38 protein-coding genes, 3 tRNA genes and 2 riboswitches (1 of these 43 running past the window's edge) are annotated in these 57,671 nt (G+C 53.0%); of the genes, 22 read left to right on the top strand and 19 right to left on the bottom strand.

Features of this window, described 5'->3' with window-relative positions:
• Nucleotides 1–22: 22 nt before the first annotated feature.
• From NYR02_RS18595 to NYR02_RS18615, 5 genes are all read right to left on the bottom strand, one after another.
• Nucleotides 23–98: transfer RNA gene (locus tag NYR02_RS18595), tRNA-Val, on the bottom strand.
• Nucleotides 99–161: 63 nt separating this feature from the next.
• A tRNA-Asp gene (locus NYR02_RS18600) sits at nucleotides 162–238 on the bottom strand.
• 43 nt (nucleotides 239–281) lie between these two features.
• Nucleotides 282–357: transfer RNA gene (locus NYR02_RS18605), tRNA-Val, on the bottom strand.
• Nucleotides 358–507: 150 nt separating this feature from the next.
• Entirely contained in the window at nucleotides 508–3,657 is a 3,150-nt protein-coding gene (locus tag NYR02_RS18610; RefSeq protein ID WP_260977867.1) for an efflux RND transporter permease subunit, read from the bottom strand.
• Nucleotides 3,658–3,660: 3 nt separating this feature from the next.
• Nucleotides 3,661–4,809: an efflux RND transporter periplasmic adaptor subunit gene (locus tag NYR02_RS18615; RefSeq protein WP_260977868.1), complete on the bottom strand. Its 1,149-nt coding sequence runs from the start codon at nucleotides 4,807–4,809 to the stop codon at nucleotides 3,661–3,663.
• A gap of 235 nt (nucleotides 4,810–5,044) precedes the next feature.
• Here NYR02_RS18615 and NYR02_RS18620 point away from each other — a divergent pair, with 235 nt between their 5' ends.
• Nucleotides 5,045–6,949 carry an ATP-binding cassette domain-containing protein gene (locus NYR02_RS18620; RefSeq protein WP_260977869.1) on the top strand — a complete coding sequence of 635 codons (1,905 nt, stop codon included), beginning with the start codon at nucleotides 5,045–5,047 and terminating at the stop codon, nucleotides 6,947–6,949.
• Complete coding sequence (locus tag NYR02_RS18625; protein WP_260977870.1) at nucleotides 6,946–7,416, top strand: hypothetical protein; 471 nt, start codon at nucleotides 6,946–6,948, stop codon at nucleotides 7,414–7,416. The genes NYR02_RS18620 and NYR02_RS18625 overlap by 4 nt, the downstream gene beginning before the upstream one ends.
• 251 nt (nucleotides 7,417–7,667) lie before the next feature.
• Here NYR02_RS18625 and NYR02_RS18630 read toward each other — a convergent pair whose 3' ends face one another.
• Nucleotides 7,668–8,459: a hypothetical protein gene (locus NYR02_RS18630; RefSeq protein ID WP_260977871.1), complete on the bottom strand. Its 792-nt coding sequence runs from the start codon at nucleotides 8,457–8,459 to the stop codon at nucleotides 7,668–7,670.
• A 499-nt stretch (nucleotides 8,460–8,958) separates the two neighbouring features.
• Between NYR02_RS18630 and fadB the strand changes: the two genes are divergently transcribed.
• The 6 genes from fadB to NYR02_RS18660 all read left to right on the top strand — a co-directional run bounded on the left by fadB (nucleotide 8,959) and on the right by NYR02_RS18660 (nucleotide 16,707).
• The gene (gene fadB, locus NYR02_RS18635; RefSeq protein ID WP_260977872.1) at nucleotides 8,959–11,106 is read left to right on the top strand and encodes a fatty acid oxidation complex subunit alpha FadB; all 2,148 of its coding nucleotides are present in this window, start codon (nucleotides 8,959–8,961) and stop codon (nucleotides 11,104–11,106) included.
• Between the two features lie 24 nt (nucleotides 11,107–11,130).
• Entirely contained in the window at nucleotides 11,131–12,306 is a 1,176-nt protein-coding gene (fadA, locus tag NYR02_RS18640; protein WP_260977873.1) for an acetyl-CoA C-acyltransferase FadA, read from the top strand.
• Nucleotides 12,307–12,537: 231 nt separating this feature from the next.
• Complete coding sequence (locus NYR02_RS18645; protein ID WP_260977874.1) at nucleotides 12,538–13,101, top strand: DUF4365 domain-containing protein; 564 nt, start codon at nucleotides 12,538–12,540, stop codon at nucleotides 13,099–13,101.
• Entirely contained in the window at nucleotides 13,098–14,252 is a 1,155-nt protein-coding gene (locus NYR02_RS18650) for a hypothetical protein (protein WP_260977875.1), read from the top strand. Before NYR02_RS18645 ends, NYR02_RS18650 begins: the two co-directional genes overlap by 4 nt.
• A gap of 179 nt (nucleotides 14,253–14,431) precedes the next feature.
• Nucleotides 14,432–15,427 carry a DUF4917 family protein gene (locus NYR02_RS18655; RefSeq protein WP_260977876.1) on the top strand — a complete coding sequence of 332 codons (996 nt, stop codon included), beginning with the start codon at nucleotides 14,432–14,434 and terminating at the stop codon, nucleotides 15,425–15,427.
• 414 nt (nucleotides 15,428–15,841) lie between these two features.
• A riboswitch (glycine riboswitch) is annotated at nucleotides 15,842–15,955 on the top strand.
• Nucleotides 15,956–16,064, top strand: a riboswitch (glycine riboswitch).
• Nucleotides 16,065–16,086: 22 nt separating this feature from the next.
• The gene (locus tag NYR02_RS18660; RefSeq protein ID WP_260977877.1) at nucleotides 16,087–16,707 is read left to right on the top strand and encodes a trimeric intracellular cation channel family protein; all 621 of its coding nucleotides are present in this window, start codon (nucleotides 16,087–16,089) and stop codon (nucleotides 16,705–16,707) included.
• A 95-nt stretch (nucleotides 16,708–16,802) separates the two neighbouring features.
• On the opposite strand, the gene NYR02_RS18665 is transcribed toward NYR02_RS18660, so the two are convergent.
• Nucleotides 16,803–18,551 carry a bifunctional protein-serine/threonine kinase/phosphatase gene (locus NYR02_RS18665; RefSeq protein WP_260977878.1) on the bottom strand — a complete coding sequence of 583 codons (1,749 nt, stop codon included), beginning with the start codon at nucleotides 18,549–18,551 and terminating at the stop codon, nucleotides 16,803–16,805.
• A gap of 68 nt (nucleotides 18,552–18,619) precedes the next feature.
• On the bottom strand, nucleotides 18,620–19,456 hold the full coding sequence (locus NYR02_RS18670; protein WP_260977879.1) for a formate/nitrite transporter family protein: 837 nt from the start codon (nucleotides 19,454–19,456) through the stop codon (nucleotides 18,620–18,622).
• Between the two features lie 403 nt (nucleotides 19,457–19,859).
• On the opposite strand from NYR02_RS18670, the gene NYR02_RS18675 reads away from it, so the two are divergent.
• The gene (locus NYR02_RS18675) at nucleotides 19,860–20,717 is read left to right on the top strand and encodes a DMT family transporter (RefSeq protein ID WP_260977880.1); all 858 of its coding nucleotides are present in this window, start codon (nucleotides 19,860–19,862) and stop codon (nucleotides 20,715–20,717) included.
• 43 nt (nucleotides 20,718–20,760) lie between these two features.
• Here the strand turns inward: NYR02_RS18675 and NYR02_RS18680 are convergent, their stop codons facing one another.
• Entirely contained in the window at nucleotides 20,761–21,882 is a 1,122-nt protein-coding gene (locus NYR02_RS18680) for an alkane 1-monooxygenase (RefSeq protein WP_260977881.1), read from the bottom strand.
• Nucleotides 21,883–22,201: 319 nt separating this feature from the next.
• Between NYR02_RS18680 and NYR02_RS18685 the strand changes: the two genes are divergently transcribed.
• From NYR02_RS18685 to NYR02_RS18710, 6 genes are all read left to right on the top strand, one after another.
• The gene (locus NYR02_RS18685) at nucleotides 22,202–22,873 is read left to right on the top strand and encodes a GntR family transcriptional regulator (protein WP_260977882.1); all 672 of its coding nucleotides are present in this window, start codon (nucleotides 22,202–22,204) and stop codon (nucleotides 22,871–22,873) included.
• Nucleotides 22,864–26,376: a chromosome segregation protein SMC gene (gene smc / locus NYR02_RS18690; RefSeq protein ID WP_260977883.1), complete on the top strand. Its 3,513-nt coding sequence runs from the start codon at nucleotides 22,864–22,866 to the stop codon at nucleotides 26,374–26,376. Before NYR02_RS18685 ends, smc begins: the two co-directional genes overlap by 10 nt.
• A 241-nt stretch (nucleotides 26,377–26,617) precedes the next feature.
• The gene (locus NYR02_RS18695; protein WP_260977884.1) at nucleotides 26,618–28,204 is read left to right on the top strand and encodes a cell division protein ZipA; all 1,587 of its coding nucleotides are present in this window, start codon (nucleotides 26,618–26,620) and stop codon (nucleotides 28,202–28,204) included.
• A 37-nt stretch (nucleotides 28,205–28,241) separates the two neighbouring features.
• On the top strand, nucleotides 28,242–30,311 hold the full coding sequence (gene ligA / locus NYR02_RS18700) for an NAD-dependent DNA ligase LigA (protein ID WP_260977920.1): 2,070 nt from the start codon (nucleotides 28,242–28,244) through the stop codon (nucleotides 30,309–30,311).
• Nucleotides 30,312–30,351: 40 nt separating this feature from the next.
• Nucleotides 30,352–31,041, top strand: a complete 690-nt coding sequence (locus tag NYR02_RS18705; RefSeq protein ID WP_260977885.1) for a transglycosylase SLT domain-containing protein — start codon at nucleotides 30,352–30,354, stop codon at nucleotides 31,039–31,041.
• A 139-nt stretch (nucleotides 31,042–31,180) separates the two neighbouring features.
• Nucleotides 31,181–33,025 carry a PAS domain S-box protein gene (locus tag NYR02_RS18710; RefSeq protein WP_260977886.1) on the top strand — a complete coding sequence of 615 codons (1,845 nt, stop codon included), beginning with the start codon at nucleotides 31,181–31,183 and terminating at the stop codon, nucleotides 33,023–33,025.
• 134 nt (nucleotides 33,026–33,159) lie between these two features.
• Here the strand turns inward: NYR02_RS18710 and NYR02_RS18715 are convergent, their stop codons facing one another.
• Genes NYR02_RS18715 through NYR02_RS18740 form a run of 6 tightly spaced genes read right to left on the bottom strand, consistent with a single transcriptional unit; the run spans nucleotide 33,160 to nucleotide 40,390 of the window.
• Nucleotides 33,160–34,905: a BatD family protein gene (locus NYR02_RS18715; protein WP_260977887.1), complete on the bottom strand. Its 1,746-nt coding sequence runs from the start codon at nucleotides 34,903–34,905 to the stop codon at nucleotides 33,160–33,162.
• The gene (locus NYR02_RS18720; protein ID WP_260977888.1) at nucleotides 34,899–36,893 is read right to left on the bottom strand and encodes a VWA domain-containing protein; all 1,995 of its coding nucleotides are present in this window, start codon (nucleotides 36,891–36,893) and stop codon (nucleotides 34,899–34,901) included. The genes NYR02_RS18715 and NYR02_RS18720 overlap by 7 nt, the downstream gene beginning before the upstream one ends.
• Complete coding sequence (locus NYR02_RS18725; protein ID WP_260977889.1) at nucleotides 36,893–37,897, bottom strand: vWA domain-containing protein; 1,005 nt, start codon at nucleotides 37,895–37,897, stop codon at nucleotides 36,893–36,895. Before NYR02_RS18725 ends, NYR02_RS18720 begins: the two co-directional genes overlap by 1 nt.
• A complete protein-coding gene (locus NYR02_RS18730) occupies nucleotides 37,897–38,433 on the bottom strand; it encodes a DUF4381 domain-containing protein (RefSeq protein ID WP_260977890.1) in 537 nt (178 codons plus the stop codon). The genes NYR02_RS18725 and NYR02_RS18730 overlap by 1 nt, the downstream gene beginning before the upstream one ends.
• A complete protein-coding gene (locus tag NYR02_RS18735; protein WP_260977891.1) occupies nucleotides 38,430–39,431 on the bottom strand; it encodes a DUF58 domain-containing protein in 1,002 nt (333 codons plus the stop codon). Before NYR02_RS18735 ends, NYR02_RS18730 begins: the two co-directional genes overlap by 4 nt.
• The gene (locus tag NYR02_RS18740) at nucleotides 39,431–40,390 is read right to left on the bottom strand and encodes an AAA family ATPase (RefSeq protein ID WP_260977892.1); all 960 of its coding nucleotides are present in this window, start codon (nucleotides 40,388–40,390) and stop codon (nucleotides 39,431–39,433) included. The genes NYR02_RS18735 and NYR02_RS18740 overlap by 1 nt, the downstream gene beginning before the upstream one ends.
• Before the next feature lie 181 nt (nucleotides 40,391–40,571).
• On the opposite strand from NYR02_RS18740, the gene NYR02_RS18745 reads away from it, so the two are divergent.
• The 4 genes from NYR02_RS18745 (at nucleotide 40,572) to NYR02_RS18760 (ending at nucleotide 48,026) form a co-directional block, all read left to right on the top strand.
• The gene (locus NYR02_RS18745; protein WP_260977893.1) at nucleotides 40,572–45,422 is read left to right on the top strand and encodes an NAD-glutamate dehydrogenase; all 4,851 of its coding nucleotides are present in this window, start codon (nucleotides 40,572–40,574) and stop codon (nucleotides 45,420–45,422) included.
• A 183-nt stretch (nucleotides 45,423–45,605) separates the two neighbouring features.
• Complete coding sequence (locus NYR02_RS18750) at nucleotides 45,606–46,661, top strand: hypothetical protein (protein WP_260977894.1); 1,056 nt, start codon at nucleotides 45,606–45,608, stop codon at nucleotides 46,659–46,661.
• Nucleotides 46,662–46,663: 2 nt separating this feature from the next.
• Nucleotides 46,664–46,888: a DUF2835 domain-containing protein gene (locus NYR02_RS18755; RefSeq protein WP_260977895.1), complete on the top strand. Its 225-nt coding sequence runs from the start codon at nucleotides 46,664–46,666 to the stop codon at nucleotides 46,886–46,888.
• Between the two features lie 106 nt (nucleotides 46,889–46,994).
• On the top strand, nucleotides 46,995–48,026 hold the full coding sequence (locus NYR02_RS18760; RefSeq protein ID WP_260977896.1) for a quinone-dependent dihydroorotate dehydrogenase: 1,032 nt from the start codon (nucleotides 46,995–46,997) through the stop codon (nucleotides 48,024–48,026).
• A 105-nt stretch (nucleotides 48,027–48,131) separates the two neighbouring features.
• On the opposite strand, the gene rmf is transcribed toward NYR02_RS18760, so the two are convergent.
• Nucleotides 48,132–48,326 (bottom strand): ribosome modulation factor, encoded by a 195-nt coding sequence (gene rmf, locus NYR02_RS18765; protein WP_145469485.1) that lies wholly within the window; start codon nucleotides 48,324–48,326, stop codon nucleotides 48,132–48,134.
• Nucleotides 48,327–48,495: 169 nt separating this feature from the next.
• Here rmf and rlmKL point away from each other — a divergent pair, with 169 nt between their 5' ends.
• From rlmKL to NYR02_RS18780, 3 genes are all read left to right on the top strand, one after another.
• Entirely contained in the window at nucleotides 48,496–50,643 is a 2,148-nt protein-coding gene (gene rlmKL, locus NYR02_RS18770; RefSeq protein ID WP_260977897.1) for a bifunctional 23S rRNA (guanine(2069)-N(7))-methyltransferase RlmK/23S rRNA (guanine(2445)-N(2))-methyltransferase RlmL, read from the top strand.
• A 311-nt stretch (nucleotides 50,644–50,954) separates the two neighbouring features.
• The gene (locus NYR02_RS18775; protein ID WP_260977921.1) at nucleotides 50,955–52,133 is read left to right on the top strand and encodes an ammonium transporter; all 1,179 of its coding nucleotides are present in this window, start codon (nucleotides 50,955–50,957) and stop codon (nucleotides 52,131–52,133) included.
• A 92-nt stretch (nucleotides 52,134–52,225) separates the two neighbouring features.
• On the top strand, nucleotides 52,226–52,531 hold the full coding sequence (locus tag NYR02_RS18780) for a TfoX/Sxy family protein (RefSeq protein ID WP_260977898.1): 306 nt from the start codon (nucleotides 52,226–52,228) through the stop codon (nucleotides 52,529–52,531).
• 102 nt (nucleotides 52,532–52,633) lie between these two features.
• Here the strand turns inward: NYR02_RS18780 and NYR02_RS18785 are convergent, their stop codons facing one another.
• From NYR02_RS18785 to cobB, 3 genes are all read right to left on the bottom strand, one after another.
• A complete protein-coding gene (locus NYR02_RS18785; RefSeq protein WP_260977899.1) occupies nucleotides 52,634–55,702 on the bottom strand; it encodes an efflux RND transporter permease subunit in 3,069 nt (1,022 codons plus the stop codon).
• Between the two features lie 2 nt (nucleotides 55,703–55,704).
• Entirely contained in the window at nucleotides 55,705–56,808 is a 1,104-nt protein-coding gene (locus NYR02_RS18790; protein WP_260977900.1) for an efflux RND transporter periplasmic adaptor subunit, read from the bottom strand.
• Between the two features lie 239 nt (nucleotides 56,809–57,047).
• Nucleotides 57,048–57,671: the 3' portion of a Sir2 family NAD+-dependent deacetylase gene (cobB, locus tag NYR02_RS18795; RefSeq protein WP_260977901.1), read on the bottom strand. The gene runs 78 nt beyond the window's last position; the window shows 624 of its 702 coding nt (coding positions 79–702); its start codon lies off the right edge, out of view; it ends in the stop codon at nucleotides 57,048–57,050.

A 57,671-nucleotide genomic window follows, 5' to 3' on the forward strand; every position in this document is an offset into this window, starting at 1 on the left:
CTGTATCATTCACAAGGAATGATGGTGGGTGATGACGGGATCGAACCGCCGACCCTCTGCTTGTAAGGCAGATGCTCTCCCAGCTGAGCTAATCACCCAAATATTGTCACTAATATTTGTCACTTGTACTGCTTGTTCATTACTTGTCACCGTAATGAAAATGGCGGACTGGACGGGACTCGAACCCGCGACCCCCGGCGTGACAGGCCGGTATTCTAACCAACTGAACTACCAGTCCATTTTTTCATACGACCCTTGCGGGTCATTCACGTTTGCAGCTTTGGTGGGTGATGACGGGATCGAACCGCCGACCCTCTGCTTGTAAGGCAGATGCTCTCCCAGCTGAGCTAATCACCCTCTGCAAAAGTGAGTGGGCATTCTACTCACGGGGATCTTTATGTCAACGCTATTTCACAGATTTTTTTGATTTTTTTCAGTAACTTGCGGAAATTCTTTAAAAAATCGGCCGGGGCGGGAAAAGACACCGGCCGATTGTATAAAGGCTGATCAGACAGATTGAGAAGGAGGGCTTTCACCGACCACGGGTAACGGGCTGGCCTGCAGATGGCGTTTCTCACCTAAAACCAATAAACAGGGTGTCAGAATCAGTGTCAGTACCGTGGCAAAGGTCAGGCCGCCGGCAATAGCGGTCGATAATTGCGTCCACCACTGTGAAGAGGGAGCGCCCACGGTAAAGTGCTGATTCAGAAGATCGATATTCCACTGCATTACCATCGGTAACAGGCCAACGACGGTGGTAACCGCCGTCAGCAGCACCGGACGCAGACGCTGAGCGCCGGTGCGCAGGGCGGCATCTACCGGGTGCAGCCCCTGACGTATAAGCACGTTGTAGGTGTCGATGAGGACGATGTTGTTGTTGACCACGATACCGGCCAGGGCAATCACCCCCACACCACTCATCACGATGCCAAACGGCTCGCCGCGGATCATCAGGCCAATCAGCACGCCAACAATGGACAGTACAATCGCACTCATGATCAATCCGGCCTGGTAGAAGCTGTTGAACTGAGTGACCAGAATGGTGGCCATCAGGAACAGGGCAATGGCGAAGGCTTTGCCAAGGAAGGCACCGGTTTCACCCATTTGCTCAAAATCGCCACGGAAGCGCGGTTCGACGCCGGCAGCGCGCCAGTCGAGATCTTTGATTTTCTCGCTGAGCTGCTGAATTTTCTCCGTCGCATTCACGTCTTCAGTGACATTGGCGGTTAAGCGATAGCGGCGTTTACCGTCGATCCGCACAATGTCGCCCGATTTCGGCACGGCGTTACGCTGCATAAAGTTACTGACCGGAACCAGCCCGAAAGGCGTGCTGATATTGAAGGCTTCAAACTGGTCGATGCTGCGGGTCTGCAGTGGATAACGCAGTAAGATTTCGACTTCATCATCGCTGAAGTCCGGCTGGAAGGTACCGACTTTCTGGCCACCGGTAATCATGCGGATCATCGCGCCGGTGCTGGCGATGTCGGTGCCGTAGCGGGTGGCCTCTTCGCGGTCGATCTGCAGCTGCCATTCAATGCCTTCCAGCGGCCGGTCGTCGCGCACGTCCTTCAGCTCCGGATCGGCTTCAAAAATAGCTTTTACCTGTTCCAGCAGCGGCACCATGGCTTCATTACTGGCGGCAGTGAACTGCAGCTGAATGTCGGCACCGGCGGCAGGACCGCCTTTTTTCTTCTGCGTCTCGATGACGATACCGGCAATATCGGCGGTACGGTGTTCGATATCGGCCAGAATCTGGTTGGCGGAACGGCGGTGTTCCCAGTTCACCAGCTCAATCTGAATGCGGCCAATCACATCGGCAGCGGAATCCGAAGGCGCTTTGACAAAGGTGGCGGTGTACAGCGATTGAATTTCAGCCATATCGAAGATGCGTTTTTCCACCTGCTGTACTAACAGCTCACGCTCCAGTAACGACAGGTTGCCGCGGGCACGGACATCGACCATGCCGATGTCGGCATCCACATCCGGGAAAAATTCCACACCGTGTCCCAGTGAGCCGTACAGCACGAAGGAGCCAATTAGAGCGGCAATGGCCATGCCCAGCACCTGCAACGGATGTTTCAGTGCTCTATGCAGCAGGCGCACATAGCCACCGGTAAAGCCTTTCAGTTCGTCGAAACGACCTTGTTCAGCGGCTTCAATCGCGCTAAGAGCACCGTTGTTATGATGACCGTCTTTTCCCATAACAGCGCCGATGGTCGGCACCACAATCAACGCCATAATCAGCGAAGCGCTCAGGGTGTAGAGCAGGGTAAGCGGCAGGAATTTCATAAATTCGCCGGTGGTGCCGGGCCAGAACAGCAGCGGCAGAAAAACCGCCAGCGTGGTGGCCGTCGAGGCGATAATCGGCCAGGCCATACGCTTGGCGGCCTCGCTGTAGGCCTGCAGTTTGGTCGCCCCTTCAGCCAGACGCCGGTCGGCAAATTCAGTGACAACAATCGCGCCGTCAACCAGCATGCCGACGGACAGAATCAGCGAGAACAACACCACCATGTTCAGGGTGTAACCCATCATGCTGAGCACAATCAGCGCCATCAGAAAGGCACCGGGAATGGCCATGCCGACCATCAGCGAGCTGCGCAGACCCAGGCTGCCGAGCACCAGAATCATCACCAGTAATGTGGCCACCAGAACGTTGTTGAACAGATCGTTGAGCATGTCTTTGATCTGTACCGATTCGTCCTGGGTGACACCCACATCGATACCGGCCGGCCAGTAGGGCTTCACTTCATTAATGATGCCTTTTACCTGATCAAGGGTGTCGATGATGTTGGAGCCGATACGCTTTTTGATCTCCAGCGTGACGGCGGGTTTACCGTTAACCCGGGCAGCATTTTTACGGTCTTTGTAGGCCAGGCGACCGACCGCAATATCCTGAAACAGCACCACCGTGTCGCCATCCGCTTTGACCGGCAGTTTGAGAATATCGGGGATGTTTTCAATCAGACCGGGCACTTTAACGCCAAAACGTCCGGCACCGGTGTCCAGGTCTTCGCTGGCGACCAGCTGGTTGTTATTGCCAACCAGACGTGCCAGATCATTAAACGACAGGTTGTAGTTATCCATCCGCGCCGGGTCAACGATGATCTCGGCGATTTCATCGCGCTTCCCCTGGATTGTGGCTTCGAGTACGCCGGGCAGGGCTTCGAGACGATCCTGCAGGTCTTCTGCAACGGCATACAGCGCTGATTCATTCACTTCGCCGGACAGCGTCACCACCATCACCGGAAACAGGGCGACGTTGATTTCTTTTACTTTGGGCTCTTTGCTGTCGGCGGGCAGCTCGCCTTTGGCGTCATCGACTTTCTGGCGCACGTCGAGCAGGGCTGTATCGATATTGACGTCGGTGTAAAACTCCAGCGTGATCGACAGGTGGCCACTGGTGGCGGTAGACACCATTTCTTTTAAACCATCGAGGGAGCGCAGCTCTTTTTCCAGCGGTTTATAAATCAGGGCGTCGGCGTCTTCCGGCGAAATGCCGTCGTGCATTACCGAGACATAAACGAAAGGCACGGTAATGTCCGGATTACTTTCTTTCGGAATCGTGATCAGCGTGGCAATCCCCACTAACGCAATCAGGCAAAACAGCATCAGTACCGTGCGCGAACGCTGCAGGGATGCATCAATAAGCGAATTCATGCCTTACCCCGCACTTAATGCAGTGGCGTCAGCGTCATCTTCAGGCGCTTGCGGCTGGGCACTGATTTCGGTGTCCTGGCTGTCCTGCAGATACACGGGTTCAACCTGCTGCCCGTATTCAACAAAGCCCTGACCGACGGTGATGATGTTGGCTTCAGAGCCCAGACCGTAAACCCAGATGCCTTTGTTATCGGCTTTCAGCAGGTTAACGCCGCGGAATACCACGCGGTTTTGCTCATCAATGCCTTTCAGCCCCAGCTGGCCTTCATCATCCAGAATCAGCAATGCCGGAGAGATAAAGTAGGCGTAGGTTGCTGGCTGCGGAATATGCAGCTTGGCGGTCAGGCCGCTGGTCATGCTGCCGCCCGGATTACGGATTTCCAGCTCCAGCGGAAAGGTACGGGTTTTGGCATCGGCTTCGGCGGCAATAAAACGCACGCGGCCGTCGACGCGGTCACCATTGACCAGTTCAGCATAACCGCTGTCGCCGATGTTGATGTCGGCGGCATCGCGCTCTGACGCCTGGCCTTTGATCAGGTAAGGCGTGAAATCGAGAATGGTCAGCAGTGGTGAGCTGTCTTTAACAAAATCACCAATTTCCACCATGCGCTGATCCACAATGCCGGCGAAGGGCGCACGGATTTTGCTGGCATCCAGCTGAATGCGGGCGTTGGTGAGTTCGGCTTCGGCGTTGGCCAATACGGTGGCGGCCTGTGCCAGCTGCGATTCGTTGGCCAGTCCGCGCTCACTCAGTTGGCGCGCACTGCGGGCTTCCAGCTGGCGTTGTTTCAGATTAGCTTCTGCCTGTTTTACCCGTGCCGGCCAGTCGCGGGCATCAAGCTCCAGCAGCAGTTCACCTTTTTTAACCGCGGCACCCTTGTCTTTGTGAATGGCGATGACCTTGCCGCGGATTTCGGATTTCAGTTCTACCCGGCGGTTGGCGGCGGTATGGGCAGAAATGGTGATGTCGCGGTTAACCAGCTCACCTTTCATGCGCTCTACCTGTACCCGCGTTAAACCGCTGTCCATAACCAATGGACGTGGGTTGGTAAAGTCAGGGGTGTCAGAGAACGCGCCGGCTCCCATCCAGATCAGCAGGGCAAGGGCGATGACCAGGGCGGCAATGTGTCCCTGATTCAGATGTATTGTCATTATTATGTACCGGTTATGAGAACGAAATGCGCAAAAGGCAACGGAGCTGTTTAACGGTTGCCGCCAGCAGATGCAATAGCCTTGTTTGCAAACCCATTTAAAACAGACTGTCTTTTATTTGAGACAAATGTTTGCTTTTCGCTCAGAGAACACGTTGCGCACGGGTAGTTCGCGCGTGTCAGGCGCTTCCTCTGTATACTGTCGGCCTTTTCACCGGCGGTAAGGTTAAGGCTCCATGGTATTAGTGCGTTTGAAACAGGCTGAGCTGGCGTTTGGCGATCATGTTCTGCTCGATAAAGTCGATCTTGATATCCAGAGCGGCGAGCGTCTGTGTGTGGTTGGCCGCAATGGCGAAGGTAAGTCGACGCTGCTGAAGATTCTTAACCGTCAGGTGCAGACCGACGATGGCCGGGTGGAATACCGCGATATGCTGCGCATCAGCGCTTTGCAGCAGGAATTGCCGCAGACCACGCATACGCCGGTTTACGATGTGATTGCCGAAGGTCTGGGCGATGTCGGTCAGGCGATCGCCCAGTATCATGACGAAAGCGCTAAAGGCGCTGACGCCGATCTGAAAAAACTTGAGCAGCTGCAGACCCGCATCGAAGCCGCTGACGGTTGGCGCTGGCAGCAGAAAGTGGAATCCATTATCCAGAAACTGAACCTGCCGGGTGAGGCGATGTTTTCAGAGTTGTCCGGTGGCTGGCAGCGCCGGGTGATGCTGGCACGGGCCTTAGTAGTGGAGCCCGATCTGCTGATTCTCGATGAGCCAACCAACCATATGGACGTTGCCACCATCGAATGGCTGGAAGAACAGCTCAAGCAATTTAACGGCGCGCTGGTATTTATCAGCCACGACCGGGCATTTGTGCAAAATCTGGCGACCCGTATTGTCGAGCTCGACCGCGGCAATCTGTATCAGTGGCAGGGCGATTATCTGAGCTTTGTCGAATACCGCGAAAAACGTCTGGAAGACGAAGCCACTCAGAATGCTTTGTTTGATAAGCGCCTGAGTGAAGAAGAAAAGTGGATTCGCCAGGGCGTTAAAGCCCGCCGCACACGTAACGAAGGCCGGGTTGAACGGTTAAAAGAAATGCGTAAAGAGCGCGTTTCACGTCGTGAAGTGCAGGGCAGCGCCAATATCAGCATGAATGCCGCTGAATCCTCCGGTCGGCAGGTATTTGAAATTGAACATCTGACCTACGCCTGGAAAGACGTAATGCAGGTGAATGATTTCTCCACAACGGTTATGCGTGGCGACCGCATTGGTCTCATCGGTCCGAACGGGGTTGGCAAAAGTACGTTGCTGAAACTGTTGCTGGGCAAAATGCAGCCGCAGGCAGGCAGCATTAAAGTCGGCACCAAACTCGAAGTGGCTTATTTTGATCAGGCCCGTCATCAGCTGGATGAGGAAAAATCCATCGCTGATAACGTTGCCGATGGTAAAGATCAGGTCGAGGTGAACGGCCAGAGCCGCCATATCATTGGCTATCTGGGCGATTTCCTGTTTGCTCCGGCGCGCGCCCGTACGCCGGTGAAAGCACTGTCCGGTGGTGAGCGTAACCGCGTATTGTTGGCCAAGTTATTCCTGAAACCCTGCAACCTGCTGGTGATGGATGAGCCGACCAACGATCTGGACGTTGAAACGCTGGAGCTGCTGGAAGAACGTTTGATGGAATACAAGGCGACGTTACTGCTGGTCAGTCACGACCGTGCCTTTATTGATAACGTGGTTACGCAGCTGTGGGTGTTCGGTGAAAACGGCGTGATCGACGAGCAGGTCGGTGGTTACTCCGATTGGCAGGAGCGCATGAAAGCCCGCGCTCAGGCTCCTCAGGCAGCCTCTCAGACAAACGCCGGCGGAGCGGCCAAAAGCGTACAGCAAAGTGCTGCTGTGACCCCGGCCGAACCTAAGAAAAAACTGTCATACAAATTACAGCGTGAGCTGGATGCCTTGCCGGAAAAAATCGCCAAAGCCGAGGCGAAACGCGATGTTTTGGCGGCACAAACTGCCGACGCCAATTTCTACAATGGCGATGCTGAGCAGATACAGGCCGTTCTGGCGCAGCTGGCCGAGGCTGAAGGTGCGGTTGAAGCGCTGGAAGAACGCTGGCTGGAGCTGGAGGACATGGCATCATGATCTGGTTGATTGTTGTTGCCGTGACCCTGTCACTGGTTGGATCAATCATCTGGCTTAAACCCAGCCCCCGCGACACACGCCTGGCGGCGTTGCGCTTCGATGCCATTCGTAATGGCCTGCAGGTGCGCAGCTTCACCTTCAAACCGGACTCTGCCAAAACCGGTGTCCGCGATGATATTCCCGGCACCAGTTACACCTTGCTGCACCGTGGTAAGCAGCAGGGGGGAGACCTTAAATTCCGCGTGGTTGGTCAGGCCGGCTGGGATAATGACGGCTTGCCCGCAGGGCTCAGCTGGCATAATCAGGGCAGTGCGGCTGATGCCGAACTGCTCAGCCGTATGCTGCCGCAATTGCAGGATGATCTGCTGATGCTGGAAGTGTACGAAAATCGCGTGACACTGATGGCGGCTGAAAACAAAACGGCCAGCGCTGCAGCCTATCAGCATTTTATGGAAGCGTTTTTTTAAGCGCTTCGGCACAATAAAAAGCCCGCATACCTGGCTCCCACGCTCTGCGTGGCAGCCTTTGTCGTTACGTTGCATTCCCACGCGGAGCGTGGGAACGAGAAAAAGCTGCATCTGTGGGAACGGCTTTCAGCCGTGATAGGGGTTGTATCTGGCTCCCACGCTCTGCGTGGTAGTCTTTAACGGTACCGTTGCATTCCCACGCGAAGCGTGTGAGCGAGAAACATATGGCGTGTAGCCGCTATCGGCAACGCTTACTGGAACATCGATTCCAGCTCTTCCAGATGCTCAATGATGCGGTCGTTATAGCTGACGACCAGGAATGGCACCGTGTTTTCGTTGTAGTTCTTGATGCGCTCTTCCATAAAGCGCCATTTGCTCTTCACGCTGCTCATCAGAATTTCTGTTTTTTGCGCTTTGACCATACCTTCCAGTTCAGTCAGTTGCTGTTGAAAGTCTTCCGCCATTTCGGTCAGGGTACGGGAGTAGCTGCCCATAAATACCTGACCCAGGTTGGTGGTGCCGCGGGCGGCATACTGGGAAGTGATTTCTTCCATTAACAGCGCCAGGTCGCGGGCTTTTTGCACGATAGGGCTGGGTTTGATGCCACTGCTTTGTTCCAGCTGGGTGTAAGCGGCTGACGCTTTATTAACGATCTCAGAGCTTTTACGGCCCATTTCGTCAACCAGGCGGACATTGGGGTATCCCTGCTTCAGCATGTCGTTACGGTTGATCATCATCAGCTCAGACAGTTTTTTCCAGTCAGCATCAATGCTGGCAATGCTTTCACCCATATTGTTAATAGAGGCAAGCTGACGTGCGCTGGTCAGGCTGTCATTGAAATTCTTCATGCTCTGATCAATGCGGCGCTCGTATTTACTGTCCGCATCTAAGCCAGAAAACATATAAAAGTTGGTGACGGCATTGGTTGCGGCAAGGCGCATGTGTTGCAGGTCAGTCAGTAATTGCTGTGGGGTCGCCAGTGCGGCCTGGCTCAGTAACAGCAGAACCACCAGTCGTGCGGTGTTGAGGGCTAGACGCATCATGTTTTCTTCTTTTTGTTTTATATAGTTGTCGTAAAAGAATCACATTCTTTCCTCAGGCAGTGTATGAGATAGGTCATTTTATCCCTATAGGACATTACAAACTGTAACAAAAATGAACAAAAAGTAGCTTAGTCCGTTATTGTCGTGTTCTGTCTCGTGCCTTTTTCCGGGTTGGGCGATCCCTGTTGTGAATAACGTAATAGTTGTCGAATCGTTACCTGTCTGGTGACCGGCTTTCAACACGAATGACTCTTTACCTGCTAGAATGGCGCCGTTCAGGATCGTGGTTTGTGCAGAAACTAATCAGCATGGCCGTCAATTCCTGCTTCTCTATTGACTTTCAAACCGCTTTCCCCGAATGTGTGCCACTCAGATTCAAACGCTCGTATGAATTGTTCGTTTTGTGAACATCATCGTGCGTTGTTTCACCAACAGGCAGAATGCTGATCCGCCTCCGGGCAGACCAGTCAATAGCTAACCACCATGTGGAGATCAGTTGATGATTTACGAAGGTAAAGCCATCACGGTAAATTTGATCGAAGACGGCATCGCCGAATTGAAATTCGATCTGCAAGGCGACTCTGTTAACAAGTTTAACCGCGTTACTTTGGAAGACCTGAAGGCAGCAGTTGAAGCGATTCAAGGCAACAGCGACGTTAAAGGCGTTTTAGTTACATCTGGTAAAGACGTATTTATCGTCGGCGCGGATATCACCGAATTTGGTGAAGCCTTCAAACAAAGCGAAGAAGAAATCGTGGCCTGGGGCCTCGAAGCCAACAAAATCTTCTGCGCTATCGAAGACCTTTCCGTTCCTACCCTGACCGCTATTAATGGCATCGCTCTGGGTGGCGGCTTCGAAATGTGTCTGTCTACCGACCTGCGTGTTATGTCTGACAAGGCCAAAGTCGGTCTGCCAGAAGTTAAACTGGGTCTGATGCCTGGTTTCGGCGGTACTGTCCGTCTGCCACGTGTGATCGGTGCTGACAATGCGATCGAATGGATCTGCATGGGCGCTGAGAACAAGCCTGAGAAAGCACTGAAAGACGGCGCTGTTGATGCCGTTGTTGCTGCTGACAAACTGAAAGACCAGTCTGTTGCCATGCTGAAAGCCGCCATCGCTGGCGAAATCAACTGGCAGGCCCGTCGTGAAGAAAAAACTTCCAAGCTGAAGCTGAACACGATGGAGCAGATGATGGTTTTCGAAACCGCTAAAGGTTTCGTTGCGGGTCAGACCAAAGGTCACTACCCAGCACCAATCGTTGCCATCAAATCCATGCAGAAAGCGGCCAACATGGGTCGTGATAAAGCACTGGAAGTGGAAGCCAAAGGCTTTGCACAACTGGCAAAAACGTCTGAAAGCAACGCTCTGATCGGTCTGTTCATGAACGACCAGTTGCTGAAGAAAAAAGCGAAAGAATTCGACAAGGCTGCTAAGCCGACCAACAAAGCAGCCGTTCTGGGTGCTGGCATCATGGGTGGCGGTATCGCTTTCCAATCGGCGCTGAAAGGCACTCCGATCATGATGAAAGATATCGCTGAAGCCGGTATCGAGTTGGGTCTGAACGAAGCGAACAAGCTGCTGGCCAAGCGCGTTGAGCGCAAGAAAATGAAGCCATTGGCAATGGGTGAAACCCTGAACCGTATTCGTCCTACTCTGTCTTACGCTGAATTCGGCGATGTAGACACCGTGGTTGAAGCGGTTGTTGAAAACCCTAAAGTTAAGAAAATGGTTCTGGCTGAGCTGGAAGACAAGGTTCGCGAAGATGCGATCATCACGTCTAACACTTCTACCATTTCTATCGACCTGCTGGCTGCTGACCTGAAGCGTCCAGAAAACTTCCTGGGTATGCACTTCTTTAACCCTGTGCACATGATGCCACTGGTTGAAGTTATCCGTGGTGCCAAGACTTCTCCTGAAGCTGTGGCCACTGTGGTTGCTTACGCCAAGAAAATGGGTAAAACCCCAATCGTTGTAAACGATTGCCCGGGCTTCCTGGTTAACCGTGTACTGTTCCCTTACTTCGCTGGTTTTGCGGGCCTGGTTCGCGACGGTGCTGACTTCCAGAAAGTCGACAAAGTGATGGAGAAATTCGGTTTCCCAATGGGTCCTGCCTACCTGCTGGACGTTGTTGGTATCGATACCGGTGTTCACGCCAACGAAGTGATGGCGGAAGGCTTCCCGGATCGTATGAAGGCTGACTTCAAAACCTCTATGGAAGTGATGTTCGAAAACGAGCGTTACGGCCAGAAGAACGGTAAAGGTTTCTACGTTTACGAAACCGATAAGAAAGGCAAGCCGAAGAAAGTTGTTGACCAGGCCACTTACGACCTGATCAAGCCAGTGGTTGCTGAAGCGAAAGACTTCGAAGCTGAAGACATCATCGCACGCTGCATGATCCCAATGTGCATCGAGATCGCCCGCTGTCTGGAAGAAGGTATCGTTGATACTCCGGCTGAAGCCGATATGGGTCTGATCTTCGGTATTGGTTTCCCTCCATTCCGTGGTGGTGCGTGCCGTTACATGGATGCCGTTGGTATGGCTGAATTTGTTGCTCTGTGCGACAAGTACGCCGATCTGGGCAATCTGTACAAACCAACCGCTCGTATGCGTGAAATGGCTGCGAACGGCGAAAGCTACTTCGGTTAATAGGCGCACTAGGAGATTTAAACCATGTCTTACAATCCAAAAGACGTCGTTGTTGTAGATGCAGTGCGCTCACCTATGGGTCGTTCCAAAGGTGGCGTATTCCGCAACGTACGTGCGGAAACCATTTCTGCAAATCTGATCAACGCATTGTTCGAACGTAACCCGGGCGTTAATCCTGCTCTGGTTGAAGACGTTATCTGGGGCTGTGTAAACCAGACTCTGGAGCAGGGCTTCAACGTTGCACGTCAGATCGGTCTGCTGACTGTTGTGCCTAAAGAAGCGGGCGCTCAGACGGTTAACCGTCTGTGTGGTTCTGCAATGTCTGCTATCCACACGGCGGCTCAGGCTATTCAGACCGGTAACGGCGATGTATTCGTTGTTGGTGGTGTTGAACACATGGGTCACGTGAACATGCAGCACGGTTTTGACCACAACCCTGAGTCTTCAAAGCACTTCGCTAAAGCTTCCAACATGATGGGTCTGACTGCGGAAATGCTGGGCAAAATGCACGGTATTACCCGTCAGCAGCAGGATGAGTTCGCCGCGCGTTCTCACCGTCTGGCTCACAAAGCGACTCTGGAAGGCAAGTTCAAGAACGAAATCGTTCCGATGTACGGCCACGATGCTGAAGGCAAACAGATTCTGGTAACCGAAGACGAAACTATCCGTCCGGAAACCACTGTTGAAAGCCTGGGTAACCTGCGTCCTGCTTTCGATCCTAAGAGCGGTACCGTAACTGCCGGTACTTCTTCTCAGATCACCGATGGTGCATCAGCCATGCTGCTGATGAGCTACGAGAAAGCGATGGAGCTGGGCCTCAAGCCACGTGCCCGTATCGTTGGTATGGCGGTTGCCGGTGTTGATGCAGCGATCATGGGTTACGGCCCGGTTCCTGCAACCAAGAAAGCACTGAAGCGTGCTGGCCTGGAAACCACCGATATCGATTACTGGGAGCTGAACGAAGCTTTCGGTGCTCAGTCTCTGCCTTGCATCAAGGATCTGAAACTGACCGAAATCGCTGACAGCCGCATCAACATTCATGGCGGTGCCATCGCTCTGGGTCACCCACTGGGTTGTTCCGGTGCGCGTATTTCTACCACTCTGATCAACGTGCTTGAGCAGGAAGGTGGTAAGTACGGTGTGTCGACCATGTGTATTGGTCTGGGTCAGGGTATCGCGACCGTTTGGGAACGTATGTAAGTCTGACTTACTGATCCTGCGAGCGGCATTCTTTATGAATGCCGCCAGCTGAAAAAACCGGCTTCTGCCGGTTTTTTTGTGAGCGGAATTTGGCGAGGCTATTAGAAGAATTACCGCCACCTTAGAACAGTAAAGTTAAACAGAAAGCATCTGTTTGCCTATGTATACGCATTATTTAAGTAATAAGCTGTTCAATGTTAGCTATATGTATTGTTGTCAAAATTTCTGGATATGTTTATCCAATGTGAAGATAATAAATGTCTTTTCATTCTAATGGTAAGTAATATTTGGGGCGAAATGGACGTATCCAAGCGAAAGGAATTGTTTAGCGTTGCATACCTAACGGCATTGGCGGCACAAGTGGGTTTAAACCACCAGGTGCCAACTGTTGATGACGATAGCATTGATCTATCTCTGATGGGGAAAGGTTACAATGGTATCGTTCGAAGCCCCCAAATTGACATTCAATTAAAATGCACCTCCAAAGAGGTAATCGAAGGCGATTGCCTGAAATTTGATCTAAAACTTAAGAATTACAATGACCTTCGTGGCGAAAACGTAGGTAATACACGTTATTTGATGGTTTTGGTTGTACCCGATGAACCGGAAGAGTGGGCAACCATTGGTTACGACAATGTAACCTTACAAAACAGTTTCTACTGGACCTCACTTCGTTTTAACTCTGAAACTAGCAATATCACCAAAGTACGTATAGAGATCCCTGTATCTCAAAAGGTTACTTCCGAAACACTGCTATCGTTAATGGACATGGCAAGCAAAGGGGAATTTGTATGATTGATAGTTCCCTTAAGGAAATTATTCACTCATTGCGCCCAAACCAAATGCTGGCATATTTAGCATCACAAGGCTGGCGTGAAGATGGTGCTATAGGTGAAGCCGCATCTGTTTGGCATCGTACCGAAGATGAAAATTATGACTTTGAGATAATCCTACCGCTTAAATATGACCTGAAGGACTATGTACAACGCTCGTATGACCTGGTTAATGTTCTTGCCAAGTTCGAAAATCGTTCATTTCGTGATGTCGTTGATGACTTAATTAATTTTCATGCGGATGTGATTAAAATTCGAGTTGTGCATAACGACGTTGAAAATGGATCTATTCCATTGAGTGACGGGGTTTTACTTGTAGAAAAAGCGAAAGAACTATTAACGTCGGTCACTAAGTCAGCATTTAGTAAGCGCCGTCACTTCACTGGTGGTGTTTCCCAAGAAGTTATGGACTTCGTTGAAACTTTTCGTTTGGGGCAGACTGAGGTTGGTAGCTATGTGCTTAATTTGATAATCCCAGTTGATCGTACACCTACTGATGAGCAAGGTGATATAAATGAAATATCATTGACCAGAATCGTCACTCACACGCTTGCGCGTAGTTTGACTGCTATAGACGAATCTATTGCTAATTATCGTGATACCCAAAGTGATCTGGCTTTTGAATCGGCTGTTGAGCAAGGTGTAAGTGCTAATTTATGTGATGCACTGGTCGGTTTAACAGGTGAAAAGGAATCTCGAGATGTGAATATTACTATTTCATTATCTCGTACTGATAGTGAATGTCAGGATATTCCATTACAACATTCATTCAAATCCAATATTGTTGAATATTTGAAACGTGCTTCGGATTATTACAAAGAGAAGTATACCATTCACAATTACAACGTGTCCGGAACCGTTACTGGGCTGAAACATGAAGAAAATGACAACATTGGAACTGTAACCGTAGCCAGTATGGTTAATGGGCGTGAAAAGCATATAACTTTCGAACTGTCCGCTGAAGAATATTGGCAAGCACACCAAGCACATGGTAATGCTGAAGTTATTGAATGCTGCGGTGATTTGTATGTCTCTCCGCGTTCGGCCATGTTAGTCAACGTAGCTGGGTTTAGAGTACTTACCAGTGGTAACCTTTTTGATGATGAAAGTTAACCTAGCGAGCTATATTGACAGTCAACGTTAAAAAGGTTATTGGGTCCGATTGCGGTCATTGAAGTCTCAGTCTGAAGTTTGATAGGCCGGTCATGATCAAGTAATACTACTGCAGTGTTCTGATTGTTGGTATGTATATCCCTGCAATAGTATGTGTAATGATGGGAGAATGATTTGTTATGGATATTCTTAACTTTAAAGAGGTGCTTGAAAGAACTGAAAATATTGCTAGGTCGGTGCTTCTAGGTAATGGTTTTTCTAGGGCATGGAATAATAAAGTTTTTTCATATGAAAACTTAAAAGAAGAGGTTAGATTTAAAGATTTTTCAGAGCAAAAATCTAGATTAATAAAGAAATTATTTGATGACTTGGGTACATTTGATTTTGAGAAGGTTATGCATGCTATGGAAATTAGCATTCATATTTCCAGGTCAAGGGCTCCAGAAGGTTGGTATCCGGTATTTGAGGCCTCGATATTTTCCGATATTGACGTTCTTAAGAAGTCGATGGCTGATGTTATTGCCTCTGTGCATCCTGAAAGGCCATGTGAAGTTACAGATGCTCAATATATATGTGTTAGGAAATTTCTATCTAATTTTTCTAACATATATACAACGAACTATGATTTGCTTCTATATTGGGCGAGAAATAAAAATTCATTAGAACCAAGTGGATTTAGTACAGATGATGGATTCAGACAGGGAGCAGAATGGGTTGGGGATGACGTTGATCAGGATGTATTCTTTCTTCATGGAGCGCTGCATCTGTATTTTGATGGAGTGTCAGTTTTTAAGCGTGTCTATGATGAGGGGCTGGGTACGCTAAGAGAGCAAATAATGAGGGGGTTGAAAAATAATGAATTCCCATTGCTTGTTGCTGAGCCTAATGCAAAAAAGAAACTTCAAAGTATAAAATCAAACCCATACCTAAATTTTTGTTTTCGAAAACTAAAGAGTATGAATGGTTCGTTAATTATCTATGGTCATTCAATCAATGAAACGGATGCGCACATCTTTGAAATGATTAATAAGAGTCATATTCGTGATGTGTATGTGAGTATATTCGGCGATCTAGATTCTGATGATTCACGTAGGGTGGTCGCTGAGTCTCAGAAGTATTTTCATAAATGTAATGTAATGTTTTTTGAAGCAAAGAGCGCCCATGTTTGGCGATGAAAGAGCCACTAGGACACCTTAAAAGCCACTGCTACATTGCTCTGAAGGCCGCAGAATCATCTGGTCTTAGCTATCCGCTCAGCCGTATTCCAGAGGAAGCCGTGTTTGAAACATGATATTTAAAAGAATACGTTTGATCTGAAAAGCGGCATCGCGGTGATGGTTTTCTGCGCCTCTGGGGCCGCCGCAGAAACCGCTGATATGTCTGGTCTGTCCGCAGGGATGAGTTCCCTTGGGGGGCATTGGGCCTGCATGTTAAAAAATGCTGTGTTTATCAGCTACGGTGCTAATTAAAAACTATGGGACAGTAGTGGGCTTCGGCCGGTTTTTTTATGCCTGCGATTCAGGAGGGCGGGGATATAAAACTGATCATTCGTTCAGCATCTGGTGTTCTTTGGCCCGATTGTCTACAATGGCGGCCCCGCAGGAGAGTGGTGTGTGCTTTGTCATTAAAATGGCTTACAGCAGCGCACCCGCCGAAGGCGCAAACTCCCATAAACGCTCAGGCTACCGGACTGCGGGTTCATTGACAGGCCATCTGGAGAGAGGCTGCACCTGATGCAGTCCACCGAAGGAGCAAGCCGGCGGACCATTCCGCACGGTTAAACTCTCAGGTACACAGGACAGGGGGAGGGGCACAGGTTACGCAGGAGTTCTGTGTGCTGACCACTGTCTATTTGATTGCTATTACCGCTGAAGCCATGTCCGGGGCGCTCGCCGCCGGTCGTCGTAATATGGATATGTTTGGTGTTGCCTTAATCGCCTTTTTAACGGCGTTGGGTGGCGGCACTGTGCGTGATGTTCTGCTGGGAAATTTCCCGGTGACCTGGACTCAGCATCCCCCTTATATTTATCTCACCGTATCCGCCGGTTTGCTGACCATGGTGGTTGCACGTTTTATGCATCGTTTACAGCGTTTGTTTTTAATTCTTGATGCCATGGGTTTGGTGGCCTTTACCATTATCGGCTGCAACGTTGCGCTGAAGCTGGATTACAGCCTGCCGGTGGTGGTGATGGCGGGTATTATTACCGGTATTTTCGGCGGTATTCTGCGCGATATTCTCTGTAATCAGACGCCACAGGTGTTGTGCCATGAGTTATACGCCAGTGTTTCTTTACTGGTCGCGCTGCTGTATTTAACGCTGCTGCATTTTGGCGTGAACGAAAGCGTTACTATGCTGGCGGCTTTTTCGGTTGGTTTGGCGATGCGTTTGGCGGCCATTCGCTGGCGCTGGTCGTTACCGGTATTTTCCTATGCGCCGGAGCGCTGGCAGAGCTGAAACATGCCGGCGTTATTGCTGCGATATTGCCTTGCTAGCGCCGTGTTTTAGCGCCGTGTTTTAGCGCCGTGTTTTAGCGCCGTGTCAGGGCCGTATTAGCGCAACAGCTTCCAGCTCAGCCAGACCACCGCCAGCAGCAATATGGCGGTGGTCGATTGCCAGAACAGCAGAGGATCTCGCTCCATTAACGGTGGCTTCTGTTGACGTAAATAATCCTCAGCCGGTTGATTAAGATTAAAAATAAACTCCGATAATTCCGTACTGCGCTTATGTGGCAGAGGCTGCAATGCTTTTGCCAGAGCGGTGTCGATCCACGGCGGTATGTTACGGCCAGATATGGCCAGCGGACGGTATTGCAGGCGTCGCTGCGCATGCAGCGTCCGCGCTTTCGCGACATTTAAACCGTAAGGCAGTTCGCCGCCGCTGAGCATCTGATAGGTGATGACGGCGAGAGAAAACAGGTCGGAATGCGTGCCGATATAACCGTCGCAGAAATACTCCGGCGCCATATATTGCACGGTACCCGGAAAAGGATTCTCTGCCGGAAACTGATGCGTTTCTGCCAGACCGGCGACCTGCACGGCGCCAAAATCAATGATTTTTATGCAGCCGTCAGCATCAATCATAATATTGTCGGGCTTTAAATCCTGATGCAGCATTTCCAGACGGTGAAACGCTCTTAAGCCTTTTGCGATCTGGGCAACGATATCCCGTACTTTGGTTAAACCGGGTTGCGGGTTATCCAGCATCCACTGGCGCAGTGTCTGACCTTCAACCCATTCCGTGGCATTGTACAAATACTGTTTTTGTCGGTTCGTTGCGGCCGCACGTAAAACAGTGGGGCTGTGAATGCGCCGGGCAATCCAGTCTTCCAGCAGAAAGCGCTCAAGGCCGGCTTTGTCGGCCTGAATATCTGAGGCCGGAAATTTTAAAACGACGTTTTCACCACTGTCCTGATCGCGGGCCAGATACACATGACTGCGCCCACTGATATGCAAACGGCGCAGCAGGGTAAAACCATCGAATTCCGCCCCTTCATCTAGCGCCGGTGGTAACGTCAGCTGCTGTAATTGCTGCTGCCATTCATTAATGTCGGCATCGGGCAGTGAGGTAATATAAACCAGCTGAATGCTGATATTGTCGTCGCTGCCCTGACTTAATGCCAGTTCTGCAAGTTGCTGTGCGCAAAGCTCCAGACTGTTTTCGCTGTTAATTTTCAGTGCCTGTGCAATGGCTGCTGTGATTTGTCCGTGGCTGACAAACTCATACAGGCCATCGGTAGCGAGAATAAAAACATCGCCGGCAGTCAGTGGCATGTTGTGGTAATCAATATCCAGCTGCTGGTCCATGCCCAGCGCGCGGGCTAAATAGCTTTGCCCGGCAGAAATCTGTACCCTGTGATCCTGGGTTAATTGCTCCAGCGACTGCCCCTGCAAATGATAAACCCGGCAGTCACCGCAATGGAAAATATGCGCCTGAGTGGATTTCAGAATCAGTGCAGAAAAAGTACAGATATAACCTTTATCACGTTCCCAGGCGTACTGACTGCGCCGCGTCTGGCTGTAAAGCCAGGAATTACTGGCCTGAATAACCCGTTGCGCCGATTTACGCACACTCCATACATCAGGGGTGCAGTAATAATCTTCAAGGAAACTTTTAACGGCAGAGGCGCTGGCAACCTGGCTGACATTGCTGCTGCTGATGCCATCGGCTAGAGCAATGGCAATACCTTTGCGCTCTTTCTGCAGATTATCGGCAAGGCAGGCGCCGTGAAAATCCTGATTAACGGTTTTGCATCCGGCCGTTGAATACTGACCAATACGGATATTAAGAGAAGAAGTCATTGGGTTGCCATGGGTAATCTGCAATAAAACCCCGGAAAAATCGTCCGGGGTTTTATTGCTTTAACTGCTTACATTTGTGGCTGTGGCTGAGAGGTCATCAGCGCACGTTTTTTCGCAGTGCGGACATGGGTGGCGTACAGGGTTAAACCGGTAAAGGCCAGGCCCCCCACCAGATTACCCAATGCGGTCGGAATTTCATTCCAGATAAAATAATCCATTACCGAAAATTCACCGCCCATAATCAGGCCAAACGGAAACAGAAACATATTTACAACGGAATGTTCAAAACCCATAAAAAAGAACAGCATAATCGGCATCCACATAGCGATCACTTTACCGCTGACATTGGTCGAAATCATGGCGCCGACAACACCCATAGAAACCATCCAGTTACACAGCATGCCGCGGATAAAAATGGTAAACCAGCCGGCTGCACCGTATTGAGCGTAACCCAGGGTACGGGCTTCACCGATATGAGCCACTTTTTCCGCAATGGCGCCGCCATCGGTGTTGTAGCCGTAGGTGAAAATAAAAGACATCAGAAAGGCAACGGTTAACGCGCCACCGAAATTACCGAGAAAAACCAGTCCCCAGTTACGCAGAATCTGTCCCCAGGTAACACCGGGACGACGATCCAGCCAGGCCAGCGGCGTCAGCATAAATACACCGGTGAGCAGATCAAAGCCCATCAGATAGAGCATGCAGAAACCAACGGGAAACAGAATGGAACCAATCAGGTGTGAACCGGTTGCCACGGCAACGCTGACGGCAAAAACCGCCGCCAGAGCGAGAATGGCACCGGCCATAAAAGCGCGTACCAGAGTATCGCGGGTCGACATATAAATTTTTGCTTCACCGGCATCTACCATTTTGGTGGCAAACTCGGCAGGCATCAGATAAGACATAGTATTACCTCATTAATGTTTTAAACATTGCTCTGACTTGGTGTCTGATATATCTGCTGGCGGAGCGATATCTCAGAATTCAGGAGCAAAAAAAACGGCGTCCCATCCGTCTGCAATATGCAGTCGGAGTGGACGCCGTTATCCGGTCATTCAGATTGTTTTCCTCATCATCGTTGATGTGGATGCAATGTCTTCAGCAGAAGACGTGCCAGTTTTATTTTTCCGTTGGTATGGCTGATTTTTCCGCCTTATTGCAGAAAAATGTCTGGTTTTATGTCTGACGTTGCCCTGTTTTTGCGCAATAAAAATACAGGATGCATCGTCCTGATTCATTTTCAGCAGGTCGCTGACGTCAGCCCGGTGAACACGTAAGATGGTTTTATTTATCATCACCGGGACTGCTATGTCGTTTATGTTGTTATCTGCGCTGGCCTGGTCGCTGTTTGATCTGGCGCGCAAAAAACTGACGGCTCATGCCGCGCCGTTAACGCTGGCTATCTGGCTCAGTGCCGGTGTCACACCGCTGTATCTGTTGTTGTGGCTGAGTCAGGGTGCGGCATTGCCGCAGGCTGCTTATTGGCCACCGGCGCTGGTGTCGCTGCTGTTTTCGGCGCTGGCCAGTGTCTGTTATATCCAGGCGCTCAGTGTCGGCCGTATTGCCTTGCTGGTGCCGGTGCTGTCGTTTACGCCGGTGGTGGCTGCGCTGTTCAGTCTTTGGCTGCTGGATGAGTCTCTGAGCCAATTGCAATGGCTGGCCATGCTGAGCATTGTGCTGGCTATTTTTCTGCTGCATTCCGGCTGGAATCTGTTGCTGAAACCCAGAGCGGTGGGCACCGGTTTTGGCCTGATGTTAATTGTGGCGTTGTGCTGGGGTGCCGGAATTGTGTTCGACAAGCTGGCGCTGACGTCAGCGACGGTGTTTTTCCATGGTCTGATTCAGAGTGCCGGAATGTGTCTGGTATTGCTGCTGGCTTCAATGTTGGATTCTGTGCGGCGTAAGCGAAAGCCTGAGCTGCCGCACTACGATGGCCCTAAGGGCTTGCTCGCTCTGGCGTTGCTGGTCTTTGTATTGGCAGTCAGCGGCCAGTGGCTGGCGTTGGATGAGGTTCATCCGGGCATTGTCGAAACGGCAAAGCGTGGCATCGGTATTATCGGTGCGGCCTGCTGGGGCGTGTGGTTGTTCGGGGAGAAGGTCAAACCGTGGCAGTTGCTGCTGATGCTGCTGATCATTGTTGCCACGGCGGGTCTGGCTTTGCACTGAGCCATAAACTTCCGGCTCAGTGCAGGTGTTCCGGCGTTTCCGCTCAGACGCTTTGCAGCTGGTGCTCTTCGCCTTTGTAGTAGCTTTCAACGCGCGGATTCATCACCTTAAACCACAGCGGCGGAATCAGCGCCATGACCACCATGGTGGCATAACCGCTGGGCAGTTGCGGGCTGACATCGTGATGACGCAGCACCTGATAACGGCGTTTCGGATACGCATGGTGGTCAGAGTGACGTTGCAGTTGGAACAGGAACAGGTTGGTGAGCAGATAATTGCTGTTCCACGAATGTTCGATATCCGGACGCTCGTAACGGCCGTTCTCCAGCTTGCGGCGATGCAGGCCGTAATGCTCAACGTAGTTGATCACTTCCAGCAGGCTGAAGGCAAAAAAGCTCTGTGCGGCAAAAAATAACACCCCCATCCAGCCCCACAAGGCGCCGCATGTGGCCGCCAATAAGAGGCTGAAGGCATACCACCAGACCAGCTCATTGCGCCAGCTGAACGGTGAGTGACCTTTATGGCGCAGGCGCTTGGCTTCCAGTTTCCAGGCATTGAGGAAATTGTGCAGATAAGCATGGGGTAAAAACTGATACAGACTCTGACCGTAGCGTGAAGACGACGCATCGGTTGGCGTGGAAACATGCACATGGTGGCCACGGACATGCTCGACTTTAAAACCACCATAGGACACGCTGGCCAGCAACAGGCCGCCGGCCCATTGTTCGATTTTCGGATCTTTATGAATCAACTCGTGGCCGACATTGATGGCAATAATGCCGCCAACGGTGCCAATCGACATCAGCCAGCCCAGCTGGCCCACCCAACTCAGTTCAGCCGTCATAAAGACATGCCCGGCATAGAACATCACCGCCAGATACATCGGCAGACAGAGCAGCGTCAGCAGACGATAAAAGCGCTCTTCCGACAGTTTCGGCACTTCCACGGCTTCGTCCGGGTTTACCGGATCTTTGCCGATGATGTGATCAAAAACCGGTACGACGCCATACACAAACAGCAGCGGGAAGAAAGCGAACAGGTTGGCGTAACCGACGGTTTCCCACAGCCATTGCGACAGCGGCAGTAACAGCGGCGGAACGACAACCAGCAGGTAGGCATACTTTTTCAGCGACAGCATGCGAGAGGTTGATGCTTGTTCAGACATATTCATCTCCTGAGTACTTTGTTGTTATTGTGTTCAGGATTGTCTGACAATTTTGTCCGGCGAGCAGGGTTTTTGTCTGGTCATTTGCGGCCGGGTAACGCCATATTGGCGGGCAGCGAGGATGCCCGGTGGTGGACTTATGATTGTCTGCGGTCTCAGTTGTTACCAGCGTGGTAACCACTACCGTCACCAGAAGCGGAACTGTGCCGCAAAATCAGTGACCACTATGGATGCCAGCAGGGTTCGGCATAGCCCGGTTGTGCAGCATTCTGTGCTAACATCGCCGCCGGATTTTTTTATCAACAGAGAACAGACCCCCATGAGTTTTTCTGCGCCTGAAAGCCTTTCCGAACAGATTGCCCGCTATCTGGCGCAACGCATTATTCAGGGGCAGCTTAAATCCGCTGAACGGATTCAGGAAACCCGCGTGGTCAGTGAGCTGGAAGTGAGCCGCGGTTCGGTACGCGAAGCGTTGCTGATACTCGAAAGCCGTCATCTGATTGATATTCTGCCGCGTCGTGGCGCGGTGGTGGCAACGCTGACAGAGCAAGGCGTCAACAGCCTGTACGATCTGTACATCAATCTGCTCACCATGCTGGCGCAGCGGGTTGCAGAAAACTGGACCGATGATAATGTCCGGCCGCTGCTGGCACAGATGCAGGCCATCCAGTCCTTGCAGCAAAGCGAAGACAAAGTCGCCTTTGTTGAATCCGGTTTCGTCCTTATGCGCATGGCATTTGCCATTGCCGGCAATCAGTATCTGGCGGAAGTGCTGGAAGACCTGCAACCGGTATTGCACCGAACTTATGCGCTGGCGATCCGTCGTTCCCCCCACGAAACCGAATACGCCGCGCGCTTTTTTGCCGGCCTGATGGAAGCGGTATTAAAACGCAACCTGCAGGCGCTACCGGGCTTATTACAGAATTATGGTCAGCATCAGCGTGAACTGGTGCTGGCAGCGATGGCTGAGGAGGCCTCAACATGCGCTTAAAAGCCATCAAACTGGCGGGCTTTAAATCCTTTGTTGATCCGACCACGGTGCCGTTCAGCACCAATATGACCGGTATTGTTGGCCCCAACGGCTGTGGTAAATCCAACACCATTGATGCGGTGCGCTGGGTGATGGGCGAAAGCTCAGCCAAATATCTGCGCGGCGATGCCATGACCGACGTTATCTTTAATGGTTCGTCCGAACGTAAGCCGGTGGGCAAAGCCAGTGTCGATCTGATTTTTGATAACAGCGACGGCACTTTACGTGGAGAGTACGCGGGGTACGCTGAAGTCAGCCTGCGCCGTCAGGTAACCCGCGATGGGCAATCGACCTATTTCCTTAACGGCAGCAAATGCCGCCGTAAAGACATTACCGATATTTTCCTTGGCACCGGTCTTGGTCCGCGCTCCTACGCCATTATCGAACAGGGCATGATTTCACGCCTGATTGAAGCCAAGCCGGAAGAGCTGCGCGTGTATGTGGAAGAAGCCGCCGGTATTTCCAAATACAAAGAACGCCGCCGTGAAACCGAAAACCGCATGCGCCGCACCCATGAAAACCTTGAGCGCCTGCAGGATATCCGTCAGGAGCTGGAGCGGCAGCTATCCCATCTGCAGCGTCAGGCCCAGGCGGCAGAAAAGTACAAAGAATTAAAAACCCAGGAGCGCGAGAAAAAGGCGCAGTTGCAGGCCCTGAAATGGCAGGCATTGGATGCGGACTACCGCGTGCGCGAGCTGAAAATTGCCGAGCATCAGACCCAGTTCGAAGCCCATATGGCTGAACAGCGTGCCGCCGATGCCGAAATCGAAGGCCTGCGTCTGGAACATCAGGAAAAAGGCGATCTGTTCAACAGCGCACAGAGCAAATACTACGAAGTAGGTGCTCACATTGCCCGCCACGAGCAGAAACTGGAGCATCAGGCGCAGATGGCGTTGCAGCTTGATCAGGATATGGCCGAAGCCGAAAAGGCCATTCTCGAAACGCAGAAATCACTGGAAGAAGACCAGCTTGCCCGTGAAACCGTCGGTGAAGAACTGATGCTGCTGGAGCCAGAACTGGAGATGCTGTTAGCCGGTGAAGAAGAAGCCAGCGCCATGCTGCTGGAAGCCGAAGAATCTCAGGCCCGCTGGCAGGATGCCTGGGACAGCTTTACCCAGCGCGCCAGTGAACCGACCCGCCAGGCAGAAGTGGCGCAGACCCGCATTCAGAACAGCGAGCAGCAGCTTACCCGTCTTGACCAGCAGATTCGTCGTCTGGAAGAGGAACTGCAGCAGCTGAAAGACAACCCGGAGCTGGAAGAAATTCAGCTGCTGGCCGAAGAAGTCAGCGAGCAGGAACTGGCCGCCGACAGTCAGCAGGAGCGCCTCGACAGCTTGCAGGAACAGGTCAGTGATGGCCGCGAACAGCTGGAGCAGCAACGCCGTCAGCTGGACGAAGGTAAAGCGCAGTTACAGCAGATGCTGAACCGCAAAGCCACCCTTGATGCGCTGCAGAAAGCCGCTTTGGGGCAGGGCTCCGAAGCCGTTAGTCACTGGCTGGAAAGCCATCAACTGGCGCGTAAACCGCGTCTGGCCGAACAGATTCAGGTCGAAAGTGGCTGGGAACGGGCGGTTGAAACGGTTCTGGGTGATTACCTGCAGGCGGTCATGATTGATCAGCTCGACCCCGCCCAACACTGGCTCGGCAGTTTTAAAGAAGGCCATCTCAGTTTATGGCAGCAGGGGCAGGGTGCTGCTGCGGTTAGCAGCAGCCATGCCGATACCCTGGCAGCCAAAGTGCAGAGCCGTCAGGACGTCAGCGGCCTGCTGGCCGGGGTTAAAGTGGCCGCAGATCTGGCCTCTGCGCTGGCGGCGCGCGGTACGCTGGGTGCCCACGAATCCATTATTACTGCCGATGGCATCTGGATTGGCCCCAACTGGTTACGTGTAGCCCGTGCTGCCGATGGCGAAGGTGGTGTACTGGCGCGTCAGCAGGAACTGGACGTACTCGACGATCAGATTGAAGAACTGGATATTCAGGTTGAAGAGTGGGATGCCGATCTGGATGCCGACCAGCTTAAACTGCGTTCGCTGGAGCAGCAGCGTGAAACCGCCCAGCGTGAACAGCAACAGGTCAGCCAGAAACTCATCACATTAAAATCTCAGCTGTCCGGCAAACAGGCACGTGCTGAGCAGTTTGCCCTGCGCAGCGACAAACTCAATCAGGACATTACTGAAGCCCGTCAGCAGCAGGCGCTGGAGCGCGAAGCGCTGGAAGAGCTGCGCCTGACCTGGCAGGAAGCAATGAGCGCCATCGATGACGATACCGACGAGCGCGAGCGTCTGCAGGCTGAACGTAACCGCGTGCAGCAACTGCTGGAGCGGGCGCGCATGGAATCGCGTCAGCATCAGGACAAAGCCCATCAGCTGCAACTGAAAGTGCAAACGCTGAGAAGCCGCGAGCAGAGCCTGCAACAGGCCATTGAGCGTCTGGCCGCCCAGATGCAGCGCCTGCGCGAACGTAAACAGCAGATTCTCGATAACCAGAACCGTGATCACAGCGCCGACCTCGACGAGCTGAAAGCGGAAATGGAAGAATTACTGGAGCGCCGTCTCGATGCCGAGCAGATTATGTCGGCCGCACGCCATGCGCTGGAAGCCGTCGACGCCCGCTTGCGCGAACTGGAGCAGGCCCGTGCCGAAGCCGAGAAAAAAGCACTGGAAGTGCGTAACGAACTGGAAAAAGTGCGCATGGAGTGTCAGGCACTGGATATCCGTCGTCAGGCGCTGGTAGAAAACCTGCAGGAAGAAAAGCTCACCTTAAAAGATGTGCTCGACAATATGCCGGAAGAGGCAGATGCCGACAGCTGGCAGGAAGAGCTGGCACGCATTGCCGAACGTATTCAGCGCCTGGGCGCGATTAACCTCGCCGCGATTGATGAATACCGTATTCAGTCCGAGCGTAAAGTGTATCTGGATGCGCAGAATGATGATCTGGAAAAAGCGCTGAACACCCTCGAAGGCGCGATCCAGAAAATCGACCGTGAAACCCGTACCCGCTTCCAGGAAACGTTCGACAAAATGAACGCCGGCCTGGCCGAACTGTTCCCGAAAGTGTTTGGTGGCGGCCATGCCTGTCTGGAGCTGACCGACGAAGATTTGCTGACCACCGGGGTGGCGATTATGGCGCGTCCGCCGGGCAAGAAAAACAGCACCATTCATCTGCTGTCCGGTGGCGAAAAAGCCCTGACTGCCATCGCGCTGGTGTTCTCCATCTTCCAGCTGAATCCGGCGCCGTTCTGTATGCTTGATGAGGTGGATGCACCACTGGATGACGCCAACGTTGGCCGCTATGCGCGTCTGGTGAAGGCGATGTCAGAAAAAGTGCAGTTTATTTATATCACCCACAACAAAATTGCCATGGAAATGGCGTCTCAGTTGATGGGGGTGACCATGCACGAGCCGGGGGTTTCCCGTCTGGTGTCGGTGGATGTCGAAGAAGCGGCAGAAATGATCGACGCCTGATGGCTGGCGACTAAAGTCGTGGCCGGCTCTGCGACAGCAGATTGTTGTGGTAGCCGATGCTGGCGGAAAGTCATACCAAGGAATGCCTGGCCGCAAAAAAGAGGCCAAAAGCGCCGTCCGGGGTCTGTTTTCGCGTGAATCGTTGTGTAACACTTTGAACCCAAATAACCCCTGCCGTTCTGATGTCCCATCGAGCGCTTTTCCGGAGCGGCAAAACAGTGAATGAAAGTCTGAGGCAACTATGGAATGGAGTTGGCGAACCGTCCTGATCCTGATTGGATTATTAGCGATGGTGGCAATATTAATTGATGGTTTCCGCCGCATGCGTCGTGCCCGTGCGGAAGCTTTGCGTCTGGATGTCAGCCACGATTACCGTTTCCCGGATGACAGCCATAACCCGGAGCTGCCGGGTGGGGCGCGCGTGGTAAATCACGCGGCGGCAACCCGAAACAGCAACGACCGGAATAGCGACCGCCAGAATGTGGAGCAGGATGATCTGCATTCTGCCCAGCACGATGCCCAGCGCCCGCAGCAAAGCAGCCAGCAACACGACGATGATGATGCGTTATTAGGGTTCCGTTCGGCCCAGCAACGTACCGCTGAGCAGGAGCGCGCCCGTCACAATGCCCAGGAGCCGGTTTTTACCGAGCTGGAAGGTAATTTCTCAACCGAAGAAGAGCCGGTGATTCCGTGGGAAGACGATCTGGGCCCGGCGCGGGTGGTGAAATCGGCCGTGGTGGTTAAACCGGCTGCCAAAGCGCCGGTTGCTGAATCTTTGCCTGACAACGATGACGCTGACAGCAGCATTGCCGCCCGCTCAAGCACGACAGCCGATGACGCAGAAGATCATACCGTTGCTGGCAGTTCAGCAGAGCAGCGAACAGAACAGCGCGCAGAACAACGCGCAGAACATGCCGATATGCAGCTGGGTCATAGCCAGGAAATTCATGCCAACGCTGCTCAGGCCAGATCTGAGCATCGGGTAGAAGATCTGGATATCCCGCCATCGCCGCTGATTCCCAAAGCCCGACCGGTCAATCTGGATGAAAAATTTCCGGTACTGCTGGATGTCGAAGAACTGGGTGACGATGACATCAAACCGCAGATTGATGCTCAGGCCGCGGATGAAAAAACTCCCGCCAGCAGCGCAGGCAACGCTCAGGACACAGCAGGCAACGCTGAGGGCCCGGCAGAAAATACCGACACGCCGAGCAAGCCTGAGCTGGCCGAATCCGATGGAAAGCAATCTACGCATATCGATGATCTGGCCGAAATAAATGATCCGCACCTGGAACAGGAAGTGGACAAACTGCCGTCTGATTTGCCATTGCAGCCGGTGAATTTTGCCGGTGCCAATGCCGAGCGACTGGCCAGCCGCGGGATACCGGAACTGGTGCTGGAAATTCATGCCATTGCGCGTGATCCGCTGGGTTTTTCCGGCAAAGATATTCTGTTTCTGTTTAACAGCTGCGATCTGCGCTTTGGCGAAAAAGACATTTTCCACCGTTTTGAACAAGCCGATGGCGAAGGCTGTATTCAGTTTTCAGTCGCGCAGAGTTATGAACCCGGTATTTTTGTTCCGGCAGCCATGGCGCAGCAGCATTTCCGTGGCCTGAGTTTCTTTATGAGTCTGCCGGGGGCGAAAAACCCACGCGAAGCATACGAAGCCATGTCGGAAATGGCATTGGTGGTTGCGCGTAAATTACATGCCGATGTGTACGACGGTGCCCGCAGTGCATTAACACCGCAAACCATGGAACATGATCGCCAGCAAATTATGGATTTTGAACGACGCCAGCGTCTGGCCCTGAAAAAACAAGCTAAATAATATGACACAACAAAATGATCTTTTTTCAGAGGAGCCAATGGGCTCCTCTGTTTCTTCTGACAGCAGCATTTCGGCGACCAGCGTTAATCAACGTATTGAGCAGCTGCGCCACGAAATTAATCTGCACAATCACCGTTATTACGTGTTGGATGAACCCAGTATTCCCGATGCCGAATACGACCGCTTATTACGGGAATTACAGCAGCTGGAAATTGAGCATCCGCAATTAATCAGCGCCGATTCCCCGACCCAGCGTGTCGGGGCAACACCCCTCAGCCAATTTGTCAGCGTTACCCATGAGCGGCCGATGTTATCTCTGGATAACGCGATGAATAGCGAAGAATTTTCTGCGTTTTATCAGCGTTTGCAGGAACGCTTAAAAACCACTGAAGACATTGCGCTGGCTTGCGAGCCGAAACTGGATGGCCTGGCCGTGAGCATTCTTTACGAGCAAGGCTTGCTGGTACGAGCGGCGACCCGTGGCGATGGTCAGACCGGTGAAGACATCACCCGCAATGTCCGCACCATTAAGAATATTCCTTTGCGTTTACAGGGCGAGGATTATCCGGCACGTCTCGAAGTGCGCGGGGAAGTGTATATGCCCAAAGCCGGTTTTGAGGCGTACAACGAGAATGCCCGCGCCAATGACGAAAAAGTCTTTGCTAACCCGCGTAACGCCGCAGCCGGTTCGCTGCGTCAGCTCGACCCGAATGTTACTGCCAAACGGCCACTGGAATTCTGTGCTTACAGCATCGGCGTGGTCAGTGACGACATTGTTTTACCGGCAACACACAGCGCTATTCTGGAAAAAGTAAAACACTGGGGCTTACGCATTAACGAAGAAATGCGTGTGGTGAATGGCGCAGCCGCAGCACAGGCTTTTTTTGAACAGCTGGGTGAAAAGCGTCATCGTCTGGCGTACGAAATTGATGGCACGGTCTTTAAAGTGGATGACCTGGCGCTGCAGGAAACGCTGGGCTTTGTTGCCCGAGCACCGCGCTGGGCCATTGCCTATAAATTTCCGGCGGTGGAAGAAATGACCGAATTGCTCGGCGTGGATTTTCAGGTTGGCCGTACCGGTGCGATTACCCCGGTGGCACGGTTAAAACCCGTGCATGTGGCGGGCGTTACTGTGTCCAATGCCACGTTGCATAATATGGATGAAATTAATCGCTTAGGCGTAAAAATTGGCGATACCGTGATCATCCGCCGTGCCGGCGATGTGATTCCGCAGGTTGTTTCTGTGGTGGCGGAAAAACGTCCGGAGGATGCCCGTGAGATTCAGATTCCGGCGAATTGCCCGGTGTGTGATTCACTGGTAGAAAAAGTTGAAGGCGAAGCGGTGGCGCGCTGTACCGGCGGGCTGGTGTGTTCGGCGCAGCGTAAAGAAGCGATTAAACATTTTGCCTCGCGCAAAGCCCTCGACATCGAAGGGCTGGGCGATAAATTGATTGAACAGCTGGTGGATGCCGGATTAATTGACTCAGTGGATGATTTATTTCATCTGACGTTGGAGCAGCTGGCGGGCCTGGAGCGTATGGCCGAAAAATCGGCACAGAATATTCTTGATGCTTTGAATGCCGCGAAAAAAACCACGTTAGGCCGGTTTTTATATGCGCTGGGTATCCGCGAAGTGGGAACGGTTACGGCCAATAATCTGGCGACGCATTTTGGTTTTCTGCAACGCATTATGGATGCCGATACCGAGGCGTTGCTGGAGGTTGCTGATGTCGGTACTGTGGTCGCCGCGCATGTGCATAATTTCTTTGCCGAAGCCCATAACCGTACGGTGATTGAACAACTGCAGCAGGTCGGCGTGAGCTGGGTTGAGCAAGAGCCGGTACAGGCCGATGATTTACCGCTGAGCGGTAAAACAGCGGTCATTACCGGTACGCTGAGCCAGACCGGCATGAGTCGTGATGATGCTAAAGCCTTATTGGAACAGTTGGGCGTTAAAGTGGCTGGCAGCGTTTCCGCTAAAACCGATTTTCTGGTGGCGGGTGAGAAAGCGGGTTCCAAACTGACCAAGGCGCAATCACTGAATGTTGACGTGCTGGACGAAAATGCATTTCTGGCGTTGCTGGATGAACACGGTATCCGGCCCTGAAGCAGGGCGGTGAGGCGATACAGAACAACAAGGAACAGGCATGACCCGGACTGCTATTCAAATATTGGCATTGGCAGCGTTGCTGTTACTGGTGGGTTGCTCCACCCCGCAACCGAAAAACATCAACAACGTTTGTGATATCTACGACGAATATTATGACTGGTATAACGCCTCCAAGGCGGTGAAGAAAAAGTATGGCGTACCGGAGTCGGTGACCATGGCGTTTATTCATCAGGAATCGAAGTTTATCGACGATAACCGTCCGCCGCGTAAATGGTATCTGTGGATCATTCCCGGTCCGCGTCCGTCCTCAGCCTATGGCTATGCCCAGGCCCTGGACCCGACCTGGGAAGAATATATGCGCCTGACCGGTAACTGGGGTGCAGACCGTGATGACTTTGAAGACGCCGTCGATTTTATCGGTTGGTACAACATCCGCACCATCAAACGCACCGGTATTCGCCCGCATGATGCTTACAGTTTGTACCTGGCTTATCACGACGGTGCGGGTGGTTATCTGCGTGGCACCTACAAGAAAAAGCCCTGGCTGATTCAGGTGGCGAAAAAAGTTGAGCGCCGGGCTAAGCAATACCAACAGCAGTTGGTGCGCTGTCAGGAAGACCTCGACAGTAACTGGTTCTGGCGCACGCTGTTTGGTCAGGACACTTTCAACAGACCGCCACCTGTTCGTTTAGGCCAGATGCCGAAGGCCATGCCCGACAGAGGCTGATTGATAAAAAGGTTGTTAAACGACGGCGCTTTGACGCTTTCCTGCTAGGCTTAATTCACAGTCCCGGAGCGGATTGTTGCCATGCGGTGAGGTTGTACGCATTTTCCTGGCAGGGTAGGTTGTCTGTAATGGAGTATGCATGGAAGTACTTCCCTGGCTGCTGTTAGCCGTCGTTATCATCAGCGCTGTTGTGTTGCAGCGCCGCCGTCCCCGCGTATTACCCGCCGAACCGCTGTTTGAACTCAGCCCTGACCCGGTATTGTTGGTGGATAGCCACGGCATTATCCGTATGGCAAACCGGGCTGTGCACCATTTTCTTGGCTATGACGACGGCTCCATGGTTGGAAGAACCCTGGATATTCTGGTGCCTGAAGAGATCCGCAGTCAGCATCATCATCTGGTTGCCCTGTTTTTTTCTTCCACTGGCAAGCGGCGGATGAATAACCGTATCTGGATCAACGATGCCCGTGGCCAGAAGATTAATGCCGAAATTCATCTGGCACTGGTGGATTACGACGGCGAGCCCATGGCGATTGCCAGTATTCTGGATACCAGCACGCTGTGGATGTCTGAACGTAAGCTGCGTGAGCAACATAAAGCTTACGATGAGCTGTTTGAACACTCGGCTGTGGGTATCTGCAGTGTCAGTCTGGGCGGGCGTTTTTTGCGGGTAAACCGTCGCTTATGTGATCTGCTGGGATACAGCGGTGAAGAACTGTTAGAGCGTTGTTTTCAGGACATCACTCACCCTGATGACCTGGAACTGGATATCGGTAACGTGAATGGATTACTGAACAGTGCCGCCAACTCTTACAGCATTGAAAAGCGTTACCTGCATCAGGGCGGGCACTATTTCTGGGCCAATCTGACGGTCACTCTGATCCGTGATGAACAGAATTTTCCCGATTATTTTATTTCAGTGATCGAAGATATCAGTAATCGCAAACAATCCGAATTACTGCTGCTGCAGTCAGAAACCAAGTTCCGTACCATCGCCGAAACCATCCAGTCGGTGGTGTGGATGTCGACACCGGCGATGGATCAGATGCTGTTTGTGAATCCGGCTTATGAATATGTATGGGGACGCAGCTGCGCCAGTTTATATGACAATCCGCAGAGTTTTCTCGACGGTATTTACGACGATGACCGGGCGCGGGTACGCGCAGCAATAGAGCGGTATAAAGAAGGGCGCTGGGAAATTGAGTATCGCGTGGAGCATCCGCAGAATGGCCTGCGACATATTTTTGATAGCGGTAAAGGTGTGTTTAACAACGCCGGTAAACTGGAATATATCATCGGCCTGGCGACTGATATCAGTGATCAGGTGAAAGCTAAAGCCGATATGGCACAGGCCCTGGAGCAGGCGCACCAGGCGACCGAACGGCTTAATTTACTGATCCGTACCGATCCGTTAACCGGCTGCATTAATCGCCAGGCTTTGTATGAAGAGCTGGAGCATCAGCTGGAATTGTACCGCCGCTATCAGACGCCATGCTCGCTGTTGTTTATTGATCTGAACGACTTTAAAAAAATTAACGATACCTTCGGCCATATCGCCGGTGATGAAACCTTACAGGCATTGGCCGAGCATATCCGCCAGCATATTCGGGCCACCGATATTCTGGCGCGTTATGCCGGTGATGAGTTTGTGGTGGTATTGCCGCAGAGTAATGTCCGCGAAGCATCGCTGGCGTTGCGCAACCTGCGTAATAACGTATTACGCCATCAGACGCCGACGGGGACATTTCCTGTTCATTTCAGTATCGGTTTGGCCTATGTCGGCTATCCCGATGTGGCTGACGCTAACAGCTGGATTGAGGTCGCTGACCAGGCGATGTATCTCGACAAATCCGCGCATGCGGGCAGCCATGCGCATACCAGTGCTGAGTCTGAGAACGCTTCTGGCCATTCTGTTGATATGACGCTGCCGCCGTCAGCGACGGATGCCAATGACCGGGGTTGTGCATCGGAAGACGGCCAGTAATCCTCTGCTTGCTCATTTCAGTTGATCCCTTCGATCAATACGCAGGCTTATCCTTCCGGTAAACCTGCGTCATTCTGTCTGGCATCATTCCCTTTTGGCATCACTCCCTTTTGCGCCGTTGTCTGCGCATGGTTTTACAGCGGATACAGCGCCGGTTTGGTTTGCGTGGTATTGGCGCTTGGACGTTGTTGTTGTTTGAGCAGCGACAGCAGGTTCTGGCCGTTATAGGCCGAGTTTACCGTGGACGAATACAGATACGCATCCAGCTCCGCCAGTGCGGCCTGAAGCTTTGGCTCAGCCGTAAGTCCGGCAAGCTGATTCAAGCTGGCAAGGGGTAAGTGCCGGGCGGCTATCGTGGCGCTTAAACCTCCTGCGCTTAAACCACCTGCATTAACCCAACCTAGCAGGGCACTGCGAATGGCGACGCCATCCCCTTTCTGACAGGCTCTGGTCAACGCCTGCCAATGTTGCTTCAGCGTTTTTTCGGTGTTTTCTGTGGGGTTGTTGCGGCCGTCAGCGGCGGCTCGCGGCTGATCCTGAATCCGCTGCTGGGCACGCCACCATAAAATGAATAACAGTGCATTACTCAACAGTAAAAGCCCGGCGGCGATCTGCCAATACAACAGCGTTGGCTGTTCACTTGCGCTGCTGATTGCGGCCGATGTCTGCATTGAGACAGTATCAGTCGGCGCTTCAGGACGGATGGTGGCAGGGCTGCTCCCCTTGGCTGGCTGCACCTGAATGCTGTGTGCCGGCAGTACGGCGTATTCCAGCGTGCCGCTGCGCGTATTCCACCACGGAATGCGGATCTCCGGCAGCAGAATACGGCCACTGCTGCCGGGAACCAGAGCAATAGACTGCTCTGAGGTGCCGGTCAGGCCGTCTTCGCTGCTTTGTTCGTTCTGTTGGCTCTGATCCGGGTAATAACGCAGGTTATCGACCACCGGCAGGGCAATGGCTGGCAGCTGACTGCCCGGCAGGCCTTTTGCGGTCAGTGTCAGGGTGCGGGTCACCGGTTCACCGGCCACCCATTGCTGCGGCGGCGTGCTGAAGGTTTCACTGATGCTCAGATTCTGTGCTGGAATCCAGGGCGCCTGCGGATAGTTCGGCGGAATGGGTTTGATCTGCAGGGTGATGGGCTTGCTGACCGCAGAACCCTGACGGCCGCGGCTCCAGCGGTCATAAGGATTACTTATACGGGCATTAAAGCGCTGGCCGGGAATGACCAGTTCGCCGCTTTCTTCCGGGAAAATAGCAAAACGGCGTTCGTAGACCCCGAGGCGCTGGCCATCAATGATGGTGGTGTATTGGCGAACCTCGCCCAAGGGCTGCACCAGTGCGTCGGTGACCTTAAATTCTGACAGCGAAGCATCTTCATGGCTGACGCTGTAATAGAGTTTTTCGGTGTAAAGAATTTGTCCCTGCACGTAGTAGTTGCTCTGCTGACTGACTTCAATGTCGAAGAAAAACTCTTTGGCAATCTGTGCTTTAACATCGGCGGATAATTCACGCACGCTGATGGTAATCGGCTGGCTCTGCTGATCATCAAAACGGATGGGGGGAATGGTCAGCTGACCACTGCGTTTGGCGGTCAGGGTCAGGGTCCATTCGGTAAAGGATTCGGTTTTGCCGTTGACCGAACGGAACTGGTTAGAACGTTGCTGATTGAGTATCTGAAAGTCGTTTTGCAGCGGAGTCAGGTCGGGCGAGCCAAACCCCACCTGCTCGCTGTAACGCAGCATCAGGTTAAAGGTATCCTGCTCGGTGACTTCTTTGCGGTCAACGCTGGCACTGAAAGTGGCTGCCTGAGCCTGAGCGGCGAACAGCAGCAGCGCCAGCAGCCAGTGAATGCGGTTAAAGACCAAATCGCGCATCACCATAAAACGTCCTCACTTTCCTGATCGGCCTGTTGCCGGTACTGATATAAAAACTTACGTTGCAGCAGGTTGCCGGGGTTATCCGGCACCCGGTTCAGCCACTGCTGCATGGCCGCCTGTTCTTCGCGGCTGAGGCTGTTGAGCGGTTGTTCCACGGCGCCAGGCTGCTTTGCCGGGCTTGCATTCTGCTCCTGCGCATTTTGCTGAGCAATGGACTGCGGGGTTTGCTCATCGTCGGCGTGTTCCTGCTTCTCTCCGGCGCTCTGCGCTGCGCTTTCAGACTGCTCTTCTGATGAATCATCGTCAGGCTGAGCGGCCGCACCGTCCTGGTTTGGTTGCTGCTTGTCTTTGGCCTGTCGCTTGTTTTTGGCCTGCTGAGCCAGCTTGTCTGCCTGCTGTTGGGCAAAGGCATCATCTGCGCTTTGATCCTGAGCGTTTTGCTGCTGACCGTTCTGTTGCTGGCCGTCCTGCTGCTGTCCGTTTTGCTGCTGTCCGTTCTGTTGCTGACCGTCCTGCTGCTGGCCGTTTTGCTGCTGTCCGTTTTGCTGCTGTCCGTCTTGCTGCTGTCCGTCTTGCTGCTGTCCGTCCTGTTGCTGACCGTCTTGCTGCTGTTGCTGCTCTTTCTGTTGTTTGAGTTTTTCTGCGGTCTCGCGGTTCGCAGCCGCTTCTTTCATCTCTGGATTCAGCTTCAGGGCTTCATCGTAGGCGGCGATGGCTTCATCAGGCTTTCCGGCCTGTAACAGGGCATTACCACGGTTGTAATGGCTGATGGCCGTTTGCGGGCCTTCGGCAAAGGCTTTGGCGGCGCTTTCATAATCGCCTGCCCGGTAAGCGGCGCTGCCGCGCCAGTTCGGGTCGTTGAATGCTTCAGCGGCTTTGGCCGGGTCTTGTTCAAACAGTTCAGCCCCTTGCTGGTCCGGGGTTTGCCACAGGTCTTTCCATTCCAGTGCATAGCTGTTGTCCGGCCAGCACAAAGGCAGCAGCAACAGGCTGAACAAGACCCCACGGCGGAATAACAGCAGGGCAATGGGAAGAAGAGCGATGATCAGCCAGTAGCCGGCATCATGCCATTGATCGAATTTGGCAAACGCATTATCGGGATTTTGCGGGTCAAGTTCTTGAGGTTGGTCGGGCAGCAGGGTATGCCAGTCGCTGTCGTTAATACTCAGCGGTTGCCAGGGGATATTCAGCTGTTGGCTTAAGTCGCGGATGGGGCCGAGGTCCAGTTGCGGCAGCACAATGGTGCCGCTGCCATCGCGCAGAAAACCGGCACCGGGCATGGGCACGGGGGCGCCTTCGGCGGTGCCGATGGTGAGAACATTAAGCTGGAAGCGCTGGTTATCTAATGCCGTACGGATACGCTCAATGTCTTTTGGGATAATGCCATCGGTCAGCAGTAGCAGACGCGCGCGCTGAATGCCGGCATCGGTGACCAGTTGCTGTGCCAGCCGAATGGCCTTGTCCGGACGGCTGCCGGGGCTGGGCATGATAAAGGGTGACAGCGATGGCAGCAGGTTTTCGATGGTGTCACGGTCATCGGTCAGCGGCGTGACGGTGTGTGCATCACCGGCATAAACCACCAGGGCGGTGAGGCCATCGGCGCGGCTGCGGACGATATCGGTGACTTTCTGAATAGCGCGTACCGCCCGTGAGGGCTTCAGATCCTGCGCGCCCATTGAGGCGGACATATCGAGCAAAATCACCAGTGCATCCTGATTTTTCTGCAACGGCTGCGGTAATTTCTCCCAGCTTGGTCCGGCCAGTGCAATACAGGCCAGCAGCCAGGCGGCCAATACCCACCACAATCCTTGTTGGCGTTTGTTGCCCGGGCGTTGCTCCAGCATGTAAGGCAGCAGGTGAGCATCAATAACGCTGGCCCATTGACCACTGCTCAGGGCACGGTGCAGCAGCAGGCTGAAGATAAGCAGCGCGGGAAGTGCGGCGAGCAACCAGAGCGGGCGCAAAAAATGAAACTGACTGAGCCACTCCATCAGACGTGACCTCCGGCAGATAAACGACTAAAGCGCTGCTGCAGGGCAATCAGCAGGCTGATGATAAACGCGATGGCTAATGGCCAGTGGAAAAGGCTCTGTTGTGGGCGGTAAATCTGCGGGTCTTTTTCCGTGGGCTCAAGGTCATCAATAAACTGATAAATCTTTTGCAGCTCTTCGGTATCACGTGCGCGGAAAAAGGCACCACCGGTTTGCCGGGCAATTTCACGCAGGGCATTTTCGTCCAGATCCCGTGATGGGTTGACCTTACGTGTGCCAAAGAAACTGGACACCTCCATTACATCGGCACCAAGGCCAATGGTGTAGATTTTTACGCCATTACTGGCGGCCAGTTCAGCGGCTTTTAATGGCTCAATTTCACCGGCGGTGTTGGCGCCGTCGGTCAGCAAAATCATCACCCGGCTTTGTTCCGGGTTATTCTGCAGACGTTTGATGGTTAAGCCGATGGCATCACCGATGGCGGTTTTTTTGCCCGCCAGACCGATCTGAGCTTCGTTCAGAAAGGTGCTGACGGTGCGAGCATCAAAGGTCAGTGGTGCCTGCAGATAGGCATTGCTGCCGAACAGAATCAGACCCATGCGGTCGCCGCTGCGCTGTTCGATAAACTGGCTGACCACCTGTTTAACCACGGCCAATCGGTTGGCGGGTTTATTGTTCAGGCGCATGTCTTCAATTTCCATACTCTGGGAAATATCCACCGCCAGCATCAGGTCACGGCCGGAGACCGGCATTTGTACGATTTCGCCCATCTGATATGGGCGTGCCAGCGCACCGACCAGCGCAATCCATAACGTCAGTGGCAGCAGCCAGCCACTCAGGTTATTGGTGGTTTGCCGCTTGCTGCGGGTGTTTTTGCTCAGTTGCCAGGGGCTGAGCGACGGAACTTTCAGTGCCGCCTGTTCCATTTTCAACGGCGGTAAAAAAGCACGGATGATCCATGGCAGCGGTAACAGGAAAAAAGCCCAGGGCCAGTGAAACTCCATCAGTTGGCCTCCGTTGTTGTTGCTTGTTGCTGTTGTGCTTTTAGCTGTGTCTGTGGTGTTTGCGCGCTTTTTAGCCAGCGTTGTGCCAGTGCCAGCAGGTCGTTCAGATCACCATAGTGCTGACGCCAGTCGGCGCGGTCGGGTGCATAAGGCGCCTCGGCCAGAGCCCGCGCGCTTTGGTTGCTGAACAGCGGTGTTTTTGTGCTGTGGTTAAGAAATTCGATCCAGGCCTGACCATGCAGCGCGATAGCGGCTGGAAAGTGTTGCTGGCAATACAGCTTAAGAATCTCATTAATCTGTGCGCAGGCCTGAGCATCGGTTTTATCAAAATGGGAGCGCAGGTGTTGCAGTTGCTGCAGACAATCGCGCCGGCGCTGTTGTTGCTGGTATTGCCGTCGCCACCAGAATGCCGCGACGAGCACGGCAATAATCACCACGGCGAGCAGCAACCACCATCCGGGAGCGGGTGGCCAGGCACTGACCGGGTCGGGCAGATGAATATCGTACAGTGGCAGGGATTCGGCTTGTGGTTTCATGCTCCGCGCTTCCCTCCGCTGGCCCGGCTGAGCATGCCCAGCCCTAATCCCTGACGCAGTAACGGCAGCGGATCGGCGTCGCTGGTGCTCAGCGTGATCAGGGGTACTTTTATGCGTTGCAGCTGTTGTTGCAGCAGTGACAGGCGATCGCTGAAAGCCTGGTGGTAATCGTGGCGCTGAGCGCTGGTGGTGCTGTCGAGGGATAAACGCTGCTGACCGTCGCTCAGGGTATAGAGACCCGGCGGTGGTAATTCGGCTTCCAGCGGATCGGAAATATGGATGGCAACCAGATCGCAATGGCGGGTCACTGCGTGCAGTTGTTGTTCGCACTCGGCATCAAAGCCTGCCCAGTCACTGATAAAATAAATGGCGCTGCCGGGGCGGGCAATGCGGCGCAGATGACGACATATCTGCTGCATGCGCTGTTGTGGTTCAACCGCCGCTGACGCGGGCAGTGCCGGTAATTCGCTTAATAACTGCAGTACCTGTTTGCGGCCGGTTTTGGGGCGCAAATCGGTTTCCTGTTCATCGTTAAACAGCAGGGCACCAATGCGGTCACCGTGCTCAAGGGCGGCCCAGGCAAACAGCGCGGTGAGGTCGGCAGCAACCACCTGCTTCAGTGCCCGGCGGCTGCCAAAGCGCATGCCGGCGCGCAAATCACAGACCAGCAGGACCGGCCGTTCTTTTTCTTCGCGGAACACTTTGACATGCGCATCACCGGTGCGCGCCGTCACGCGCCAGTCCATCGCGCGGATATCATCACCGGCCTGATATTCACGCACTTCGGCGTAATCCAGACCACGGCCACGGATCGCCGAAGCATGACTGCCAGCCAGATCATTCAGCACTTTTTTCTGTTTATGCAGCGGTAACTGGCGTGCCAGCGTGCGCAGCTGAACCAGGTTGGCCGGCAAAATTTCTGCTCCGGCCGAAAACTGGCCACTGTGCAGCGCGGCCGCCTGCGTCTGCTGACGCTGCGAAAATACGTCCTGCACCATTAAACAACCGGTACCCGTTGCAGCAGTTCATTAATGACTTTGTTCACCGTCATACCCGAGGCTTCGGCTTCAAAGCTGAGCAGCAGGCGGTGACGCAGCACATCGTGGGCCACGGCCTGTACATCGTCAGGGCTGACGTAATCGCGTCCGTTCAGCCAGGCGTGGGCACGGGCGCAGCGGTCGAGGGCAATAGTACCGCGCGGGCTGGCACCGTATTCGATCCAGCTGGCGAGGTCTTTACCGTAATGCTCCGGGCGGCGGCTGGCCATGACCAGCTGTACCAGGTATTGCTCAACGGCATCGCTCATATGCAGATTCAGCACCTGCTGGCGGGCAGCGAACACCATCTCCTGCGACAGCTTGACCACTTCACTGCTGTGTTGCTGCATGGCTTCGCCACGGGCCAGGCGCAGAATTTTCTGCTCGGCTTCGCTGTCCGGGTAATCAATCACCACGTGCATGACAAAACGGTCGAGCTGAGCTTCCGGCAATGGGTAGGTGCCTTCCTGCTCAATGGGGTTTTGCGTGGCCATGACCATAAATAAGGACGACAGCGGACGGGTTACTCCGCCAACCGTCACCTGACGCTCGGCCATGGCTTCAAGCAAGGCGCTCTGCACTTTGGCGGGAGCACGGTTTATTTCGTCGGCCAGGATCAGGTTGTGAAAAATGGGCCCGGCCTGAAAATCAAAGGTCTGTTGTTGCGGGCGGTAAATTTCGGTACCGGTAATATCGCCGGGCAGCAGATCGGGGGTGAACTGAATGCGCTTGAAATCCCCTTCAATGCGATCAGCCAGTGCGTTGATGGCTTTGGTTTTGGCCAGACCGGGAGCGCCTTCAACCAGTAAGTGGCCATCACTTAATAAACAAATTAACAAGCGTTCAACAAGATGCGGCTGGCCAATAATCTGTTGTTGCAGTGCTTCTTTTAAGCGCGCAAAACCCTGTTGTTCAGTCATCTTCTTTTTATCCCAGAGCGTTGATTTGATTCGGATTTTAGAGACTCAAAGCATTTGGTCAATGGCTCTGATTGGTTGCGTTGGAGAAAGTTCACCGTGCTGCTTAATTCGGTGTGGAGACCGCGCTGGTGGCGAAATGATCTAAGCTTAGGCGTTATCAGGGCTCAATACGGATACCACTATGCTAACTGCTTTGCACACCCTTATTAAGGAACGTAACCATAACGAGCAGGCGGCTGTACTGCAACGCTTTGCCGATTTGTATTTTTCAGGGGCCCCCGCGGATGAGCTGCTGGCTCGTTCGGTAGAAGATGTTTATGGTGCAACACTGTCCTGTTGGCAGTTTATTCAACAGCGTAAACCGCATCAGCCTAAGGTGCGGGTGTTTAATCCTGATTACGAAAATCATGGCTGGCAGTCGATTCATACGGTGGTAGAAATTGTCTGCGATGATATGCCATTTCTGGTTGATTCGGTGCGCATGCAACTGAATGCCCGGCAGTTGTCATTGCATTCGATTCATTACTGCGTACTGAACGCTCAGCGTGATAAAAAACACCAGCTGAAAACGGAAAACGACTGGCACAAAGACGATAAAGGAACAACGGCTGAAGCCATTATTTATATAGAGTTTGACCATCATTCCGATACGGCATTACTGCAATCCCTGACGGAAGAGCTGCTGGAAATTATTGCCGAAGTAAACGCCTGCGTTAATGATTTTCCGACCATCGTCAAAAAAGCAGAAACCACCCTTGCCCGTCTGAGTAAACCTCATCATAAAGACCGTGCGGCGGACTATAAAGAAGCCCAGGAGTTTTTACGCTGGCTGATCAGTAACCATTTTACTTTTCTGGCCTGCGATGAATTTCATATAGAAAGTGAAGGTAAAGAGCAGTACGTCGTGCGCGACAGTACGCAGGATCTGGGGCTGTTTAATTACAATAAAGCCAGTCGTGATCGTTTATTGTTACGTGATCTGGAAGACGAAGTGCGTGATTTTATCACCAATCAGCAGATCGTCAGTTTTATGAAATCCGGCAGCCGAAGCCGGGTGCATCGTCCGGCTTATCCGGATTATGTGGTGGTTAAATTCTTTAATAAAGAGGGCGAAGTCACCGGCGGTGTGCGCTTTATGGGGCTGTATACCTCGATGGTATATATTGAAACACCGAATAATATTCCGCTGGTGCGTGAGAAGCTGAACGAAGTGCGGAAAATGGCGGACTTCAATCCGGCGAGTCACAGTGGTAAAGAACTGAACCGTATTCTGGAAGTGTATCCGCGCGACGAGCTGTTCCAATCCACCGCGGAGCAATTGCACCGAACCTCGCTGAGCATTCTGAATATTCAGGAACGCCGCCAGACGCGGGTGTATCTGCGTAAAGACTCCTACAGTAAATTTGTGTCCTGTCTGGCCTATGTGCCACGGGATATCTATAACACCGAACTGCGCCAGCGGATTGAAGCGGTTTTAACCGCCGAGTTTTCACCGCTGGATATTGAATTTAATACCTATTTTTCTGAATCCATTCTGGCCCGAACGCAGTACACCTTGCGTCTTAATCCCGATAAACCGGTGGTCTTTGATGAACAGGCCGTTGCCAGAAAAATCCGGCAGGTTGCCCGTTCCTGGCAGGACGATCTGCATGATGCACTTATTGAGCAGGCGGGAGAAGAAAAAGGGAATCACCAGTTTCACCGTTATCGTGATGCCTTTCCGGCCGGTTATCGCGAAAGCTTCAGTGCCCGTACTGCGGTGGTGGATGTACAGCATATGGAGCACCTGTGCGAGCAGGGGGACGGCCAGTTGGCGATGAGTTTTTATCGTGAACTGGAAGAAGGTGATAACGAACTGCGTTTTAAACTGTTTAACCGCAAGACCATTCTGCCACTGTCTGATGTTATTCCGGTGTTGGAGAATCTTGGGTTGCGGGTGATGGGCGAGCACCCTTACGAAATTATCTGTGCCGATGGCGAACGCATCTGGATTCATAATTTCCTGCTGCGTTATACCTTATCGGACAGCATTAATATTGCCGCAGTGAAAGGCTTGTTTCAGGATTCTTTCCGCGCCGTATGGGAAGGTCAGGCTGAGAATGATGGCTTTAACCGTTTAGTGTTGGGCGGACAGTTAAGCTGGAAAGATATCTCTATACTGCGTGCTTATGCCCGCTATATGAAGCAAATCCGCTTTGGCATTTCCGAAAGCTACATCGCCGAGACCCTGTGCCGCTATATTGATATCAGCGCCAAGCTGGTGCACATGTTTCATCTGCGCTTCGGTTTACAGGATCGCTCGCTGGAACAGCGCGATGACGATATCAGTCAATGTGAGCAGCAATTGATCGAAGCACTGGATGGTGTTGACCAACTGAATGAAGACCGCACCATCCGCCGCTACATTGATTTGATTAAGGCAACCTTACGTACCAACTTTTTCCAGCTGGATGACCACAGCCAAAGCAAATCCTACCTGTCGTTGAAAATGAATCCGGCGGCGATCAGCGATATGCCTTTGCCGCGCCCCATGTTTGAAATATTTGTCTACTCACCTCGTGTCGAAGGTGTGCATCTGCGGGGTGGCCGGGTGGCCCGTGGTGGCTTGCGCTGGTCGGATCGCAGTGATGATTTCCGCACTGAGGTGCTGGGACTGGTAAAAGCCCAGCAGGTTAAAAATGCGGTCATCGTACCGGTGGGTGCCAAAGGCGGTTTTATTGCCAAGTGCCTGCCCAAAGACGGCGGCCGCGATGCGTTTATGGCAGAAGGGATTGCCAGCTATCAGACGTTTATCAGTGCCTTGCTGGACGTAACCGATAATCTGGTCGAAGGGCAGGTTGTACCGCCGCAGAATGTGATTCGTCACGATGATGATGATCCCTACCTGGTGGTTGCGGCTGACAAAGGCACGGCGACATTCTCCGATATTGCCAACGAAATTGCGGTAACCCGTGGTTTCTGGATGGGCGATGCTTTTGCTTCCGGTGGTTCGATTGGTTATGACCATAAAAAAATGGGCATTACTGCCCGTGGAGCCTGGGTATCCGTGCAACGGCATTTCCGTGAGCAGGGGATTAATATTCAGGAAACGGATTTCAGCGTGGTCGGTATCGGTGATATGGCCGGAGATGTCTTTGGTAACGGCATGCTGTTATCCGAGCATATTTGCCTGGTGTCCGCGTTTAACCATATGCATATCTTTGTTGACCCTAACCCGGATGCCGCACGCAGCTTTGTAGAGCGGAAGCGGCTGTTCGAGCTGCCACGTTCCAGCTGGGATGATTACAACAAAGAACTGATATCCAAAGGCGGTGGAATTTTTCTGCGTTCGGCCAAGAGTGTGCCGGTTTCTCTGGAGATGAAGCAGCGCTTTGGCATTGTTGAAGACCGTTTGCCACCCAATGATTTAATCAAAGCCATTTTACGCGCCCCGGTTGATCTGATCTGGAATGGTGGGATCGGTACTTATATTAAATCTTCAGCCGAGCGTCATTCTCAGGTGGGTGATAAAGCCAATGATGGCCTGCGCATTAACGGTAAAGAAGTTCGGGCTAAGGTCATCGGCGAGGGCGGTAATCTGGGGATGACTCAGTTAGGTCGTGTTGAATACGGCCTGAAGGGCGGGGCGTCATACACCGATTTTATTGATAACGCCGGTGGTGTGGATTGCTCCGACCACGAAGTGAATATCAAAATTATGCTTAACGAAGTACTCGACAGTGGTGATCTGACGCGCAAACAACGTAACGAAATATTTATGCAACAGACCGACGATGTTGCCCGGCTGGTGCTGAATAATAACTACCGCCAGACCCAGGCAATCGCGCTGGCATACCGTGATTGTAAAGTACGCTTAGATGAATATGTGCGTCTGATGCGGGAATATGAAAGCCACGGCAAACTCAACAGAGCACTTGAGTTTTTGCCCAACGAAGAAGTCTTAATGGAGCGTCGAGCGGCCAGTCAGGGGCTGACCCGTCCGGAGCTGGCGGTGTTGATTTCTTACACCAAGGCCGATTTAAAAGAACAGCTGAACCATCCCGATATTTATGACGATGAATACGTGGCCAGTATTTTACATACCGCCTTTCCAAACGCTTTCTGTGAACGCTTCGCGGAACCGCTGAGTCATCATCGCTTGCGCCGGGAGATTATCGCCACGCAGCTGGCCAACGATATGGTCAATTACATGGGGATAACGTTCGTTAACCGTCTGCACGATTCAACCGGCGCGAATATGAGTGATATTGCCCGCTCGTATATTACTGCCCGCGATATTTTTGCTTTGCCGGAACATTGGCAGGCGATTACGGCGATGGATTATCACATCAGCACGGCCGAGCAGGAAGATATGATGGCCGATCTGATGCGTCTGGTGCGTCGCGCCAGCCGTTGGTTTTTACGTAACCGTCGCGCCAAAATTGATATCGGCGCGGAGGTCGCGCGTTTTAAACCGGCGGTACAGAGCATCGCCGCCGAGCTGGGCCGAACCCTTAAAGGTTCGGCGCTGGAGCGTTGGCAGGAAGTGTATAACCGCCGCGTTGAAGCTGGCGTGCCGGAAGCACTGGCGGCGTTAACCGCGGGGGCAGCCAATCTGTATTCTGCGCTGGGTATTATTGAAGCCGCCGCTCAAACCGGCCGCGACATCCGTCAGGTTGCAGAAGCCTATTTTGAAATGGGTGAGCACTTATCGCTGAACTGGTTTATCCAGCAGGTGAATGCGCTGCCATCCAACAGCCATTGGGAAGCACTGGCTCGGGAAACGTTGCGTGATGATCTCGATTGGCAGCAAAGGGCTCTGACCGTCGGTATTCTCGGTGCGCAGGAAGATGGTGTATCGCTGGCCGATTCGATTGCTCAGTGGGAGGAAGAGTATGCTTCACTGGTGGCTCGCTGGGCGAACATGCTGAATGAGCTGAAAGCGGCGGATACGCTGGAGTTTACCATGCTGTCTGTTGCCTTACGGGAACTGCTGGATTTGGCTCAGGCCAGTCGCCACCAGCGCCCTTGTGTTGAAGGGGAGCCTCTTTAACCACATTTTGCAGTAAACCGAAGCGGGTGCTGAATTCCTCAGAAGTGCGCTCGTGTAGTGAGTAACGGCAGAAAGCTTTATGATTCTGCCGTTACTTTTTGTGTCATGGTGAAATCATTGTTGGCCGCCCGGCATTTTCTCTTCCGTTTTTTATGGTTGATCAGCTTTTCAGGGATAGCGTCTTTGTCGGTATTGGCCGCAGAAGTGGATCAGTTCAGCGGCCATTCAGCGTTAATGCCGCCATTGGCGGATGCCACACCCTTATTGGAGCAGGAGGTTAATCGCCGCCTGCAACTGGCCATTACGATGGCAAACCGCCCGGTGATTAAACCCCCGCAGTTACGCTCCCAGTCGGGTCTGGAATACCCCGCTTGTGAAGAGGAGCGCCTGTACGACGCTCTGGCCTGGGAACTCGCCCGTCCAGTCATTGGCCAGCTCGAAACCTTTGCCGAAGAGCATCCGCAGATCAGTCGGCACAGCGTTCCGTTCCGCGCCTCGGTGTATCGGGATTTCATCTGGCAGCAATCACCTTCGCTGGTGTTAAGCGAGCGGGTGGCGGCGGTTATCCGGGTGAATGGCGTGGAAATCGGCAGTGATAAACTGGGGCATTTTTTTACCGAAGGCTACAGCTATTTTGAAGTTACCGATCAGCTGCGTGATACGGTCGAAGAGGCGCTGTTGTTTGGTGAATGGTCAGAATCTTTATATTTTGGTGCACAGACTACCGGCGTTTTTTCTTTTGCCGATCTGGCTGCAAACCTGAACGGCCTGCGTTTCTGGAACCGTATTCTGGCAAACTATCCGGATCCATTAACCGGCCTTGAGGTTGCGCCTTATGTGCGTTGTGAAGATCAGCGCTGGCAGCTGGCCGAGGCATTTCATTTTCAGGGCTATGTGGATTCTGCCTGGAACGAAAGCGTGAATTGCTCAGCGTTCCGCAGTTTGGACATGCTGCGGCAGGTGCTGCGTTATCAGCCGGTCTGTACGCCACAGTCGTTGCCGCAGAACACCTATGGCCGGTGGCAGGAACGGGTGCTTAACCGTTCCGGCTTGCGGGTTTTACCGGACTACCTGCAACCGGAAGTGATTCTGGCGCAGCGCGCTTTTATGCAGGAAGTGCGATTACCCCAGGGCGTGCTGGAGCGGATTCGTGAATTGCGTCAACAGCTGGAGTTCTGGCGGCAGCAGCCACAGCCTCAACTGACGGAAGCCCGTCGTGCGGAGGCGATACAGGAATAATCATGCAGCGTATTGAATTGAATCTGGCGATTTCCGCGCAGGAGTATCAACGCTTTTACCGTGGCCAGGTGAAGCAGGTGGTGGCGCAGGCGCTGGATGGGCGCACTATTCGTTTCCCTGCCAATGTGCTGCAACAGGTGGTGCAGCATGAAGGCATTTATGGCCGTTTTGCCATTGAATTCGATGATCAGGGCAAATTTCAGCGCATCGTGCGCCTGGGAGCCTGACTTTCACCGTACAACACGTTTTTTTGCGCTAAATCGTCTACAGCGCCGACGTACTGACATATAATGCCGACCGTTTTGCCACCCGCTTTATCAACTGAGGTCTGTTATGGATTGGTATGCTCTGAGTCGCTCCCTGATGTTTCGTCTGAACGGTGAAACTTCCCACGAACTGGGATTGGATATGCTGGGGGCTACCGAACGCCTTGGACTGCTGCAGTTTCTTGCGCCCCAGGTGGCAGCGCTGCCAACCACCGTCGCCGGGATTGAATTTCCCAACCCGGTGGGTTTAGCGGCGGGTCTGGATAAAAACGGTGACTATATCGATGCCTTTGCCCGTTTAGGCTTTGGTTTTATTGAGATTGGCACCGTTACACCGCGTCCACAACCGGGTAATCCTAAGCCGCGTCTGTTCCGTATTCCGGAGCGTCAGGCCATCATCAACCGCATGGGATTCAACAATAAAGGGGTTGATCATCTGGTTGAGCGGGTAAAAGCGGCTAAATATCGTGGTGTGCTGGGCATTAATATCGGTAAAAACTTTGATACCGCAGTGGAAAATGCCACCTCGGATTACCTGATCTGCCTCGACAAGGTATACGAGCATGCCACTTACATTACGGTGAATATCTCCTCTCCGAATACGCCGGGGCTGCGTACCCTGCAGTTTGGCGATTCGCTGAAACACTTGCTGGAGCCCATCAAAGCGCGCCAGCTGGAGCTGGCCAAAGAATTCGGTTACAAGCCGGTGTTCGTCAAAATCGCCCCGGATATGGAAGAAGACGATGTAGCGCTGGTGGCAGAAACGTTCATCAACAGTGGTATTGACGGCGTGATTGCCACCAATACCACGTTGTCGCGCGAAGGCGTTCAGGGTCTGCGTTTCGGTAACGAAGCCGGTGGCCTGAGTGGCGCACCACTGGAAGATCTGGCCACTGAAACCGTTGAGCATCTGTGTCAGGCACTGGCGGGTAAGCTGCCGGTGATGGGTGTGGGTGGCATTCTGGATGGCGAAGGTGCGGCTGAAAAAATAAAGGCGGGTGCTTCGCTGGTACAGATTTACTCCGGCTTTATTTACCGTGGTCCTGAGTTAATCCGCGAAGCGGTGGATGCACTGGCAGATTTACGCACACAGGGCTGATAGCGCCCGGCGGATGTATGTTTGCATAAAAAAGCCCTGCTCATGGCAGGGCTTTGCTTCCCTGAAGAGGAAGCGTGCACAACGGGCGTTAAGCCCTGAAGAACGTCATACGGCCATTTTATGAATGCCAGAAACGCCGGTGTAACCATCCCAGTGATCGGCACGACCGGAGCGCCAACCTGCAAGCCAGGAGTCTCGTTGTGGTCCTATGGGTGCAAGATCTTTTGAACGGCGCTCAACGCCAGCGCGATAACCACGTGCAAAAGCTCTTTCCTGCATGTCGCGTTTCTGTTTTTTCATAGAAAGCTTCCTCGCTAAAGTTATTTGCTCGACGGCCAGAACAACTGGTTGAATCACTGACCGAACCCCTGTTGTACCTCAGGCCGGTGAGTAATGTTAATTATTTATTACTTCTAAGCGTCACTATTCTTACAGCCACAGGCTATTTGACGAAACGGGTTTTATCAGCATGCAAAATGAAACAACAGTAACAACCATGACCTGGCTGGCCGCTTGTCCGAAAGGGGTCGAATCCCTGTTAGCGGATGAAATCAGGCACTTGGGCGGTGAAGTTGAACGTGAAACACACCTCGGTGTGATCTGGCGCGGCGACTTAACGCTGGCCTATCGCTTTTGTTTATGGAGCCGGTTGGCGAGTCGTCTGCTGCTGCCATTGCAGGAAAGTCAGGTAGACAATGTCGACGAAATGTACGAAGCGGCGCGTTCAGTCGAATGGCCTTCGATCTTCGCGGTGGGGACGACGTTCCGCATCGATTTCCATGGCCGCACGGACTATCTCAACAACACGCAGTTTGGCGCACAGAAGATCAAAGACGCCATCGTTGACCGTTTCCGTGACGATACCGGAGCCCGTCCATCGGTCGATAAAGACGGAGATGTACGCATCGAAGCGCAGCTGCGCAAAGGCAAGCTCAACCTCTATTACAACTTCAGCGGCGACAGCCTGCACCGCCGTGGCTACCGTCTGCAGCCGGGTAAAGCGCCGTTAAAAGAAAACCTGGCCGCCGCTGTGCTGGTGCGGGCCGGTTGGCCGGCACTGGCAGCGGAAGGAAAACACCTGATTGATCCTATGTGTGGTTCCGGCACCTTGCTGATTGAAGCCGGCATGATGGCGGCAGATATTGCGCCGGGTCTGAACCGTCAGAAATGGGGCTTTGAAGGCTGGCTGGGCCATGCCCGGCCGCTGTGGCTGGCCGAGGTTGAGCAGGCACGCCAGCGTCGTACGGACGGCTTAAACGCCATGACCAGCCGCCTCTATGGCTTTGATATCGATGCTGACCAGCTGAGCGCGGCAACTCAGAACCTGAGTCGCTCGCCGCTGGCAGGCAAAGTTCATCTGGAACGCCGTTCCATTGAACAGTTGCGGGTACAGAATGAAGTTGTCGAGCAGGGTGGCCTGGTGGTGTGTAACCCGCCTTACGGTGAGCGTCTGAGTGAGCTGCCACAACTGGCACCGCTGTATCAGCAATTTCATGATGCCACCATGCGTCTGCCAGAGTGGCCGTTGGCGGTGTTTACCGGCAATACCGACCTGGCTAAGAGCATCCGGCGGCCGCTGGATAAGCAATATCGCCTGATGAACGGCCAGATTGCGACCCGCCTGCTGATGTTCGGCGCAGCGGATGAGCGTTCGGCGCAACCGCAGGGCAGTATGATCCGTGGCCCGGTGGAAGCCTTTGCCAACCGACTGAAAAAGAACATGAAGCCGCTGCAGAAATGGGCCAAACGTGAAAACGTAGAATGCTATCGCCTGTACGATGCTGATCTGCCTGAGTATGCCGTTGCGGTCGACCTTTATGGTGACTGGCTGCACGTGCAGGAATATGTGCCGCCAAAATCCATCGATGAAACCAAAGCTGAGCGTCGTTTGCTGGATGTGCTGGCTGTTTTACCGGAAGTCACCGGTATTCCCGCACAACAGATTGTGCTGAAACGCCGTGAGCGTCAGGCCGGTAAACGCCAGTACGAGAAGCAGAACACCGAACAGCGGTTTATGCCGGTACGTGAAGGTAATGTGCAGGTGTTGGTTAACCTGAAAGATTATCTTGATACCGGACTGTTTCTGGATCACCGTCCGACCCGCTTGCAGATTGCCGGGCTGGCTTCTGGCAAGCGCTTCCTGAATCTGTTCTGTTATACCGCCACCGCCAGTGTGCACGCGGCGGTGGCCGGAGCGCATTGCACCAGCGTTGATATGTCGCGCACCTACCTCAACTGGGGCAAAGAGAACTTTGAGCTGAATGGTCTGAAGGCTGAACAACACGTCTTTGTGCAGGCCGACTGCATCCAGTGGTTGCGCGACTGCAACGAACGCTATGACCTGATCTTTATGGACCCGCCGACGTTCTCTAACTCTAAGCGCATGGAAGGGGTACTGGATATTCAGCGTGACCATGTGATGTTGGTCGAACAGGCCATGCGCTGTCTGAATCCGGGCGGATTGCTGATTTTCTCGAATAACCTGCGCCGCTTCGATCTGGATATGGATGCACTAAAACAGTTCACAATCAAAGATGTAAGCGCAAAATCGGTGCCATTTGATTATGGTCGCCGCCCGAATATTCACCACTGCTTTCATATTACGCATTCTGTCTGAATGGCTGCGCACGTATTCAGGGCGCGTTAGTGCTGAATACGTGCGCAAACCTCACAATTCGTAATCGCTTTGTCAGGCAATGCTGACAAAGTTGGTACGGAATCTGCTAAAACTCAGTCTTATTGGATGTTCGCGCACCAGTCTGGTGTGTGGCTTTCCGGCCGGCACTCTCATGAAGCATCGCAACGCAGGTTGCTGATCCACTGATCTGAGCGCGCCGTTTTTATCAGCAAGAATCCAGCGAATTAAAATGAGGACACAGCGTGGAAACTATTGACGTTAACAGCATCAACAGCGCCGTTGAGACTTTGATGCAAAGCGCCAACACCATGTTTATTTTGCTTGGTGCCATTATGGTACTGGCCATGCACGCGGGCTTCGCCTTTCTCGAAGTCGGTACCGTACGCCATAAAAACCAGGTCAATGCTCTGGTAAAAATCATCACCGATTTTGGTGTATCAACACTGGCGTATTTTTTCATCGGTTATCAGATTGCTTACGGTGTCGATTTCTTCACCGGCGCTAAAGATCTGGTTGCCAACAACGGCTACGACTTAGTGAAGTTTTTCTTCCTGCTGACCTTTGCCGCCGCGATTCCGGCCATTGTGTCTGGTGGTATTGCCGAGCGTGCAAAGTTTTACCCGGTTCTGATTGCCTCCGCGCTGACGGTAGCTTTCGTATATCCGTTCTTTGAAGGCATGATCTGGAACGGTAATTACGGCTTCCAGGGCTGGCTGGAAAGCAGCTTTGGGGCACCGTTCCATGACTTTGCCGGATCGGTTGTTGTGCATGCGGTTGGTGGCTGGATAGCTTTTGGCGCTGTCGTACTGCTGGGCTCCCGTCGTGGCCGTTACCGCGATGGCCGTGTGGTTGCCTTTGCACCCTCCAATATTCCGTTCCTGGCGCTGGGCGCGTGGATTCTGGCGGTGGGCTGGTTCGGCTTTAACGTGATGTCTGCCCAGACGCTGGATGGCATTTCCGGTCTGGTGGCGGTCAACAGCCTGATGGCAATGGTTGGCGGCACCGTGGTTGCCATGATTGTCGGCAAAAAAGACCCGGGCTTTATTCATAACGGTCCGCTGGCGGGGCTGGTGGCCGTATGTGCCGGTTCTGACCTGATGCATCCGATTGGTGCTTTGTTGGTGGGCGGCGTAGCGGGTGCTCTGTTCGTCTTCGTGTTCACCCTGGCGCAGAATAAATTCCCTAAATTTGATGACGTGTTGGGTGTCTGGCCGCTGCATGGTTTGTGTGGCGCCTGGGGTGGTATTGCGGCCGGTGTTTTCGGTAGCGAAGCGTTCGGCGGACTGGGTGGCGTGACCTTTATGTCACAATTGATCGGTACACTGGCCGGTATTCTGGTTGCCCTGATTGGCGGCTTCCTGGTGTACGGTATCGTTAAAGCCGTCTCCGGTCTTCGTCTTGACGAAGAAGAAGAGTTTAACGGTGCTGACCTGTCGATTCATAAAATTGTATCGACCAGCGAAGACTGATTACCTCAGTCTGGAAAAGAAAAGCCGCGGGGAAACCTGCGGCTTTTTTGTTTAAATGCAGGCTGACTTTCGAAACAGGCAGATAGATTGATATGGCAGGGCGTATCCGTGATTTACCCGGTCTGGGCATAAAAAGCGAAGAGTCGCTGGCCAGGATAGGGATTACAAGCGTTCAGCAGTTACGCGAGTATGGTGCTGTTGCGGCATTTTATCAGCTGCAACAGTCAGCGATTGCAGAGAGCAGGGTAAAGCCCAGTCTGAATTTTCTCTATGCGCTTGTCGGTGGCCTTAGCAACCGTAGCTGGTTGGCCGTTGCCCAGAGTGAACGGCAACAATTATTGATGGAGTTAGAGGGAATCTCTGAAATGGAGCGTTTGTTTCAGCCGGGCAGTGAGTGATCTTTCTGCAAGTCTGGGGCCTGTTTGATTAGCATCGACAGGCCCTGGTGTGCGGTCCATAAAAAACCTCCGTGCGGAGGTTTTTTTATAGCTGCTGGCTAATCAGTGTTTAACCGGGGCTTTAATGCCATGACTCATGGCGTACAACACTGGCACAACTCCTAGAGTCAGCACGGTGGCGAAGCCAAGGCCAAAACTGATCACTACCGCCATGGCGCTGAAGAAGGGGTCAAACAACAGCGGTAACATGCCGAGGATGGTGGTCAGTGCTGCCATTGTCACTGGCCGCAGGCGGCTGACAGAAGCATGGAACACCGCATCGTACGATTCACGCCCTTCGCTCAGTTCCAGACGGATCTGATCAACCAGCACGATGCCATTTTTAATGATCATCCCCGACAGGCTGAGGAAGCCGAGCAGCGCCATAAAGCCAAATTCGGCTCCCAGCATCAGCATCCCGGCACTGACCCCAATAATGGCCAGCGGCACACAAGCCCAGATCACCAGTGCGCTGCGCATTTCGTTAAACAGCAGTACGGTAATAATAAACATCAGCAGGTAGCCCAGTGGCAGAGAGGCAAACAAACTCTGCTTGGCTTCGCTGGATGATTCATATTCGCCACCCCAGCTCAGCTCATAGCCTGGCGGCAGAGGAATGGCTTCAAGCTGCGGTCGCAGGCGTTTGAACAGGCCATCGGCGGTGATCTCGGCATTCAGGTCGGGATCAGCAAATACGCGGATGGTGCGTTTGCGATCTCGCCGGGCAATGATCGGATCTTCAAAGACCACGTCAAAGCGCTCGACCACCTGACCAATGGGAATATAACGACTGAAGACCGGGCTCCAGATCTGCAGATCGGTGAGGCCATCAATATCAAGCCGCTCATAAGCGGGCGGTCGCATGATGATGGGTTTTAACGTGGTGCCTTCACGATACAGGCCAATACTCTTGCCGGAGAAACTGAGCTGCAGCAGATCGTCCATATCCTGTTTGGAAATACCGGCCCGGCGCGCGTTGTCTTCGTTAAATACCGGGCGAATCACTTTTTCACGTTCACGCCAGTCATGGCGGATATTATCGGTGTCAGGATCAGCGCGCATGATGCTCTTCGCCTGTTCGGCCAGAATGCGTAATTGCTCCTGATCAGGGCCGGCAAAACGGGCTTCAATTTTGGCGGCGCTGCCAGGGCCGATTTGCAGGCGTTTGAATTTAACAAAAGCATCCGGCATTTCTTTTTTGGCCCATTCCTGAGCCTGGTCAATTAAGGCCGGAATCTGGTCACGTTCCGTGGTGCGTACCATAACCTGGGCATAGGCGCGGTATTGTCGCTCCGGTGCGTAGGTCAGCATAAAGCGCTGCTCACCCTGGCCGACGGTTGAGGAGGTAAATTCAACGTCATCTTGTTGCTGGAAGTAATTTTCCAGCGCCAGTGCCTGTTGTTGTGTTGCGCGGATATCAGAGCCTTCGGGGAGCCAGATATCAATCAGAAACATCGGGGTGTTGGAGGGCGGGAAAAAGCTTTGTTTAACGAAGCTGTAGCCGTAAATCGCAATAAACATGGCAACGACCATGACCACCATCGTGGTGCCTCGGCGCGCTAAAATCAGACTCAGGGTTGTGCGATAAATATCGTAGAGAAAACCGTGGTAAGGGTCGCTTTCCGCATCCGGTTGTTCTTCTTCCTTAAACAGCAGATGACAGAGAAAGGGTGTCAGGGTGATGGCGGTAATCCAGCTGAATAGCAGGGAAATTAACAGCACATAAAACAAGGAACCGACAAATTCACCGGTCGAGTCCGGCGATAAGCCAATGGGAGCAAAGGCGGTAACGGCAATCACCGTGGCACCCAATAATGGCCACTGAGTTTGTTGCACGATATCGTAGGCTGCGCGGGTACGTGATAAGCCTTTCTTGATGCCCACCATAATGCCTTCGGTAACTACCAGGGCATTATCAACCAGCATCCCGAGGGCAATAATCAGCGCACCCAGCGAAATACGGTGCAGCTGAATATCCATCACCTTCATAGCAATAAAGGTTCCGAGAATGGTCAGTAGCAGAATGATGCCGATGATCATACCGGCCCGTACGCCCATAAAAATGAGCAGAACAATAATCACAATAAGAATGGAGGCGAGCAGGTTTAGTACAAAGCCGGTGGAGGAAGCATCGACTTCGGCCGGTTGGTCATACAGTGTGTGCAATTCAATGCCTAACGGACGGTTGGCGTCCAGCACATTCATTTTCTGGCGTAATTTTTCGCCCACGGCAACAACGTTAACGCCACTGTTAAAAGCAATGCCTATGCGCAATGACGGCATGCGGTTGTAGTTAGTCAGGTGGCTCGGAACTTCTGCAATGCCTTCGGATATATCGGCAATATCGCGCAGATAAATCAGCTTATCCGATCCGGCCTGACTCACCAGTAAATCGCCAAGCTCCTGTACCGAACGAAATTCGCCGGTGGGGTGAATGCGGATATATTCATCACCGATGCGTATATGGCCGGCATCCTGTACGGTGTTTTGTGTCTGTAATAACTGATAAAGGCGTGATAACGGAATCCCCAGGTTAGTCATCCGCTCGCGGGAAATATCAATAAATACCTGTTCCTGCTGGATGCCAGAGATGGTGACCTTGGCGATGCCATTAAGGGTCGATAATTCACGTTTCAGGTAATCGGCATAATCGTTCAGCTCTTCGTAGCTGTAATCGTTACCTGACAATGCCAGCAGCACGCCATACACATCGCCAAAATCATCCATCACAATCGGAGCATTGGCACCGGGTGGCAGGGATGGGGTTTTGTCGTGTACTTTACGGCGTAATTCATCCCATATCTGCGCCAGCTCATGGGATTTATAGGTAGGTTTAATCACCAGGTGTACCTGTGAAAACCCGGCTTTGGAAATAGAATCCACATGTTTGATATAGGGCAGCGCCTGAATAGCGCTTTCCAGCGGGGCGGTGACTTCTTCTTCAACCTGCAGCGCACTGGCGCCGGGATAATAGGTAATCACCATGGCTTCTTTGATGGTGAATTGCGGGTCTTCCAAACGCCCCAATCCCAAATAACTGATGGCACCGCCGACGAGCAAAATGGCCAGCATCATCCAGCTGGTTGTGGTGTGCTTAATAAAATACGTGGCCGAGTTTTGTGGCTGACTCATGCTTAAAGACCCCGTTCCTGAATCCAGGGACGGATACGCATCCCTTCATGGGCCTGATGAACACCTGCTGCCAGAATGGTATCGCCCGGTTGTAAGCCCTGGGTAATTTCCAGCCCTGCGGTTGATAGCTGACCGATTTCAACTGCACGCATCTGCAGGGTCATGTCGGCACCCACAATCCAGACCATGGCCTGGGAGCTGCCATCGGCCTGTTGTTCGCTCTGAAATACCGATTGTGGCGGAACGATCAGGTTAGGATTGGTCTCGCTCAGCACCTGACTCAGATCCACATGGACACTGGCCGTCATTCCCGGTAATAAATTCAGTGATGGTGGCCGTGGCAGGGTCAGGGTAATGGTAAAGCTGCCGGTCGCCGGATCGGCCTGGGCTGTGTGTTCTTTATAGCTGGCACGGAAGCGTTTGCCTGGCAGCGCTTCGAATTCAACATCCGGTTGATAGCTGGTGTTTTCCTTTTTGGCGATATGCGCCATCAGGTTTTCCGGAATCTGCAAACGCACTTCCAGCTGGTCTTTGGCCTGCAGCATCACCAGGGTTTTACCGCCAGCGACCGGTTGGTGATTGTCGGCATACACTTCGGCAATCACGCCGGAGAACGGCGCTTTTAACGTGGTGTAAGACAGGTCCGTACGGGCGGTGGCCAGAGCCGCTTTGCTGATATCCAGCTCGGCTTTGGCCTGATCAAATTGTGACTGGGAAATCTGTCCCAGTTCAAACAGGCCTTTTACCCGCTGAAACTGCGACAGCGCCAGCTCATAGCGGGCTTTGCGGTCATCCACGCGCAGTTGGTAGTCGGAAGGATCAAGCCGGGCCAGTACGTCACCCTGGCGCACTTCTTTACCGGCCTGTGCCGGCAGTGTCAGCAGTTCACCGCTGACGCGGAAAGCCAGTGCGGCGCGTTCAGCGGCCTGAACCTGAGCCGGAAAACGTCGCAGTATGCTCTGGCTGGCAGGGCTGATCTGAAACACTTTGGCCGGGTGCACAACGGTTGCTGTTGCACTGGCTTCCTGTTGGGAGCAGGCACTGAGAAGCAAGGGAAAGATGGCAACGATGGGCAGCAGCCATTGAGAACGGGATAAATATGTCATGCGGAATTCCTGTTAGCGGGCAGGCAGGTGCCGCCCGGTTGAGTGCTGGCATTAAGCATGGCCTGTCGTCGCCGTTTGGCCAGTTTGGGGGCGGATTTTAGGCTAATTTGTGGATTATCATCAGCCGCCATATTTGCAACCAATCGTCCTGAATTTAAGACAATGGTGCGTTAATTAGGCTGAATTAAGCTATCTGTGAGAAGTTTGTTGTAAATCCGGGAGTAATTGCGACGGTTGAATTACAGCAACTGCTGTAAAAAACGAGGCAGGGTTTGGCTCGCCTGGCCGTACAGATGTTCGGCAAACGCATCTTCGGTATTGGAAGGTTCCAGGTTGATTTCCACGGTATGCGCACTGGCCTGGCGGGCGACCTCGACAAAACCGGCTGCCGGGTAGACATGGCCTGAGGTGCCAATACTCAGAAACAGGTCACACTGCTCCAGCGTGGCGCAGATCTCATCCATATACAGTGGCATTTCACCAAACCACACGATATGCGGCCGCAGGCTCGGACGCTGGCAACAGGGGCAGAGCACATCGGCGCTGATATCGCCCTGGTGTTCGGTAATATTGCCGCTCAGCAGGCAGCGGGCCTTATTCAGCTCACCGTGCATATGCAGCAGGTTACGACTACCTGCGCGGTCATGAAGATCATCAACGTTTTGCGTTACCAGCAAAAAATCACCGCTGAATTGCTGTTCGAATGCGGCCAGAGCAAGGTGAGCGGGGTTGGGGCTGACATCCTTCAGTTGCCGCCGCCGGTCATTATAAAAGCGTTGCACTAATTGCGGATCACGGACAAAGGCTTCCGGCGTGGCGACGTCTTCCAGGCGGTGGTTTTCCCACAGTCCGCCGGCGTCACG

The organism is Thalassolituus pacificus, from assembly GCF_025318105.1.
Lineage (GTDB): Bacteria > Pseudomonadota > Gammaproteobacteria > Pseudomonadales > Oceanobacteraceae > Venatoribacter > Venatoribacter pacificus.

What these genes read in the sequence shown, in the direction of transcription:
- NYR02_RS18730 (WP_260977890.1), bottom strand. Translation starts at nt 38,433, where the DNA reads ATGAAACCACAAGCCGAATCCCTGCCACTGTACGATATTCATCTGCCC.
- NYR02_RS18775 (WP_260977921.1), top strand. Translation starts at nt 50,955, where the DNA reads ATGCAAAGCGCCAACACCATGTTTATTTTGCTTGGTGCCATTATGGTA.
- NYR02_RS18685 (WP_260977882.1), top strand. Translation starts at nt 22,202, where the DNA reads ATGAGTTTTTCTGCGCCTGAAAGCCTTTCCGAACAGATTGCCCGCTAT.
- NYR02_RS18720 (WP_260977888.1), bottom strand. Translation starts at nt 36,893, where the DNA reads ATGGAGTGGCTCAGTCAGTTTCATTTTTTGCGCCCGCTCTGGTTGCTC.
- NYR02_RS18680 (WP_260977881.1), bottom strand. Translation starts at nt 21,882, where the DNA reads ATGTCTGAACAAGCATCAACCTCTCGCATGCTGTCGCTGAAAAAGTAT.
- rlmKL (WP_260977897.1), top strand. Translation starts at nt 48,496, where the DNA reads ATGCAAAATGAAACAACAGTAACAACCATGACCTGGCTGGCCGCTTGT.
- fadB (WP_260977872.1), top strand. Translation starts at nt 8,959, where the DNA reads ATGATTTACGAAGGTAAAGCCATCACGGTAAATTTGATCGAAGACGGC.
- fadA (WP_260977873.1), top strand. Translation starts at nt 11,131, where the DNA reads ATGTCTTACAATCCAAAAGACGTCGTTGTTGTAGATGCAGTGCGCTCA.
- NYR02_RS18670 (WP_260977879.1), bottom strand. Translation starts at nt 19,456, where the DNA reads ATGTCTTATCTGATGCCTGCCGAGTTTGCCACCAAAATGGTAGATGCC.
- NYR02_RS18715 (WP_260977887.1), bottom strand. Translation starts at nt 34,905, where the DNA reads ATGGTGATGCGCGATTTGGTCTTTAACCGCATTCACTGGCTGCTGGCG.
- NYR02_RS18650 (WP_260977875.1), top strand. Translation starts at nt 13,098, where the DNA reads ATGATTGATAGTTCCCTTAAGGAAATTATTCACTCATTGCGCCCAAAC.
- NYR02_RS18630 (WP_260977871.1), bottom strand. Translation starts at nt 8,459, where the DNA reads ATGATGCGTCTAGCCCTCAACACCGCACGACTGGTGGTTCTGCTGTTA.
- rmf (WP_145469485.1), bottom strand. Translation starts at nt 48,326, where the DNA reads ATGAAAAAACAGAAACGCGACATGCAGGAAAGAGCTTTTGCACGTGGT.
- NYR02_RS18745 (WP_260977893.1), top strand. Translation starts at nt 40,572, where the DNA reads ATGCTAACTGCTTTGCACACCCTTATTAAGGAACGTAACCATAACGAG.
- NYR02_RS18755 (WP_260977895.1), top strand. Translation starts at nt 46,664, where the DNA reads ATGCAGCGTATTGAATTGAATCTGGCGATTTCCGCGCAGGAGTATCAA.
- NYR02_RS18620 (WP_260977869.1), top strand. Translation starts at nt 5,045, where the DNA reads ATGGTATTAGTGCGTTTGAAACAGGCTGAGCTGGCGTTTGGCGATCAT.
- smc (WP_260977883.1), top strand. Translation starts at nt 22,864, where the DNA reads ATGCGCTTAAAAGCCATCAAACTGGCGGGCTTTAAATCCTTTGTTGAT.
- NYR02_RS18705 (WP_260977885.1), top strand. Translation starts at nt 30,352, where the DNA reads ATGACCCGGACTGCTATTCAAATATTGGCATTGGCAGCGTTGCTGTTA.
- NYR02_RS18710 (WP_260977886.1), top strand. Translation starts at nt 31,181, where the DNA reads ATGGAAGTACTTCCCTGGCTGCTGTTAGCCGTCGTTATCATCAGCGCT.
- NYR02_RS18655 (WP_260977876.1), top strand. Translation starts at nt 14,432, where the DNA reads ATGGATATTCTTAACTTTAAAGAGGTGCTTGAAAGAACTGAAAATATT.
- NYR02_RS18665 (WP_260977878.1), bottom strand. Translation starts at nt 18,551, where the DNA reads ATGACTTCTTCTCTTAATATCCGTATTGGTCAGTATTCAACGGCCGGA.
- NYR02_RS18625 (WP_260977870.1), top strand. Translation starts at nt 6,946, where the DNA reads ATGATCTGGTTGATTGTTGTTGCCGTGACCCTGTCACTGGTTGGATCA.
- NYR02_RS18615 (WP_260977868.1), bottom strand. Translation starts at nt 4,809, where the DNA reads ATGACAATACATCTGAATCAGGGACACATTGCCGCCCTGGTCATCGCC.
- NYR02_RS18740 (WP_260977892.1), bottom strand. Translation starts at nt 40,390, where the DNA reads ATGACTGAACAACAGGGTTTTGCGCGCTTAAAAGAAGCACTGCAACAA.
- NYR02_RS18760 (WP_260977896.1), top strand. Translation starts at nt 46,995, where the DNA reads ATGGATTGGTATGCTCTGAGTCGCTCCCTGATGTTTCGTCTGAACGGT.
- NYR02_RS18645 (WP_260977874.1), top strand. Translation starts at nt 12,538, where the DNA reads ATGTTTATCCAATGTGAAGATAATAAATGTCTTTTCATTCTAATGGTA.
- NYR02_RS18610 (WP_260977867.1), bottom strand. Translation starts at nt 3,657, where the DNA reads ATGAATTCGCTTATTGATGCATCCCTGCAGCGTTCGCGCACGGTACTG.
- NYR02_RS18780 (WP_260977898.1), top strand. Translation starts at nt 52,226, where the DNA reads ATGGCAGGGCGTATCCGTGATTTACCCGGTCTGGGCATAAAAAGCGAA.
- NYR02_RS18735 (WP_260977891.1), bottom strand. Translation starts at nt 39,431, where the DNA reads ATGGTGCAGGACGTATTTTCGCAGCGTCAGCAGACGCAGGCGGCCGCG.
- NYR02_RS18790 (WP_260977900.1), bottom strand. Translation starts at nt 56,808, where the DNA reads ATGACATATTTATCCCGTTCTCAATGGCTGCTGCCCATCGTTGCCATC.
- ligA (WP_260977920.1), top strand. Translation starts at nt 28,242, where the DNA reads ATGGGCTCCTCTGTTTCTTCTGACAGCAGCATTTCGGCGACCAGCGTT.
- NYR02_RS18785 (WP_260977899.1), bottom strand. Translation starts at nt 55,702, where the DNA reads ATGAGTCAGCCACAAAACTCGGCCACGTATTTTATTAAGCACACCACA.
- NYR02_RS18695 (WP_260977884.1), top strand. Translation starts at nt 26,618, where the DNA reads ATGGAATGGAGTTGGCGAACCGTCCTGATCCTGATTGGATTATTAGCG.
- NYR02_RS18675 (WP_260977880.1), top strand. Translation starts at nt 19,860, where the DNA reads ATGTCGTTTATGTTGTTATCTGCGCTGGCCTGGTCGCTGTTTGATCTG.
- NYR02_RS18725 (WP_260977889.1), bottom strand. Translation starts at nt 37,897, where the DNA reads ATGGAGTTTCACTGGCCCTGGGCTTTTTTCCTGTTACCGCTGCCATGG.